This window comes from Pseudomonas sp. AB6 (genome assembly GCF_034314105.1).
Classification (GTDB): domain Bacteria; phylum Pseudomonadota; class Gammaproteobacteria; order Pseudomonadales; family Pseudomonadaceae; genus Aquipseudomonas.
On sequence record NZ_JAVIWJ010000001.1, the window covers coordinates 2,616,418 to 2,673,569 of the forward strand.

General features: G+C 55.9%; 55 protein-coding genes, 4 tRNA genes and 2 pseudogenes (2 of these 61 only partly in view). 16 read left to right on the forward strand and 45 right to left on the reverse strand.

Annotated features, from left to right (window positions below; translation table 11 throughout):
- Positions 1-87 carry the 5' end (the start) of a TetR/AcrR family transcriptional regulator gene (locus tag RGW60_RS12295; RefSeq protein ID WP_322204864.1) on the reverse strand. The gene continues 555 nt to the left of window position 1, outside the view, so the window shows 87 of its 642 coding nt (coding positions 1-87); its start codon is at positions 85-87; the stop codon falls past the left edge of the window.
- Between the two features lie 79 nt (positions 88-166).
- Between RGW60_RS12295 and RGW60_RS12300 the strand changes: the two genes are divergently transcribed.
- Positions 167-1,300 carry an aminotransferase class V-fold PLP-dependent enzyme gene (locus RGW60_RS12300; protein ID WP_322204865.1) on the forward strand — a complete coding sequence of 378 codons (1,134 nt, stop codon included), beginning with the start codon at positions 167-169 and terminating at the stop codon, positions 1,298-1,300.
- A gap of 273 nt (positions 1,301-1,573) precedes the next feature.
- On the opposite strand, the gene RGW60_RS12305 is transcribed toward RGW60_RS12300, so the two are convergent.
- From RGW60_RS12305 to RGW60_RS12365, 13 genes are all read right to left on the reverse strand, one after another.
- Positions 1,574-2,359, reverse strand: a complete 786-nt coding sequence (locus RGW60_RS12305; RefSeq protein ID WP_322204866.1) for a TatD family hydrolase — start codon at positions 2,357-2,359, stop codon at positions 1,574-1,576.
- Between the two features lie 14 nt (positions 2,360-2,373).
- On the reverse strand, positions 2,374-2,730 hold the full coding sequence (locus tag RGW60_RS12310; protein WP_322204867.1) for a PilZ domain-containing protein: 357 nt from the start codon (positions 2,728-2,730) through the stop codon (positions 2,374-2,376).
- Between the two features lie 38 nt (positions 2,731-2,768).
- Positions 2,769-3,755, reverse strand: coding sequence for a DNA polymerase III subunit delta' (locus tag RGW60_RS12315; RefSeq protein WP_322204868.1), 987 nt, complete (start codon positions 3,753-3,755; stop codon positions 2,769-2,771).
- Positions 3,748-4,380 (reverse strand): dTMP kinase, encoded by a 633-nt coding sequence (tmk, locus tag RGW60_RS12320; protein ID WP_322204869.1) that lies wholly within the window; start codon positions 4,378-4,380, stop codon positions 3,748-3,750. Before tmk ends, RGW60_RS12315 begins: the two co-directional genes overlap by 8 nt.
- 19 nt (positions 4,381-4,399) lie before the next feature.
- Positions 4,400-5,602: an endolytic transglycosylase MltG gene (mltG, locus tag RGW60_RS12325; RefSeq protein ID WP_322204870.1), complete on the reverse strand. Its 1,203-nt coding sequence runs from the start codon at positions 5,600-5,602 to the stop codon at positions 4,400-4,402.
- A gap of 3 nt (positions 5,603-5,605) precedes the next feature.
- Complete coding sequence (pabC, locus tag RGW60_RS12330; RefSeq protein ID WP_322204871.1) at positions 5,606-6,421, reverse strand: aminodeoxychorismate lyase; 816 nt, start codon at positions 6,419-6,421, stop codon at positions 5,606-5,608.
- Complete coding sequence (gene fabF / locus RGW60_RS12335) at positions 6,421-7,665, reverse strand: beta-ketoacyl-ACP synthase II (protein ID WP_322204872.1); 1,245 nt, start codon at positions 7,663-7,665, stop codon at positions 6,421-6,423. The genes pabC and fabF overlap by 1 nt, the downstream gene beginning before the upstream one ends.
- Before the next feature lie 110 nt (positions 7,666-7,775).
- Positions 7,776-8,012 carry an acyl carrier protein gene (gene acpP, locus RGW60_RS12340; RefSeq protein ID WP_322204873.1) on the reverse strand — a complete coding sequence of 79 codons (237 nt, stop codon included), beginning with the start codon at positions 8,010-8,012 and terminating at the stop codon, positions 7,776-7,778.
- Positions 8,013-8,204: 192 nt separating this feature from the next.
- Positions 8,205-8,948 (reverse strand): 3-oxoacyl-ACP reductase FabG, encoded by a 744-nt coding sequence (fabG, locus tag RGW60_RS12345; RefSeq protein WP_322204874.1) that lies wholly within the window; start codon positions 8,946-8,948, stop codon positions 8,205-8,207.
- Between the two features lie 14 nt (positions 8,949-8,962).
- Positions 8,963-9,901: an ACP S-malonyltransferase gene (gene fabD / locus RGW60_RS12350; protein ID WP_322204875.1), complete on the reverse strand. Its 939-nt coding sequence runs from the start codon at positions 9,899-9,901 to the stop codon at positions 8,963-8,965.
- Between the two features lie 144 nt (positions 9,902-10,045).
- Positions 10,046-11,053, reverse strand: coding sequence for a phosphate acyltransferase PlsX (gene plsX, locus RGW60_RS12355; RefSeq protein ID WP_322204876.1), 1,008 nt, complete (start codon positions 11,051-11,053; stop codon positions 10,046-10,048).
- A 4-nt stretch (positions 11,054-11,057) separates the two neighbouring features.
- On the reverse strand, positions 11,058-11,240 hold the full coding sequence (gene rpmF / locus RGW60_RS12360) for a 50S ribosomal protein L32 (RefSeq protein ID WP_008152339.1): 183 nt from the start codon (positions 11,238-11,240) through the stop codon (positions 11,058-11,060).
- Between the two features lie 13 nt (positions 11,241-11,253).
- Positions 11,254-11,781 (reverse strand): YceD family protein, encoded by a 528-nt coding sequence (locus tag RGW60_RS12365; protein ID WP_322165486.1) that lies wholly within the window; start codon positions 11,779-11,781, stop codon positions 11,254-11,256.
- A gap of 105 nt (positions 11,782-11,886) precedes the next feature.
- Between RGW60_RS12365 and RGW60_RS12370 the strand changes: the two genes are divergently transcribed.
- Positions 11,887-12,465 (forward strand): nucleoside triphosphate pyrophosphatase, encoded by a 579-nt coding sequence (locus RGW60_RS12370; RefSeq protein ID WP_322204877.1) that lies wholly within the window; start codon positions 11,887-11,889, stop codon positions 12,463-12,465.
- A gap of 49 nt (positions 12,466-12,514) precedes the next feature.
- On the opposite strand, the gene RGW60_RS12375 is transcribed toward RGW60_RS12370, so the two are convergent.
- Genes RGW60_RS12375 through rluC form a run of 3 tightly spaced genes read right to left on the reverse strand, consistent with a single transcriptional unit; the run spans position 12,515 to position 15,137 of the window.
- On the reverse strand, positions 12,515-13,507 hold the full coding sequence (locus RGW60_RS12375; protein ID WP_322204878.1) for a S49 family peptidase: 993 nt from the start codon (positions 13,505-13,507) through the stop codon (positions 12,515-12,517).
- A gap of 12 nt (positions 13,508-13,519) precedes the next feature.
- Entirely contained in the window at positions 13,520-14,191 is a 672-nt protein-coding gene (locus RGW60_RS12380; protein ID WP_322204879.1) for an HAD-IA family hydrolase, read from the reverse strand.
- On the reverse strand, positions 14,181-15,137 hold the full coding sequence (gene rluC / locus RGW60_RS12385; protein WP_322204880.1) for a 23S rRNA pseudouridine(955/2504/2580) synthase RluC: 957 nt from the start codon (positions 15,135-15,137) through the stop codon (positions 14,181-14,183). Before rluC ends, RGW60_RS12380 begins: the two co-directional genes overlap by 11 nt.
- Before the next feature lie 710 nt (positions 15,138-15,847).
- Here rluC and rne point away from each other — a divergent pair.
- Complete coding sequence (gene rne, locus RGW60_RS12390) at positions 15,848-19,069, forward strand: ribonuclease E (protein WP_322204881.1); 3,222 nt, start codon at positions 15,848-15,850, stop codon at positions 19,067-19,069.
- Positions 19,070-19,643: 574 nt separating this feature from the next.
- On the opposite strand, the gene RGW60_RS12395 is transcribed toward rne, so the two are convergent.
- The 10 genes from RGW60_RS12395 to RGW60_RS12440 all read right to left on the reverse strand — a co-directional run bounded on the left by RGW60_RS12395 (position 19,644) and on the right by RGW60_RS12440 (position 28,558).
- Positions 19,644-19,979 (reverse strand): hypothetical protein, encoded by a 336-nt coding sequence (locus RGW60_RS12395; RefSeq protein WP_322204882.1) that lies wholly within the window; start codon positions 19,977-19,979, stop codon positions 19,644-19,646.
- A 558-nt stretch (positions 19,980-20,537) separates the two neighbouring features.
- A complete protein-coding gene (locus RGW60_RS12400; protein WP_322204883.1) occupies positions 20,538-21,140 on the reverse strand; it encodes a nucleotidyltransferase family protein in 603 nt (200 codons plus the stop codon).
- A complete protein-coding gene (locus tag RGW60_RS12405; RefSeq protein ID WP_322204884.1) occupies positions 21,137-22,123 on the reverse strand; it encodes an XdhC family protein in 987 nt (328 codons plus the stop codon). The genes RGW60_RS12400 and RGW60_RS12405 overlap by 4 nt, the downstream gene beginning before the upstream one ends.
- Before the next feature lie 77 nt (positions 22,124-22,200).
- Entirely contained in the window at positions 22,201-23,220 is a 1,020-nt protein-coding gene (gene murB, locus RGW60_RS12410) for a UDP-N-acetylmuramate dehydrogenase (protein WP_322204885.1), read from the reverse strand.
- A complete protein-coding gene (gene kdsB, locus RGW60_RS12415; RefSeq protein ID WP_322204886.1) occupies positions 23,220-23,984 on the reverse strand; it encodes a 3-deoxy-manno-octulosonate cytidylyltransferase in 765 nt (254 codons plus the stop codon). The genes murB and kdsB overlap by 1 nt, the downstream gene beginning before the upstream one ends.
- Complete coding sequence (locus RGW60_RS12420) at positions 23,981-24,166, reverse strand: Trm112 family protein (protein ID WP_322204887.1); 186 nt, start codon at positions 24,164-24,166, stop codon at positions 23,981-23,983. Before RGW60_RS12420 ends, kdsB begins: the two co-directional genes overlap by 4 nt.
- A gap of 19 nt (positions 24,167-24,185) precedes the next feature.
- Complete coding sequence (lpxK, locus tag RGW60_RS12425; protein WP_322204888.1) at positions 24,186-25,190, reverse strand: tetraacyldisaccharide 4'-kinase; 1,005 nt, start codon at positions 25,188-25,190, stop codon at positions 24,186-24,188.
- The gene (locus tag RGW60_RS12430; RefSeq protein ID WP_322204889.1) at positions 25,190-25,621 is read right to left on the reverse strand and encodes a biopolymer transporter ExbD; all 432 of its coding nucleotides are present in this window, start codon (positions 25,619-25,621) and stop codon (positions 25,190-25,192) included. Before RGW60_RS12430 ends, lpxK begins: the two co-directional genes overlap by 1 nt.
- Positions 25,618-26,256 (reverse strand): MotA/TolQ/ExbB proton channel family protein, encoded by a 639-nt coding sequence (locus tag RGW60_RS12435; protein ID WP_322204890.1) that lies wholly within the window; start codon positions 26,254-26,256, stop codon positions 25,618-25,620. Before RGW60_RS12435 ends, RGW60_RS12430 begins: the two co-directional genes overlap by 4 nt.
- Before the next feature lie 82 nt (positions 26,257-26,338).
- A complete protein-coding gene (locus tag RGW60_RS12440) occupies positions 26,339-28,558 on the reverse strand; it encodes a DNA internalization-related competence protein ComEC/Rec2 (RefSeq protein WP_322204891.1) in 2,220 nt (739 codons plus the stop codon).
- Between the two features lie 136 nt (positions 28,559-28,694).
- On the opposite strand from RGW60_RS12440, the gene RGW60_RS12445 reads away from it, so the two are divergent.
- Positions 28,695-29,210 carry a DUF2062 domain-containing protein gene (locus tag RGW60_RS12445; RefSeq protein ID WP_322204892.1) on the forward strand — a complete coding sequence of 172 codons (516 nt, stop codon included), beginning with the start codon at positions 28,695-28,697 and terminating at the stop codon, positions 29,208-29,210.
- 89 nt (positions 29,211-29,299) lie between these two features.
- Here the strand turns inward: RGW60_RS12445 and RGW60_RS12450 are convergent, their stop codons facing one another.
- The 3 genes from RGW60_RS12450 to RGW60_RS12460 form a co-directional block, all read right to left on the reverse strand.
- Positions 29,300-30,103, reverse strand: a complete 804-nt coding sequence (locus RGW60_RS12450; protein WP_322204893.1) for an ABC transporter permease — start codon at positions 30,101-30,103, stop codon at positions 29,300-29,302.
- A complete protein-coding gene (locus RGW60_RS12455) occupies positions 30,100-31,032 on the reverse strand; it encodes an ABC transporter ATP-binding protein (protein WP_322204894.1) in 933 nt (310 codons plus the stop codon). The genes RGW60_RS12450 and RGW60_RS12455 overlap by 4 nt, the downstream gene beginning before the upstream one ends.
- A 132-nt stretch (positions 31,033-31,164) precedes the next feature.
- Entirely contained in the window at positions 31,165-31,788 is a 624-nt protein-coding gene (locus RGW60_RS12460) for a glutathione S-transferase (RefSeq protein WP_322204895.1), read from the reverse strand.
- Between the two features lie 262 nt (positions 31,789-32,050).
- Here RGW60_RS12460 and RGW60_RS12465 point away from each other — a divergent pair, with 262 nt between their 5' ends.
- Both RGW60_RS12465 and RGW60_RS12470 read left to right on the forward strand, forming a co-directional pair.
- The gene (locus RGW60_RS12465) at positions 32,051-34,498 is read left to right on the forward strand and encodes an acyl-CoA dehydrogenase (RefSeq protein ID WP_322204896.1); all 2,448 of its coding nucleotides are present in this window, start codon (positions 32,051-32,053) and stop codon (positions 34,496-34,498) included.
- A 98-nt stretch (positions 34,499-34,596) separates the two neighbouring features.
- Complete coding sequence (locus tag RGW60_RS12470; RefSeq protein WP_322165506.1) at positions 34,597-35,007, forward strand: PA2817 family protein; 411 nt, start codon at positions 34,597-34,599, stop codon at positions 35,005-35,007.
- A gap of 182 nt (positions 35,008-35,189) precedes the next feature.
- Here the strand turns inward: RGW60_RS12470 and RGW60_RS12475 are convergent.
- A pseudogene (locus RGW60_RS12475) lies at positions 35,190-35,349 on the reverse strand (LysR family transcriptional regulator); the annotation flags it as partial.
- Positions 35,350-35,443: 94 nt separating this feature from the next.
- Between RGW60_RS12475 and RGW60_RS12480 the strand changes: the two are divergent.
- Complete coding sequence (locus RGW60_RS12480) at positions 35,444-37,027, forward strand: rhodanese homology domain-containing protein (protein ID WP_322204897.1); 1,584 nt, start codon at positions 35,444-35,446, stop codon at positions 37,025-37,027.
- Positions 37,028-37,089: 62 nt separating this feature from the next.
- On the opposite strand, the gene RGW60_RS12485 is transcribed toward RGW60_RS12480, so the two are convergent.
- The 5 genes from RGW60_RS12485 to RGW60_RS12505 all read right to left on the reverse strand — a co-directional run bounded on the left by RGW60_RS12485 (position 37,090) and on the right by RGW60_RS12505 (position 38,734).
- Positions 37,090-38,127, reverse strand: coding sequence for an NADP(H)-dependent aldo-keto reductase (locus RGW60_RS12485; RefSeq protein ID WP_322204898.1), 1,038 nt, complete (start codon positions 38,125-38,127; stop codon positions 37,090-37,092).
- 197 nt (positions 38,128-38,324) lie between these two features.
- Positions 38,325-38,400: transfer RNA gene (locus tag RGW60_RS12490), tRNA-Gly, on the reverse strand.
- Positions 38,401-38,403: 3 nt separating this feature from the next.
- Positions 38,404-38,479 (reverse strand) — tRNA-Glu (locus RGW60_RS12495).
- Positions 38,480-38,580: 101 nt separating this feature from the next.
- Positions 38,581-38,656: transfer RNA gene (locus RGW60_RS12500), tRNA-Gly, on the reverse strand.
- Between the two features lie 2 nt (positions 38,657-38,658).
- Positions 38,659-38,734: transfer RNA gene (locus RGW60_RS12505), tRNA-Glu, on the reverse strand.
- 265 nt (positions 38,735-38,999) lie between these two features.
- On the opposite strand from RGW60_RS12505, the gene RGW60_RS12510 reads away from it, so the two are divergent.
- Complete coding sequence (locus RGW60_RS12510) at positions 39,000-39,770, forward strand: hypothetical protein (protein ID WP_322204899.1); 771 nt, start codon at positions 39,000-39,002, stop codon at positions 39,768-39,770.
- Positions 39,771-39,821: 51 nt separating this feature from the next.
- Here RGW60_RS12510 and RGW60_RS12515 read toward each other — a convergent pair whose 3' ends face one another.
- Positions 39,822-40,307 carry a GAF domain-containing protein gene (locus tag RGW60_RS12515; RefSeq protein WP_322204900.1) on the reverse strand — a complete coding sequence of 162 codons (486 nt, stop codon included), beginning with the start codon at positions 40,305-40,307 and terminating at the stop codon, positions 39,822-39,824.
- Positions 40,304-41,194: an ATP-binding protein gene (locus RGW60_RS12520; RefSeq protein ID WP_322204901.1), complete on the reverse strand. Its 891-nt coding sequence runs from the start codon at positions 41,192-41,194 to the stop codon at positions 40,304-40,306. The genes RGW60_RS12515 and RGW60_RS12520 overlap by 4 nt, the downstream gene beginning before the upstream one ends.
- A gap of 84 nt (positions 41,195-41,278) precedes the next feature.
- On the opposite strand from RGW60_RS12520, the gene RGW60_RS12525 reads away from it, so the two are divergent.
- Positions 41,279-43,597 (forward strand): response regulator, encoded by a 2,319-nt coding sequence (locus RGW60_RS12525; protein WP_322204902.1) that lies wholly within the window; start codon positions 41,279-41,281, stop codon positions 43,595-43,597.
- Between the two features lie 37 nt (positions 43,598-43,634).
- Here the strand turns inward: RGW60_RS12525 and RGW60_RS12530 are convergent, their stop codons facing one another.
- Both RGW60_RS12530 and msrB read right to left on the reverse strand, forming a co-directional pair.
- Positions 43,635-44,120, reverse strand: coding sequence for a glutathione peroxidase (locus RGW60_RS12530; protein ID WP_322204903.1), 486 nt, complete (start codon positions 44,118-44,120; stop codon positions 43,635-43,637).
- Positions 44,121-44,234: 114 nt separating this feature from the next.
- Positions 44,235-44,630 carry a peptide-methionine (R)-S-oxide reductase MsrB gene (gene msrB, locus RGW60_RS12535; RefSeq protein WP_322204904.1) on the reverse strand — a complete coding sequence of 132 codons (396 nt, stop codon included), beginning with the start codon at positions 44,628-44,630 and terminating at the stop codon, positions 44,235-44,237.
- Between the two features lie 192 nt (positions 44,631-44,822).
- Here msrB and RGW60_RS12540 point away from each other — a divergent pair, with 192 nt between their 5' ends.
- The 3 genes from RGW60_RS12540 to RGW60_RS12550 all read left to right on the forward strand — a co-directional run bounded on the left by RGW60_RS12540 (position 44,823) and on the right by RGW60_RS12550 (position 47,870).
- Entirely contained in the window at positions 44,823-46,034 is a 1,212-nt protein-coding gene (locus RGW60_RS12540; RefSeq protein ID WP_322204905.1) for a pyridoxal phosphate-dependent aminotransferase, read from the forward strand.
- A 226-nt stretch (positions 46,035-46,260) separates the two neighbouring features.
- Entirely contained in the window at positions 46,261-47,148 is an 888-nt protein-coding gene (htpX, locus tag RGW60_RS12545) for a protease HtpX (protein ID WP_322204906.1), read from the forward strand.
- 71 nt (positions 47,149-47,219) lie between these two features.
- The gene (locus RGW60_RS12550; RefSeq protein ID WP_322204907.1) at positions 47,220-47,870 is read left to right on the forward strand and encodes a DUF2959 domain-containing protein; all 651 of its coding nucleotides are present in this window, start codon (positions 47,220-47,222) and stop codon (positions 47,868-47,870) included.
- Here RGW60_RS12550 and RGW60_RS12555 read toward each other — a convergent pair.
- Positions 47,847-48,512, reverse strand: coding sequence for a thiopurine S-methyltransferase (locus tag RGW60_RS12555; RefSeq protein ID WP_322204908.1), 666 nt, complete (start codon positions 48,510-48,512; stop codon positions 47,847-47,849). The genes RGW60_RS12550 and RGW60_RS12555 overlap by 24 nt on opposite strands.
- 103 nt (positions 48,513-48,615) lie before the next feature.
- On the opposite strand from RGW60_RS12555, the gene RGW60_RS12560 reads away from it, so the two are divergent.
- On the forward strand, positions 48,616-49,383 hold the full coding sequence (locus RGW60_RS12560; RefSeq protein ID WP_322204909.1) for a class III extradiol ring-cleavage dioxygenase: 768 nt from the start codon (positions 48,616-48,618) through the stop codon (positions 49,381-49,383).
- A gap of 196 nt (positions 49,384-49,579) precedes the next feature.
- On the opposite strand, the gene RGW60_RS12565 is transcribed toward RGW60_RS12560, so the two are convergent.
- Positions 49,580-51,295: a DEAD/DEAH box helicase gene (locus RGW60_RS12565; RefSeq protein ID WP_322204910.1), complete on the reverse strand. Its 1,716-nt coding sequence runs from the start codon at positions 51,293-51,295 to the stop codon at positions 49,580-49,582.
- A gap of 415 nt (positions 51,296-51,710) precedes the next feature.
- Entirely contained in the window at positions 51,711-52,466 is a 756-nt protein-coding gene (locus RGW60_RS12570; RefSeq protein ID WP_322204911.1) for a spermidine synthase, read from the reverse strand.
- A 130-nt stretch (positions 52,467-52,596) separates the two neighbouring features.
- On the opposite strand from RGW60_RS12570, the pseudogene RGW60_RS12575 reads away from it, so the two are divergent.
- Positions 52,597-53,946, forward strand: a pseudogene (locus RGW60_RS12575) (class II 3-deoxy-7-phosphoheptulonate synthase).
- Between the two features lie 86 nt (positions 53,947-54,032).
- Here RGW60_RS12575 and RGW60_RS12580 read toward each other — a convergent pair.
- Both RGW60_RS12580 and RGW60_RS12585 read right to left on the reverse strand, forming a co-directional pair.
- Positions 54,033-55,250, reverse strand: a complete 1,218-nt coding sequence (locus RGW60_RS12580; protein WP_322204912.1) for a winged helix-turn-helix domain-containing protein — start codon at positions 55,248-55,250, stop codon at positions 54,033-54,035.
- Positions 55,251-55,288: 38 nt separating this feature from the next.
- Positions 55,289-56,020 (reverse strand): sulfite exporter TauE/SafE family protein, encoded by a 732-nt coding sequence (locus tag RGW60_RS12585; protein WP_407074111.1) that lies wholly within the window; start codon positions 56,018-56,020, stop codon positions 55,289-55,291.
- Positions 56,021-56,244: 224 nt separating this feature from the next.
- On the opposite strand from RGW60_RS12585, the gene RGW60_RS12590 reads away from it, so the two are divergent.
- Together RGW60_RS12590 and RGW60_RS12595 are read left to right on the forward strand one after the other, a co-directional pair.
- The gene (locus RGW60_RS12590; RefSeq protein ID WP_322204913.1) at positions 56,245-56,730 is read left to right on the forward strand and encodes a MarR family transcriptional regulator; all 486 of its coding nucleotides are present in this window, start codon (positions 56,245-56,247) and stop codon (positions 56,728-56,730) included.
- A gap of 276 nt (positions 56,731-57,006) precedes the next feature.
- Positions 57,007-57,152, forward strand: partial view of an organic hydroperoxide resistance protein gene (locus RGW60_RS12595; protein WP_322204914.1) — the beginning only. It continues 274 nt past the right edge of the window; 146 of the gene's 420 nt are visible here — the first part of the coding sequence; the start codon lies at positions 57,007-57,009; its stop codon lies beyond the right edge, outside the window.

The window sequence follows — 57,152 nt, forward strand, 5'->3', positions numbered from 1 at the left end:
TTGATCGAGGAACAGCTTTAGCGCGGTATCGAGAATTTCTTGCTCGCGGCGACGAAACTCACGGACCTTACGAGGTTCTTTCTGCATAAGAAAAGGTCTGTTGGGGGGTCAAAATCGAAGCCGCGTATTATGCCTAACTTGTGCCAAATTGCACGGATCATCCGACATGTCTACGTTTCTTGATGAATTTACACAGGCTCCAGGCCTGCGATATCTAAACCACGCGGCGGTCGCTCCCTGGCCAAAACGCGCCGCAACCGCCGTCACTCGCTTTGCTCAGGAAAACGTTTTACTGGGCGCGCGCGACTATCCTGATTGGATGATAGTTGAACAACGCCTTCGTGAACGCCTGATGCGTCTAATGAATGCACCGTCGACCGATGACATTGCACTGGTCAAAAACACGTCGGAAGCGCTGTCATTCGTCGCCTTTGGGCTGGACTGGAAGAGCGGCGATCAAATCGTCATTAGTGACGAAGAGTTTCCTTCCAACCGAATCGTCTGGGAGGCGCTAAAGCCTCAAGGCGTTGAAGTCATTCAGGTCAGCCTTAAGGGCGACAACCCGGAAGCGGCATTGCTTGCGGCGTGCGGTCCTCGTACACGGCTGTTATCGATTAGTGCTGTGCAATTCGCTACAGGCCTGCGTCTTGATCTCGAAGTGCTTGGCCAAGGGTGCAAAACACGTAATGTATTGTTCTGCATCGATGCCATTCAGCACTTGGGCGCCCTGCCCTTCGATGTTCAAGCAAGCCAATGCGACTTTGCGATGGCCGACGGCCACAAGTGGTTGCTGGGCCCGGAGGGCCTGGGGGTGTTTTACTGCCGCGCCGAATTGCGACCACAGTTGAAGCTAAATGAGTTTGGCTGGCACATGCTGGAACATATGGGCGATTACAACCGCACCACTTGGGAACCTGCTCTGTCTGCGCGTCGTTTCGAATGCGGCAGCCCGAATGTGCTGGGTAGTATGGCGCTGGAAGCCAGCCTTTCTTTGCTTGAGGAGGTAGGCATGGAACACGTCGGCAAGGCTATTGCAGAGCGCGTGCTGTGGCTCGAAGAAGGATTGAGCTCTATTCCCGGCGCTCGCCTGCACACGTCGAAAGACCCTAAGCGACGTGCAGGCATTCTGTCGTTCAGCCTTGATGGCGTGGAAAACTCAGCGCTGTTCGAGCGACTTAAGCAACATCAGGTGGTATGCGTACAACGGGGGCCTGGCATTCGTTTCTCCCCACATTTCTATACAGAGTCGCGGGTGATTGAAGAGACGTTGGCTTTGGTACGCGAACTAGCAGCGCGGTGAGAACCCAATCAAAGCGTCGATATTCCAAATCCGTTTAAAGAATAGTGTGGATTGGGCTGGACGCGCGGCAATCATGACCAATACTTAACTCGTTGGCGCGGCATCTCCCCCAAGTGGCGCGCCAATGAGGGTACCAATGGATCGCGTACCTTTGTTTACTCCTAATGGTCTTAACCCGGATTCACCCCCCAGAACCCGGGTTTTTTTTGCCTGTGTTTTACACACAGTAAAGATACAACCTCGCCCTCCCTGTGTTTGGAGGAAGTGTAGATGTCAGCGCTTCAGATGAGCCAGCGGAAACAGGCGGGCGAAGTTTTCGGTGGTCTGCTCGGCGAAGCGCTCATAGGACTCGCCGCGCAGCATCGCCAGAAACTCAGCGACCTCCCGCACATATTGAGGCAGGTTCGGCTTGCCCCGGTAAGGTATAGGCGCAAGGTAAGGTGAGTCGGTTTCTACCAGCAATCGATCAACGGGAACTTGGCGCGCCACGTCACGCAACGCGTCGGCGTTGCGGAAAGTGACGATCCCGGACAGCGAGATATAAAAACCCAGGTCCAGTGCCGCTTTGGCCATCGCCCAGTCCTCAGTGAAACAATGCAACACTCCGCCCTGTGGCAAGGCCGCTGCACGCATCAAATCCAGGGTGTCGGCGCGAGCGCCTCGGGTGTGGACGATCACCGGCTTGCCCGTCAGATTGGCCGCCTCAAGGTGCAAACGAAACGATGCCTGTTGAAGCTGCGCAGCTTCGGGCTCGTAGTGATAGTCGAGACCGGTTTCGCCGATGGCGACTACCCTCGGATGGTTGAGCTCCGCCAATAACCAGTCCAGCGCAGGTGCCGTGCCCGGTTGCAGGTCAAGCGGGTGAACGCCGACCGAGCAATCCACATCGTCATAGCGATCAGCCAAGGCTTTTACCGCACCGGCGTTTTCGGCGCTGACGCCGATGCACAGAAAATGCCCGACACCCCGCGCCCGGGCGGCATCCAGGGCAGCGTCCAGTGAACCTGCATGTTCAGCGAGGTCGAGACGATCGAGGTGACAATGGGAATCTACAAGCATGAAGGAGGCTACAACTACATCGTATGAGTGGGACGGTCGGACTTAAGAGCACCGGCCAGATACGTTTCGATTTTATTGCGTGCAGCGTTATCACCGTCGTTGAATTGAACGCCAACCCCGGCAGCCCGATTGCCTTGGGCGCCTTTGGGGGTGATCCAGGTAACTTTGCCCGTTACCGGAATTTTTTCCGGCTCGTCCATCAGGTTAAGCAGCATGAATACCTCGTCACCCAGCTTGTAGCTCTTGCTGGTCGGGATAAACAAACCGCCATTCTTGATAAAGGGCATATACGCCGCGTACAACACCGACTTGTCCTTGATGGTCAGAGACAGGATGCCATTACGTGGACCGGGGTTCAGCGGCAAATTCATTGCAACTCCTTTAGGGGAAGTGATCCTGCAGCAGGAGTCTACCCCTGTCCGGGCAAGCCTGCCCACTGCACCAGCAAGGCTTCGAGCAATAAAACGCGGTTAAGGTTTGATTTGGACATAACCTTTTGCCGTTGCGCCAGCACCCAATCCTGAATGCTGAGCACTTTGTCCTGCCTGGTTTTTTGCGCCAAGTACTGCAAAACCTTGCGCATATCATCCAAACCGAGACCAGCTTCATCCTGGGTCAGTTGATAACGCAGGATCAATAGCGCCCAACCGGTGAACCAGTCAAACAACAACAACAACGGAATATCTTTCCAGCCTTCGGCCAACTGAGTCGGTGATTGCTGCTGTTTAAGGAGTTTTTTCACACCGTCGACCACCAGCGCCCGCTGCTCACGAACCCCTTGGGTATTCAGACTGACTGCCGCCAGAGGCGATCCTGCGGCCAGCGTGAGCAACTCGGCACGCTCGTCTTCAGAGCAGTCAGGTAAAGCTGTGGCCAACCACTGCAAGCTCACCGCCCTACTTGGCAGCGGGCAGGCCTGCTGCACGCAACGGCTCCTGACAGTAGGCAACAATCGACTCGACTGATGACTGATCAGTAACAGGACGGTATTACCGGAGGGTTCTTCAAGGCTTTTCAGCAAAGCGTTGGCAGCATTGACGTTCATCGACTCTGCCGGCTCGATCAACACTACTTTGCGACCACCCATTTGTGCGGTCTGCACTACAAAGCTCACCAGATCGCGGACCTGATCAACTTTGATCGCCTTGTCCGCCTCTTCTGGCTCCAGTACGTAGTGATCGGGATGAGTGCCCGCAGCTAAAAGCAGGCATGACTTGCACTGACCACAAGCATTCAAACCTGCGGGCCGCTGGCACAGCAAGCGAGCCACCAACCGTTGCGCCAATGCTCGCTTGCCGATGCCTACAGGACCGTGCAGCAAATAAGCATGCGCATGCTCGGTACGCCCGGCCATCTGCTGCCAGAGGCCTTCCTGCCAAGGATAGGCTTCAGCCACGGCATAGCTCCAAAAGTTCAGGCAGCAGGTCATCGAGTGACTGCTGAACTTCGGACAACGCCAATGCTGCGTTCACCAGTCGATAGCGCGCAGGATTAGCGCCCGCGCGATTCAAATACGTACTGCGCACAGCATCAAAAAAACCCCGGCCTTCCTGCTCGAAACGGTCAAGTCGGCCACGGGCTGTTGCTCGGGCCAATCCGATTTCCACTGGCAAGTCGAACACCACGGTCATATCAGGGCGCAGATCACCTTGAACGAACGCTTCCAGCGCCGCAATCCGGTCATGGGACAAACCTCGGCCGCCGCCCTGATACGCGTAGGTCGCATCGGTAAACCGGTCACACAGCACAACGGCTCCGCGTGCCAGTGCGGGACGAATAACCTCAGCCAAGTGCTGGGCTCTGGCGGCGAACACCAGTAACAACTCCGTATCAGCATTCATTGACTCGTCGCTGGGCGCCAGTAACAGCTCGCGTATTCGCTCTGCCAACGGCGTGCCACCCGGTTCGCGGGTCAGCACAACATCGACACCTTGCGCACGCAGACACTGGGCGAGGTATTCACGATTGGTACTTTTGCCCGCGCCTTCGGGACCTTCCAAGGTAATAAACAGGCCAGTCACAGGCAGTCCTTCATCATGTTCATTGTGGCTTTTGCTCGTCTTTTTCGACCGGTACGGCAATCGGAGCGGCGTCGTCGGGTTGAGGCCTGGGCTCGGAGTTGGCTTCGGGCTTGGCATCAGCCTCGGGCTTTAGTTCAGGTGCAGGCTCAAGCCTGGATTCCATGGTCGGCGTGATAGCGGGAGCAACAACGGGGGCTGGACTGGAGCGGTAATCTGCTCGCCTTTTGAGCTGAAACTCACGGACCGCGCTGTTATGCGATTCCAGATCATCCGAGAACACGTGGCTGCCGTCGCCTCGTGCCACGAAATAGAGGCTGCTGCCAGCCACCGGATTAAGCGCAGCGTGGATCGCTTCACGCCCCACTAACGAAATTGGCGTGGGTGGTAACCCGGAAATAACATACGTGTTGTACGGTGTTGGTTCCTTCAAGTACGCACGAGTCAGCTTGCCGGTGTAGCGCTCGCCGAGGCCATAAATCACCGTAGGATCAGTCTGCAACAACATGCCTATATGCAGACGGCGGACAAATACACCGGCGATTTTTCCGCGTTCTTGAGGAACGCCGGTTTCTTTCTCAACCAATGACGCCATGATCAAGGCCTGATACGGATCGACGTAGGGCACATCTGCGGCGCGCCTGGCCCATTCGTCGGCCAGCACCTCGTCCAGACGGTTGTACGCCTGCTTGAGCATGTCCAGATCGCTCATCCCAAGCACGTACCGATAGGTGTCTGGAAAGAAACGACCTTCGGGAAACACATTGGGGTGCCCGAGCTTGCTCATCAACTCACTGTCGCTCAGCCCCGCCAGCGCTTGCTCAAGCTTGACCTGTTTTGCCAGTGCAGACCGAACCTGACGAAAATTCCAACCCTCGACCAGGGTCAGGCTGTATTGCACCACTTCGCCGCGCGCCCACAGGTCTAGAAGCCCCCGTGCATCCATGCCGGGCGTCATACGATATTCACCGGTGTGGAACGACTGGCCGGCTAGGTTAAAGCGCCAATAAAGGCGTAACCAAAACGCATCCTTGATCACGCCGTCAGTTTCCAGGCGATTGAGCACTCCGGTAGGCGTGGAGCCTGCCGTGACGTCCAGCAGTTGTTCCTGAGTGACATTCAAGGGTTGCTTGAGGGCAACATTCTGCTCCCAGGCAAAAAACCCCAGGAGTAAACCCGCAAGAAGCAGGCCCCCTTCAAACACCACCAACAATTTACGAATCACTGATCAAACATCCAAGAGCGCGCGGGCGATGCCCTGCAGTTTACGGGTGAGTGGACCAACCGGCCAGTTCAGCTGCGCAAACTCCCGTACGGGCCATACGCCGTAAACGCTGTTGCACACAAAAACCTCGTCTGCCTGTTCCAGGTCGTGAATACCTATGTCGCGGACCTCGGTGACGATGCCCAAGGTTTGTGCTTGCGCCAATAGCTCGGCGCGCATTACTCCTGCCACACCGCAACGACTTAGATCGGCCGTGACCAGAACGTCGTCAGCGATCAAAAACAGGTTGCTGTAGACACCCTCAATGAGGCGTCCCGAGGTGTCATACATCAGCCCTTCGGCAAAGGCGCTGTCGTGCCATTCACTGCGGGCGAGGACTTGCTCCAGTCGATTGAGGTGCTTAAGCCCCGCCAACAGCGGCTGCTCGGACAGGCGGGTGACGCAGGCAAACAGGCTCACCCCCTGGTCGGCATGAGCCGCAGGATAAGGCGAAGGAGGATAGCCCTGAATAATACGTCGCGGACGAGCAAGGGGCGCGGGCGCATAACCACGCAGACTATCGCCACGGGTGACAATCAGTTTCATGACGCCGCGGCCCAACTGAGCGGCAAACGCCAGCAACTCACTGCGAATCAATGCTTGATCGGCAGCGATTTTCAAACGGTCGCAGCCCAGCTTCAATCGCGCCAGATGACGTTCGATCAATAACGGCCGTCCCGCCTTGACGGCGATGGTTTCAAATAACCCATCACCATAAGCCAAACCTCGATCCGTAATGGACAGAGCGTCTGCCGGCCGACCGTCGATCCAGCTCAACATCAATCAGCGAACCGGCGAAAGACCAACGAACCGTTAGTGCCGCCAAAACCAAAGGAATTGGACACCGCAACGTCGATTGGCATCGGCTTGGCCTCATGCGGCACGAAATCCAGGTCACAGCCTTCGTCTGGCTGATCGAGATTGATGGTCGGCGGTGCAACCTGATCATTGATCGCTAAAATACTGAAGATAGCCTCGACGGCGCCTGCTGCGCCGAGCAAGTGACCCGTCATCGACTTGGTAGAACTGACCGCCAGTTTGTAGGCATGGTCTCCAAATACTGTTTTGATCGCCGACGCTTCTGCCAGATCGCCCGCCAGAGTCGAGGTGCCATGGGCGTTGATGTACTGCACCTCATCAACGTTGAGCTTGGCATCACGCAGTGCATTAGCAATACAACGTGCCGCACCCGCCCCGTCTTCCGGTGGTGAGGTCATGTGATAAGCGTCGCCGCTCATGCCGAAACCGATCAGCTCAGCATAAATTGTTGCGCCCCGCGCTTTGGCGTGCTCAAGCTCTTCGAGTACCAATGCACCCGCACCGTCGGACAGGACGAAACCGTCACGGCCCTTGTCCCAGGGACGGCTGGCGCGAGCAGGATCGTCATTGCGCGTGGACAGAGCCCGAGACGCGCCGAAACCACCCATACCTAAACCGCAGGCGGCCATTTCGGCGCCACCGGCAATCATCACGTCGGCTTCACCGTAGACGATATTGCGCGCCGCCATGCCGATGCAGTGCGTACCTGTGGTACACGCCGTGGCGATGGCATAGTTGGGGCCCTGCGCACCGAGGTGGATCGACAGGAAACCAGAAATCATATTGATGATTGAGCCAGGCACAAAAAACGGAGAAATTTTCCCCGGGCCTTGCTCGTGCAACGAACGGCTGTTGTTCTCGATATTGGTCAGGCCACCGATACCAGCGCCCATGGCAACGCCAATTCGGTCGCGGTTTTCATCAGTAACTTCAAGGCCGGAATTGCGCACGGCCTGGAAGCTGGCAGCCAGCCCGTACTGAATGAACAAATCGAGACGGCGGGCCTCTTTGGCCGCGAGGTACTCCTCGACTTTAAAATCCTTAACCGAACCGCCAAAACGAGTGGTGAAGGCTGAAAGGTCCGTATGCTCGATCAGGCCAATGCCACTACGGCCAGCCAAAATGCCTTGCCAACTGCTCGGCACATCGGTGCCCAATGGCGACAGCATACCCATACCGGTGACTACGACGCGTCTACGCGACACAGCACTCTCCTTTCTTCTAATGACGACACTTTTGATCGATTTTTAAAGAAAAAACCGCACGCCAGCAATGGCAGTGCGGTTTTTCCAGTCAACAACGCAAATTAAAACTATTACGCTTGGTGCTTGTTGACGTAATCGATAGCAGCTTGAACGGTGGTAATTTTTTCGGCATCTTCGTCAGGGATTTCGGTCTCGAACTCTTCTTCCAAAGCCATTACCAGCTCCACGGTATCAAGGGAGTCAGCACCCAAGTCGTCTACGAAAGATGAAGTGTTTTTCACTTCGTCTTCTTTGACGCCCAGTTGCTCAACAACGATTTTCTTGACGCGTTCTTCGATGGTGCTCATACCTTGTTTTAACTCCTAGTGGACAAATTCAGGCAGCTGGCCGGTGGGTAAGTGTAAGAAGAGGTTTTGCGCATTTCAAGCTCAATGCGAAACCTCTCGAACCACACCCGCCTTCCGCCTATTAATAGATTGCAGCTTTATAACGGATTTTAGACCGCTCGTATGACATTTTTTTAAAGCGATCCGTCACATTTAGCTCATGTACATGCCACCGTTTACCGGGATTGTAGCCCCAGTAACGTAGCCTGCACCTTCAGATGCGAGAAAAGCGACCACGTGCGCAATCTCTTGGGCCTGCCCCAAACGCCCTAAAGGAATTTGGTTGATCAACAATTCGCGCTGCGTTTCTGGCAACTCGCGGGTCATATCAGTATCGATAAAACCGGGTGCAACCGAATTCACAGTCACTGCACGGGAGCCGACTTCGCGCGCCAGTGCCCGACTAAAACCTTCCAACCCGGCTTTCGCGGCCGCGTAGTTTACTTGGCCTGCGTTGCCCATGGCACCCACAACTGAACCAATACTGATGATTCGACCCCAACGGGCCTTAGTCATGCCGCGCAAAACACCCTTGGATAGCCGAAACAGGCTATTCAGATTCGTGTCGACAACGTCATGCCACTCGTCATCTTTCATCCGCATTACCAGATTGTCACGGGTGATACCCGCGTTATTGACAAGGATCAACGGTGCGCCAACACGTTCCTGGATCAACGCCAGGGTTGCGGTTACAGATTGGGCATTACACACATCCAGCATCAGCCCAAAGCCTTCGATCCCGTTTTCCTTGAAGGTTGCGCTGATGCGCTCCGCGCCGGATTCAGACGTTGCGGTTCCAACTACAGTCGCTCCGTTGCGTCCCAATTCAAGGGCGATAGCTTGTCCTATACCACGACTCGCACCGGTAACCAGTGCAACTTTACCTTGCAGGCTCATGCAAGCTCTCCTAATCAGGCCAATGCCGCGCGAGTGGCAGCGAAGGCATCTGGGGTATTGAGGTTGTAAGTCGTTACGCCTTCGGCGCAGCGTTTGTTCAGACCCGCAAGTACTTTCCCGGGACCACATTCGACCAACTGGGTAACACCGCTGGCTGCCAAGCTCTGAATGGACTCGACCCAGCGCACTGGCCTGTATAGCTGCTCAAGCAAATTGTGTTTCAGGGTAGCAAGATCAATCGCAGGCGACGCGCTGACATTTTGCACCAGTTGGATCTGAGGCGTCTGCCAGGCAATCGCTTCGATGGATTCAGCAAAGCGCTCTGCAGCCGGGCGCATCAGTTCGCAGTGCGACGGCACGCTCACCGGCAACGGCATCGCGCGCTTGGCGCCACGGGCCTTGCAAGCCTCCATGGCCCGCTCAACAGCGGCAGCAGAACCTGCGATCACCACTTGGCCCGGCGAGTTGAAGTTCACCGCACTGACCACATCACCTTGAGCCGACTCGGCGCACGCCGCCAAGACATCCGCATCCGCCAGACCCAAAATTGCCGCCATACCGCCTTGTCCAGCTGGCACGGCTTCCTGCATCAGCTGGCCCCGACGCTGCACCAACTTGACTGCATCACTCAGGCTCAAGCTGCCAGCCGCTACCAATGCGCTGTACTCACCGAGGCTATGCCCCGCGACAAACACAGGGCGAGCGCCATTTTCAGCCAGCCACAGGCGCCAAAGCGCCACGGAGGCGGTCAGGATTGCCGGCTGCGTCTTATCTGTTTGATTGAGTTGCGCCTCGGGGCCTTGCTGAGTCAACGCCCAAAGGTCGTAGCCCAGCGCTACGGAAGCTTCAGCAAATGTGTCCAGAATCAGTGGGTAATGCGCGCCCAACTCGGCCAACATGCCGAGGGACTGCGAGCCTTGACCCGGAAAAACGAACGCGAGGGATGCAGACATTAAACAAGCCCCTAATAATATGTCGTCGAAAAATATGCACCTGATCGACCAGGCACACTAACGCTTGGCTACATTGATGGACAATTGGATGAATAACCTGTCGCAAGCGTCACATCGCCATCAAGGAGCGTGACACACAGCAGTCTAGAGCAGCTCCTCTAGACGCCCACTTAACCGTTGAGGAAGATCTTCCTGAATTTCGATCAATGCCCGCTGAATAGCGCTTTGAAAGCCTTGCACGCTCGCAGATCCATGACTTTTGACGACTATCCCATGCAAGCCCAGAAAACTGGCCCCGTTATGGCGAGCGGGCGCAAGATCAGCCCGTAATCGCTTGAGCATTGGCAGCGCCATAGCACCCACTACTTTGGTGAACACGTTCTGCGTGAACAATGCTTCAATACGCGCACCTATCATCGTCGCCAAGCCTTCGCTTGACTTGAGCAGAATATTGCCGACAAAACCGTCACATACCACGACATCCGCCTCGCCCCGATAGACGCCATCGCCTTCGACAAAACCGACGTAATTCAACCCCGGTGACGCATGCAACAAACTCGCTGCCAGTTTGACCTGCTGATTGCCTTTGATGTCCTCTGTACCGATATTGAGTAGAGCTACCCTGGGCCGCGTGACACCCAAAGCCTCAGCTGCAACTGACCCCATCACTGCAAATTGATGAAGATTCTCAGCACTGCAATCAACGTTTGCCCCCAAATCCAGTAGCTGGCAATAGCCCCGCTGGGTTGGAATAGCTGCGACCATAGCCGGCCGATCAATACCCGGCAACGTCTTGAGCACGAAACGCGACAACGCCATTAGCGCCCCCGTGTTTCCTGCACTGACACACGCATGGACCTGACCACTGGCAAGCAATCCAAGTGCAACGCGCATTGAAGAGTCGGGTTTACCGCGCAACGCCTGAGAGGGACGTTCGTCCATGGAGATCACTTCAGTAGCGTTTAAAACACGCAGACGTGAGCGATCCACACCGGAATGGCGGGCAATCAATTCTTCAATAAGGGGGGCTTGACCGACGAGGATCAGGTGCAGCGAGGGTGTTGCGACCAAACAAGCAATGCAGGCCTGCACAATGTTGCGGGGACCGAAGTCCCCACCCATTGCGTCAATCGCGATGATCGAAGCGGACAAGTAATTACTCGTCAGCGCCTTTATCGATCACTTTGCGACCACGGTATACGCCTTCTGGCGATACGTGGTGACGCAGGTGAATTTCACCCGTGGTTTTTTCTACAGACAGAGTGCTAGCCGTAAGGGCGTCGTGCGAACGACGCATGTCACGGGCAGAGCGGGATTTTTTGTTCTGCTGAACAGCCATAATTAATTAACTCCTAAACGTTTGGGTCACGCTTTAACTGCGCCAATACACTGAACGGGTTGGACCGCGTTACCTCGTCCTCGCTCGACTCGGACACTTGATTGTCCGCCGGCTGCTGGCATTCTTGCGGATCATGAGCAGGCACAATGGGCAAGGCAAGCAAAAGCTCTTCCTCGATCAATGCCAGCAGATCCAATGGATCTTCGCCCAGTTCCAGCACGTCATAACCTTTCGGTAACGACTGGGTATTCGCACCCTCTTTCACCACAGCGTAACTGCACTCACTGTGGATCGGCAGGGTGACCAGCTCAAGACAACGCTGGCAAACCATTTTGACTTCGACGTCGATTGAACTGTGAATTACCACAGATCTACGCTCGTCGCGCTCAAAAACGAACTTCGCCTGCACCGTACCGAGGGTATCGGAAAGCGGGTCGCAGAGCCTCTCCAAATCAGCCAGCGGTACTTCTCCCTGAAGAGTAGTGCCACGATCAGCTAATTTGCGCGGGTCAACGTGAGGTGGAATCGGGTCATTCAACATAGGCGCAGCATTCTAGGGATGAGGCACCCCTCTGTCAAAGGAAATTCAACGCTGTGCGTATCCGTAGTCGCTGATTACAATCAACTTTCACTCAAGGAGAACTTAATGCTCCCCCTGCTACTTGCCTCCAGCTCACCCTACCGCCGCGAACTACTCACCCGCCTGCGGCTTCCGTTCACCTGCAGCTCGCCAGACATCGACGAAAGCCGGCACGCTGGCGAACCCGCCATTGATCTGGTCCAGCGCCTGGCCCGCGAGAAAGCTCAAGCCTTGGCGGGCAGCCACCCCGATCATTTAATTATCGGTTCGGACCAAGTGGCAGTGCTCAATGGGAACGTCCTCGGCAAGCCCCACACCTTCGAGCGAGCGCTGGAGCAATTATCAGCGGCGAACGGCAACAGCGTGACCTTCCTGACTGGCTTGGCGCTGCTGAACAGCCTTACCGGACACTGCCAGGTCGACTGCGTGGCGTTTACCGTCCACATGCGCAAGCTGGATCAACCCAGCCTCGAACGCTACCTGTACGCCGAACAACCCTACGACTGCGCAGGCAGCTTCAAAGCCGAGGGGTTAGGGGTAGGCTTGTTTCAGAGCACCGAAGGCAGCGACGCCACTAGCCTGATCGGCCTGCCACTGATTCGCTTGGTCGACATGCTGCTGATTGAAGGGGTAAGCATTCTGTAGGAGTGTCTCCTACAGAAGTAGAAAACCCGACCATAAGGTCGGGCTTCAATTAGCGCAGCGACGGCCCCTGGAAGCCCATCCACATCGCCAATTGATTGGCCATGCTGACACCTAGCTTCTTCGAGAACCGATCAAACGGTGAATCTTCGACGGTGTAGTCGACAATGTCCTTCGCGCCGATCACTTCACGAGCGACGTAACTGGCATTGCCCAGGCCATCAATCAGACCCAACGGCAGTGCTTGCTCGCCGGTCCAGACCAATCCAGAAAACAATTCCGGGTGCTCTTTGTCTTTCAGACGATCGCCGCGCCCTTGTTTGACGCTGGCGATGAACTGACGGTGCGTCGTATCCAGTACGCCTTGCCAGAACAATGTCTCGTCGGCCTTCGGAGGCTGGAACGGATCAAGAAATGCCTTGTGCTCACCCGAGGTGTAAGTCCGACGGTCAACGCCCAACTTATCCATGATCCCGACAAATCCGAAACCGGCAGCCGTCACGCCAATCGAACCCACTAAACTGGCCTTATCGGCATAGATTTGGTCTGCGGCACTGGCGATGTAATAAGCCCCAGAGGCCCCGAGATCACTGATCACCGCATACACCTTGATATCAGGTTTCTCGGCACGCAGGCGACGAATCTCGTCGTAGATGTAACCCGCCTGGACCGGGCTGCCACCCGGACTGTTAATGCGCAGGATCACACCCTTGGTTTTGGAGTCGTCGAATGCCGAACGCAACGCACCGACAATGTTATCGGCGCTCGCAGCCTCTTTGTCAGCAATCATACCCCGCACTTCAATCAATGCAGTGTGAGGGTCGCCCCGCGATCCGCCTTTGCCGAAATCCATTAAAGGTGTAAACACCACCAGCGCGCCTATCAGGTAAGCAAATGTCAGCAGCTTGAAAAAAATGCCCCAGCGCCGCGAACGACGCTGCTCCTGCACGCCTGCGAGCAAGGTTTTTTCCAGTAGCCTCCAACTTCTGTCGTCACCCTTTACGCCCGGAGTTTCAGCGCTGTCGCTTTTCCATTCGTCTGACATGTATTAATTACCTTAAAAAGAATCGCTGCCAGGAGCACTTAACCAACTGCGCAATTCAGAAAAACGTTCGATGGCCAAACGTGGCTTGAACTCAAGTAGTGAAGCCAGCGACTGCGCTCCGTAACCCACTGCAACTGAATCCATACCCGCGCTATGCGCCATCAACAAATCGAAGGACGAATCCCCCACCATGAGCGCCTCATCGGACGCGACGCCGCAATGCTCAAGAATCTCGCGCAACATAAGCGGATCCGGCTTGCTGGCGGATTCGTCGGCGGCACGCGTGATCTCAAAATAATCCTGCCACCCATGAGCTTTCAAGACCCGATCCAGACCACGACGGGATTTCCCCGTCGCAACGGCCATTTGATAGCCTTGGGCGCGAAATGCTGCCAGCGAATCCACCACATCAGCGAACAAGGGCGATGGCTCGGCCTCAAGCGCCAAGTAACTGTCGGCGTAATGCCCACGAAAATTCAACATCTGATCCGAGCTTATATCCGGGTACAGCGTACGAATCGCCTCAGGCAAACCCAGCCCAATGATGCCCTTGATCGCGAAGTCATCACGCACCGGCACATCACACCGACCGGCTGCGACTTGCATAGCCTCGACGATACGACCGATGGAATCGGCAAGGGTGCCATCCCAGTCAAAAATCAGTAGTTTATAGTCAGGGCGCACTCAATCGCTCCACGGTCTTGGCCCACATTTCATCAACAGGCGCTTGAAGTTTTAATTCGCCACCGTCCGGCAATGGCACCGTCAGCATGTAGGCATGCAGGAACAAGCGTTTGCCGCCCAAATCCCGAATTTCCCGACTGAAATCTTCATCGCCATACTTGGTGTCGCCGGCGATGCAATGGCCCGCGTGCAGGGTGTGGACGCGAATCTGGTGGGTACGACCGGTAACAGGCTTGGCCTCAATCATGGTGGCAAAGTCACCGAAGCGACGCAGGACCTTAAAAATCGTCAGTGCTTCCTTGCCCTCTTCGTTGACTTCAACCATACGCTCGCCGGAGCGCAAGTTACTCTTGAGCAACGGGGCGTTGACGCGCTTTTGCGCCGCGGCCCAATTACCGCGAACCAGCGCCATGTAGCGCTTATCAACGCCGTCACCGCGCAGTTGCTCGTGCAAATGCCGCAACATGCTACGTTTTTTGGCGATCATCAACAGACCCGAAGTATCGCGATCCAAGCGGTGCACCAACTCCAGCTCCTTTGCATCCGGACGCATCTGACGAAAGGCTTCGATCACACCGTAATTCAGACCACTACCGCCATGCACTGCAATACCCGCAGGCTTGTTCAGCACGATCAGCGCCTTATCCTCATAAACGATGGCCGCTTCCAGACGCTGTAAAAGGCCTTGTGCCAGCGGAACAGGCTCATCGCGCTCAGGCAGGCGCAACGGCGGAACGCGAATGATATCGCCCCCCTTGAGCTTATACTCAGGTTTGATTCGACCTTTGTTCACCCGCACTTCACCCTTACGCAAAATGCGATAAATCAAGGTCTTAGGCACACCCTTGAGGTAGGTGAAGAGAAAGTTATCGATGCGTTGACCGGCAAGTTCCGGCGCAACCTCAACCAGCTGGACGCCGGAGGTTGGAGGGGCAATATTTGTCATGCCGCAAATCATAACAATTTTTTATGGATTTGAAGCACTTAATGATTACTGCTATAGTCGCGAACGCCGCCAAAAGCGGCCCGGACAGCGGACTAACGGTGTAACCACCGGCCCTGACCATCGCAATTCAAAGGACGCAAGGCCGTCCGACGGGGCTTTCGCTGGATAACGAAGGTCTGAAAACGTAACAAGCGCAGGTGACATGAGGCCCGAAACAAGCCAGATCGCAGGGTTATCACTCGCCTTCTGAGCCCATATCCACGGCCGGTTCACAAAGTGCAGTCGCTTTCAGACGATTCGAGCAAAAGTTTCGGAAATAACGCCTTAAGCCATGACGCGTGACCTTCCTATCGAGGGTTGCGGTAAATGCCAACCCGCTGCGGATTCTGCGCGCGGCAGCACCCGAATTATCAGGGATACGTGTGGGGTGGAGACGCACAACCATTGGACTGTGTAGCACTAGGCCTTATTTAAGACGCTCATATCGTCCACTGCCGATGGTTGATTCCTCCTCCTGACAAAGCTTTTGCTGACAGGGTGTCTTTTGTCACCACAGCAAGCAGGATACGTCGTCGCGACTTCGACCCCTTTGGTTGGAACCTCGCTAGACACTGGAGTGGCCAACCGCTCCTGACGCACCCTGACACCGACCGTGAGAAGTCGTGTGTGCCGAACGCCGTTTCCGGCAGCCCGGAAACCGACGGTACTACATGAAAAGAATGCTAATTAACGCAACTCAACCCGAAGAGTTGCGCGTCGCACTGGTAGATGGCCAACGCCTCTATGATTTGGACATCGAATCCGGTGCGCGCGAGCAGAAGAAGGCCAATATCTATAAAGGCCGGATTACTCGCATTGAACCAAGCCTTGAGGCTGCCTTTGTCGATTTCGGCTCTGAGCGCCATGGCTTCCTGCCCCTCAAAGAAATCTCCCGTGAATACTTCAAGAAAGCGCCTGAAGGCCGCGTAAACATCAAGGACGTCTTGACCGAAGGTCAGGAGGTGATCGTTCAGGTCGAAAAAGAAGAGCGTGGCAATAAGGGCGCAGCCCTGACCACGTTCATCAGCCTGGCCGGTCGTTATTTGGTGCTGATGCCAAATAACCCGCGTGCTGGCGGTATTTCCCGTCGCATCGAAGGCGAAGAGCGCAACGAACTGCGTGAAGCACTGAACGGCTTGATCGCTCCGGCTGACATGGGCCTGATCGTGCGCACTGCTGGTCTTGGCCGCAGCAGCGAAGAGATGCAGTGGGACCTCGATTACCTACTGCAACTGTGGACTGCTATTAAAGAAGCATCCCTTGATCGCTCCGCTCCGTTCCTGATCTATCAGGAAAGCAACGTCATCATCCGTGCCATCCGCGATTATTTGCGCCAGGACATCGGCGAAGTGCTAATCGACAGCGTTGAAGCCCAGGAAGAAGCTTTAACGTTTATCCGACAGGTGATGCCGCAGTACGCCAGCAAGATCAAGCTCTACGAAGACAGCGTACCGCTGTTCAACCGTTTCCAGATCGAAAGCCAGATCGAAACAGCTTTCCAGCGTGTGGTTGAATTGCCTTCCGGCGGCTCCATCGTTATCGATCCAACCGAAGCACTGGTGTCCATCGACATCAACTCGGCGCGCGCTACCAAAGGTAGCGACATCGAAGAAACCGCATTGCAAACCAACCTGGAAGCGGCTGAAGAAATTGCCCGCCAGCTGCGCCTGCGTGACATTGGTGGCTTGATCGTCATTGACTTCATCGACATGACACCCGCCAAAAACCAGCGCGCAGTGGAGGAGAAAGTTCGCGAAAGCCTGGAAGCTGACCGTGCCCGCGTCCAAGTCGGTCGCATCTCGCGTTTTGGCCTACTGGAAATGTCCCGTCAACGCTTACGTCCATCGCTGGGTGAAAGCAGCGGCATCGTTTGCCCGCGCTGCAACGGCACCGGCATCATTCGTGACGTGGAATCGCTATCGCTGGCCATCCTGCGCCTGATCGAAGAAGAAGCCCTGAAAGACCGTACCGCAGAAGTCCGCGCTCAAGTGCCGATTCCGGTTGCGGCTTTCCTGCTCAACGAAAAGCGTAACTCGATCACCAAGATCGAACTCCGCACCCGGGCTCGTATTGTCATTCTGCCTAACGACCATCTCGAAACGCCGCACTTCGAAGTACAGCGCCTGCGTGATGACAGCCCCGAAGCGCACACCAATCAGTCCAGTTACGAAATTGCTGCGGCCGCTGCCGAAGTGGAAGAAGTTGCGCCACCTGCTGCCGCCACCCGCACCCTGGTTCGTCAAGAAGCTGCCGTCAAGACCGCCCCGCCGCGTGCCAACGCGCCGGTACCAGTCGAAGCCTCCGCCCCCGCTGCACCGTCTTTAGCCGTGCCTGAGCCAAGCCTGTTCAAAGGCTTGGTGAAATCCTTGGTCAGCCTGTTTGCGGTCAAAGAAGAGCCAAAGGCGGTTGTGGTAGAAAAACCAGCTGCTGAACGCCCTGCCGCACGTAACGACGAGCGCCGTAACGGCCGCCAACAGAGCCGCAGCCGTAACGGCCGCCGTGACGAAAAACCGCGTGAAGAGCGTGCCGAACGAGCTCCACGTGAGGATCGTGCGCCGCGCGAACCCCGTGAAGAAGTCGCAGTTGCAGCCGCACCTCGCGAAGAACGTGCCCCGCGTGCGCCTCGTGAAGAGCGCGCCCCACGTGCCCCGCGTGAAGATCGCAAATCGCGCGAAGATCGCCCGGTGCGTGAATTGCGTGAAGCACTGGACGCCCCTGCTGCCCCTGAAGCCCGTAGCGAAGAACGTCCAGAGCGCGCACCGCGTGAAGAACGCCAGCCGCGCGAGCCTCGTGCACCGCGTGAAGAGCGTCAACCTCGCGTTGAGCAGCCTGCCGTAGCGGTCGCTGAAGACGAAGAAGACGAAGTACTGACCAACGAAGAATTGCAGGATGACAATCAGGATGGCGCCGAAGGCGATCGCCCTCGTCGTCGTTCGCGTGGTCAACGTCGTCGCAGCAACCGTCGCGAGCGTCAACGTGATGCCAACGGTAACGTGATCGAAGGTTCTGAGTCGGAAGGCTCCGAGTCGGAAGACGAAACCCACGCAGAGCCAAGCACCTCTGATCTAGCCGCCGGTCTGGCCGTTACCGCCGCCGTTGCCAGCAGCGTGATCAGCGCGCCAGCCGAAGCCGATGCACATCGCCAAGCTGAACGTGCCACCGCTGCGGTCGAAGCGTACAAAGCGCCAGTGGTAGAAGCACAGGTTGTCGAGGCGCCAGTCGCTCAGGAACCAGTGTTTGAAGCCCCCGTCGTTGAAGCGCCAGTGGCTCAAACTGCACCGCACGTCGAAGCAACCCCAAACGTTGAAGTCCAGTACACGCCACGTGAAGAAGTTGCTGCTGTGCAACACCCCGCTGTCGCCGCTCAATCCGAGCTGTTCAGCACGCCTATTGGCGAGCAAGTTGCCGCATTCAACAAGCCTGCGGCGCACGAAGAGGTTGCGGCCACTGACTCTGCGCAAGTGCCGACTCAAGCTCCTGCTACCCCGGTAGTCGCAGAAGTACCGGTTGAACAGCCTGCTCCGGTTGCAATTGCTGCGCAAAACGAACTGCCACAAGCAGTTGATACAGCGATTGAGGCACCGACTGTTACGACCAGCAGCACAGGCCGCGCACCGAACGATCCTCGTGAAGTGCGTCGTCGCAAGCTTGAGGCCGCGCGCCTGCAGAAAGAAGCTGAAGAAGCAGCTGCCAACGCTCCCCAGGTTGTTGCCACTGTTGAACCCGCTCCAATTGCTGAAGTCGAGCCGACCCAGCATTTCGCAAGCACCCAACACACTTCCACCGAAACCCCAGCACCGGTGATTGATGAAAATCTTCGCTCAGCTGAAGAAGTAGTGCGGCATCACCCAGAAGCATTGGAAGAAAGCAAAGAGCCTAAACCGCTCGCTTAATCCCCGCTGACGAAACGCCCCCGTTTGCGCAAGCACACGGGGGCTTTTTTATGTCTCGAAAATCCACGCACAAGTCCTGTCAACGTAACCGTCCGGCCAACATATCTCCTGATCCCGAAGGCAAAGGCGATGGTGCCCACCTAATGTGTAATGTGACCCCAAAAAAATTGGACGATTTTTCTATCCTCTACCGGCCTGAGCACTGTGCTCAGCAGGACTATGGGTCTGTGATAACTGCGAAATGCTATTCAGGCGCCGGTTCCGCCACAATCATTGACAAAAGTTTTCCGACAGCAAGGCGGCTAGCGCATGTCATGAGCGCGAAATTCAACGACCTCTACCGCTTATCCAGAAATCGCTTTTGGTCGAGCGGGCTTGCCCAACGCCCTCTCGACCTTACGCGATAGGTCGGCGACTGTGGTATGCACTTGCAGCCGCGCCGCAGAACAAACCCGCAACACTTTGCAAGACGACTCAGTTCCCGGGAGGTTTACCACCTCACCAAAAATTTGGCTCCTACAGAGGGATGAACTCTGTAAGAGCTGGTTTGTTCAAAGAGTGAAGCAAAGAGCTGTTACTGCGACATCGGGGCCTTGGCCGGGTCCTTGCTCATGGTGCCTTTCTTCATGGCGCCTTTAGACATGTTGTCATTGCTCATGGTGCCTTTTTTCATGGCACCTTTTTTTGACATGTTCATGTCGTCTTTGGTCGGGGCAGCTTGTTTCGCTGGATCGTCATTCAAATTGTCTTGGGCAGCGCTGTTTTGGCTGATGCTGTTTTTCTTCATCACGTCCTTGGACATGGTGCTTTTGCTCATGGGATTGCCGATGGTGGTATCGGCCGCGGAGGCGCTGCCAACAGCACCCAACCCCACGCACATGGACAATACGAATACAGATAATTTTTTCATGAAAATTTACCTTTGATCGTTAGTTTGGAAAGACGTACAGCGGGCTGCACGCCCTTGGTTATTCGCTAACTGACTCCATTTTTAAGCGCTCGCGGTAACTAAGTCCTCACCCAGACTTCGATTAAATGTGATAACTCGTTTCCACTTATACGGTCAGATTCTTTGGGCCGTTAAAGATTCAGAATATATTCGGCTTGCCGAATCGTCAGGGTGACGATAATTAACGTTGGCCATTGGCATCTCGAATTGGTCCTTGGCCTCACTATTGGCCGTAACGCAGTTGGTGGCGAACGGCATGTCTTCGCCGATCGGCCACCTGCCGGCGAGGTGCGTGTAATGATCCAGCACGCGGGGTGAAGAATGGTGTGGGCTACAATTTGACGAGAAAGATACTGTGGGAGCCAACTTGTTCTCGACATTTTTTAACGCTGTCGTGGATCAGGCTTAGCCCGTCAGCTTCGCGAACAGTTTCAATCTCACCGAGATGAAAGTGAGCTCATGCCCCGTTTGCTGCGCGACAGCGCAGTCCCGGAGACGCCGGGGTACTCTTACAGATATTTAGGGGTTAAACGCCAACGCCGGTGGCGTATCGACGTCCCAAAGCACCCCCGGATCATCAACCGCTATTTCCCGCATTAGCCCAGCTTGAAACAAACACTTGGCACCCCGCTCTCCGGACAAGGCCATTAACGCCATGCAAAACCGTTTACCGAACGCCACAGGATGGCCGAACGCGTTGTCGTTGACGGGCACACTGATCATTCCATCTTCTACGGAGTCAATCAGCCGAGTCAGGGTTTCAGGCAGGATAAACGGCATATCGCCCAACACCACCAACCAACCACGATGGTCAGGCCAAGCCGAAACGGCTGCGGCGATGCTTTCACCCATTCCGGGGGAATCCAGCAACTCAATCTCGCAGCCGTAACGTCTCCCGAGTTCAATGACTTCAAGGCGATCAGGCCGGGTCAGCAACACTCTCTTATCCTCAGCACCCATCGCCAACTGAAGATTAATCAGCACCTGTTCAAGTACCGGCCGCACTACCCCGTCGTGTCCGAGGCAAGGCGCTAATAGCTTGTCCTTATCGGCACCCGCAATCGCCCGATAGCGGCTGCCCTGCCCTGCGGCAAGTACCACCGCACATAATGACGCACTCAATGCTCAATCTCGGCGATCAGCGGCTTTTTCTGCTTCAGCGCGATGCCGTTTTTGATCGTCACGATCTCGGCCATTAGCGACAGTGCAATTTCTGCGGGGGTGTGGCTACCAATATGCAGACCAATCGGCCCGTGCAAGCGCTGGATGGACTGCGCACTTAAACCCAGTTGCGCCAGATTTTTCCGACGCTTCTGGCTGTTGATCCGCGACCCTAAGGCGCCGATATAAAACGCCTTGGAACTGAGCGCCGTTAGCAGCGCCATGTCGTCCAGACGCGGATCATGGGTTAACGCGACGATGGCCGTGCGTTCATCGGTTTCGATGGTCAGCACCGCGTCGTCTGGCATTCCAGGCACGAACCGCGCTTTTTGGTCTTCCCAACCGTAAGCAAATTCTTTGCGCGGATCACAGATCAACACTTCGAAATCCAACAGATGAGCCATTTCAGTCACATAACGCGACAGCTGCCCGGCGCCGATCAGTAGTAATCGCCAACGTGGACCATAAATAGTGCGCAGCGTTTGCCCATCAAAACTGACTTGATCGGTCCGATTGGCTGGATGCAAAGTCACTGCACCGGACTTCAAATCCAGCTCTCGGGCCACGATTTGGTGGTCTTCGCAACGCTGCAGCAAATCAGCAACCCACTGCTCATCCCTGACCCATTCTTGGGTCAGGCGCAGGGTGCCACCGCACGGCAAACCGAAACGCGCAGCTTCCTCAAGGGTCACGCCATACGTCACCAGTTGCACCTCGTCGCTGGCCTGCAGACGACCGTCCTGCAAACGCGAAATCAGGTCGTCCTCAATGCAACCACCGGATACCGAACCAATCACCATGCCGTCTTCGCGCAGCGCCAACATCGCGCCAGGCGGCCGAGGGGCGCTGCCCCAGGTTTGTACCACGCTGTATAAAACCACGCGCTGACCGGCGCGGCGCCAGTCAAGCACACTGCGCAAGACATTCAAATCAACGCTATCCATCACAGGTTCGCCTGTTTTGATTGCAAGGTATACGAACACGTGAGACAGCAGAATAAACCGAAAAAGTCAGACCAATCTCAATAAAGGTTTGGCTCCATGTCGAGTTTTACGTTGTAGCGCCGAGCAATGTCAGTTTGGATACGTTGCGCGAGGTCCAGCAACTGCAGGCCGGTGGCAGCGCCATAGTTGACCAACACCAACGATTGCAAGCGATGCACACCCGCGTCGCCATCGCGAAAACCCTTCCACCCAGCCTCCTCGATCAACCAGCCTGCCGCCAGTTTCACCTGACCGTCAGCCTGTGGATAACCGACCAGCCCGGGATGTTCGCGCTTCAAGTCGGCGGCCAACGAAGCCGCCACCAACGGATTTTTGAAGAAACTGCCGGCATTACCTAGCACGGCGGGGTCCGGAAGTTTTTCACGACGAATCGCGCAAATTGCCAAGCTGACATCCTTGGGGGTCGGCTGGCTGATACCGTGTTCGTCAAGGCGCTGGCGCACCGGTCCGTACTCAAGGTGCAAATGTGCGGCACGGCTAAGAACGAACCGCACGCGCAAAATCAGCCAACGATCCGGGTTGTGCTTGAACACGCTGTCGCGGTATGCGAAGGCGCAATCGTTGAGGGTGAAGTCACGCAACTCGCCGGACTGTCGGTCCAGCGCAGTCAGGCTGTGGAAAACGTCCTTAATTTCGACCCCGTAGGCACCAATGTTTTGCATCGGCGCAGCGCCGACAGTGCCAGGGATCAAGCTAAGGTTTTCCAGACCGGACAAACCTTGCTCAAGCGTAGACATTACAAATGCATGCCAGCCTTCACCGGCCTCGGCTTCAATAATGACCCGCTCACCCTCGTCTCTGAGAATCCGAATTCCGCGAGTGACCAGGCGCAGAACAAGTGCCTGAACATCTGCGGTAAGCAGCACATTACTGCCGCCACCGATCACCAAAAGTGGCAGCGCGTGCTCAGCCGAATATGCCAGCGCCTGACGAATTTCGTCGTCGTCATGGGCTTCAGCAAACACCTTGGCGTGTACCTCCACACCGAGGGTATTGAACGGTTTGAGAGAAACCCCGGCCCGCACTTGTAACGTCATCAGATCTCCAGCAAGCGGCGCACGCGCTCAAGGTCTTCAGCGGTGTCGACACCGGCTGGCGGCGCTTCAAGTGCATCGGCAACGTGAATCCGCACCCCATGCCATAACGCACGCAATTGCTCCAGATTTTCGGTGTCCTCCAGCCAGCACGGTCCCCAGCTGACGAAATCGTGCAAGAAGCCAGCACGATAAGCGTAGATTCCTATGTGTCTGCGATAAGGCACGCCCGCTGGCAACTGATCTCGGTCATTGGCCAAGGCGTCACGCGCCCACGGCAAGGGTGCGCGACTAAAGGTCAGTGCCAATCCGTTGATATCAGCCACGACTTTGACCACGTTGGGATTAAACAAGGCTCCTATGTCATTGAGGGCTTCAGCCAAGGTCGACATCCGCGCCTCTGGATGTGCCGCCAGATTGGCCGCCACCTGATCAATCACTGCAGGCGGGATCATCGGTTCATCGCCCTGCACATTGACCACAATGGCATCGGCTGCCAAGCCTAATTGAGCGGCAACTTCTGCCAATCGGTCAGTGCCAGAATTATGGTCGTCACGGGTCAGCAAAACTTCGGCACCGAACACCCGGCAAGCGTCGACGATGCGCGTATCGTCGGTCGCAATCACGACGTGATCGGCACTACTTTTTAACGCCTGCTCCCAAACGTGCTGGATCATCGGTTTGCCAGCAATCAGCTTTAATGGTTTACCGGGAAAACGGCTCGAGCCGTAACGTGCCGGGATGACCACAGTGAACACAACCGTCATTTTTCCAAACGCTCATCGGTGGTTAAGGTCCGCGCTTCGCTTTCCAGCATTACTGGAATGCCATCACGAATCGGATAAGCCAGGCCAGCACCTTTGCTGATCAGCTCGGTTTTGTCAGCGCTGAGCTTGAGCGGTCCTTTGCAGATTGGGCAAGCGAGGATGTCGAGCAATTTGGTGTCCATAAGAAGTCCTGAGATGCAGTTATGGCAAAGGGGGTAAAAGGCGCTGCAATTGCGCGTCGAACCAGTCAATGAACGCTGCCGATGGTTCGGCATCCACCGCCAGGTACCACCAATCATCGGCGGCGAAAGCCCGGCATTTCACGGCATCCTTCTCGGTCATGATCAGCGGCAGTGCCGGCGTAAAGCTCAACGCTTTGGCGCTGTAGACCGCATGGTCAGCAAACGCGTGAGGCACCGGGCGCCAGTGTAGCCCTTCGAGGGTGTTGAAGAAACGTTGCGGGTTGCCGATGCCAGCCACTGCGTGCAGCGCTTGCCCAGCAGGAAAATGGTCCAACGATTGCCGCTGGCCACTGCGCAGATTGATCAGCGTAGTGGGCTTGAGCACAAAGCCAAATCCGTCTTTACGGTCGTCGGTGGCGCCGTTGTAAAGCAGCGCGTCAATACTATCAAGGCGCTCCACGGGCTCACGCAACGGACCGGCAGGAAGACAGCGTCGATTACCCAAACCGCGAGCCGCATCAATCAGTACCAACTCCAGGTCCCGGGCCAAGCGGTAATGCTGCAAGCCGTCGTCGGATAAAATCAGGTCAAGCGGTTCGCAAGCGAGCAATGCGCGCACCGCACTGCCGCGATCAGGATCGATCATCAAAGGTGCACCGCTGCGCTGCACGATCAGCAGGGGTTCATCACCGGCTTCTTGCGGGCTTTGATCGGCTGTTACGCGCCACGGCAAACTCGGCGGTTTGGCTCCGTAACCCCGGCTGACCACCCCCACGCGCAGACCACGACGCCGACAGTGTTCGATCATCCAGAGAATCATCGGCGTTTTGCCGGTGCCACCCACCGTGATATTACCCACCACCAGCACCGGAACCGGTGCCCGGTAAATGGCACCCTCACCGGCGAGGAATCGCGCACGCTTGCCGTTCACCGTCCGCCGATAAAGCCATTCCAGCGGGCGCAGCAACCTGAGCGCAGGATGGCCGTGGTACCAGGCGTCGAGTAAACGATCGGTCAGGGCCATCAGTTCACCGTTGGCGCCTCGACCGTGGTCATGCGCAGGTGGCTGAAACCCAGCTTGCCCGCCGCATCCATGGCCGTGATCACAGCTTGATGAGGGGTTTTGCCGTCGGCACTGATCGACAGCGGCAACGTGGTGTTGCCTGACGATTCCTTTTGTAGCGCTTCGATCAATGACGGCAAATCATTTTTCGGCAGTAGCTGGTTATTCAACGAATAAATGCCGTCGGCACTGATCGCAATGTCCAGATGCTTGAGTTCGGAGTTCTCCTCCGGGGTACCGGTCACCGCTTGCGGCAGTTCTACCCGTAATTGGGTTTCCCGCGTGAAAGTGGTCGTCACAACAAAGAACAACAGCAGAATGAACACCACATCTATCAATGAAACCAGGTTGATGTCGATGTTCTCCCGCGGCCGGCGGCGACGAAATTTCACTTTTTCTTGCCCTCAGCCAAATCGACATCACGGTCGCCTTGCACCACCTCCACCAACTTGATCGCTTCCTGCTCCATGCCCACAACCAGTTCGTCGACCCGGCTTTGCAGGAAACGATGAAAGAAAATCGCCGGGATCCCGACCATCAGGCCCGAAGCGGTGCAGATCAATGCTTTGGAAATACCGCCTGCGAGAATCGCAGCATTGGTGGTCATGCCTGAGTTCATGAACGAGCCAAATATATCGATCATCCCAAGCACTGTGCCCAGCAGACCAAGCAACGGCGCCATGGCCGCAATAGTACCCAAAGCGCTCAAATAGCGTTCGAGGTCATGAATGACCCGTGCAGCGGCCTCTTCGATGCACTCTTTCATAATCTCGCGACCGTGGCGCGAGTTGGCCAAACCGGCCGCGAGAATTTCCCCCAGCGGTGAGTCAGCGCGCAGCTCCCGGAGTTTTTCTTTGCTAAGTTGCTTGTCTTTGATCCAGCGCCAGACTTGACCAAGCAGGTGTGGCGGGGTTATGCGGCTGGCACGCAAGGTCCAGAGCCGCTCGATAATGATCGCGACAGCCACGATGGAACTCAGAATGATCGGCAGCATCATCCAACCGCCTGATTTGACCAGTTCCCACACAGTAGCGACCCCCTGAAAAAGTGGCGCCACTCTAACATAGGGCCGCCCGCACACCGAACCCTGCGATGAGTAAGCACACCGCTCAATCTCGCCAGAAACGCCGCCGGCCGCGTTCCGCCTGCGGCTGATTGTATCGCCCCAATTGCAGATAAATGGCGCCACGGTCCGCACTGTCATAAGGCTGTATCGACAACGCATCAAAACGCGCCATGACCCGAGGGTGCGGATGTCCAAAGGCGTTATTGCGACCCCTCGATATCAACACACCCTCCGGTTTGACGGCCTTGAGAAATACCATCGAGGAAGAGCTTCGGCTACCGTGGTGGGGTGCCTGTAACCAGCGCGCGCGAAGATCAAAATCGCTATCGATCAGCACGCGCTCGGCGGCGGCATCGATATCGCCGGTCAGCAGCAAGCGCTCGCCATTCGCGTCAACCATCAACACACAGGACGCGGGGTTACTTTCTGTCGCCGCCTCCCACCGCCAGGTTGTGAACTGCACGCCGTCCCATTCCCAGTGCGCACCGCTTTCGCAAAATTGCGCATTCAACGCCGCAGATAGTTCGCTCGCTTCACCGCTGAGCACACGAGCAACGGGCAAACCCTCGTAGACCGCCATGGCGCCGCCGGTGTGATCGGCGTGGGCATGGCTAAGTAGCATAACGTCCAGATGGCGAACTCCGGTCTTGCGTATGGCGGGCAACACTACCCGCTGGCCGATATCAAAATCCCCGAAGCGTGGACCTGCATCGAATAACAGCGTGTGTCCACGCGTGCGTAGTAACACCGCCAGCCCTTGTCCTACATCCAGTTGCAACACCTCGACCTCGCCGTGCGGCACCGCCTTTAGCGGAGGAAACACGCACATCAGCAACAACGGCCAGCCCAACAGACGTAGCGGCATGCCGCTGGGCAGCAACAATAAAATGCCCCCCAACAGGCTTAACCACCACGCCCACCAAGGTACGGCGCTGCTTGTCCAGGCCGGCCACCATCCGCTGACCAGCGCCAGACCTTGAAACAGCCACTCTAACAGCCCGCCTGCCAGCCACAACAGGCCTTCACCCATCGCAGGTATCGGCAACAACAGCGTGCCGAGCAATGCCAGCGGCAACACCACGACACTGATCCATGGCACCGCGAATAAATTGGCCAGAGGCCCACTGAGGCTCACCGGAAGGTTCAACGCCAATAACACTGGCAGCAATCCAATCGCGATCAGCCATTGTGCGCGGGTCCAACTCTGCAACCAGCTCCATGCGCCCAAACGACCGCTGAACACTAGAATCAATATCCCCACGGCTGCAAACGACAACCAAAAGCCTGGCTGCAGACTGACCAGTGGTTCGAACAACAACACTGCGTTAAGCGACAACAGCAACGGCCATCCCACGCCCAAGTGGCGAAAGCGCAACCGCCAAAGTAATACCATACCGATCATCGTGCAGGCGCGGCGCACCGGAACCTCGAAACCGGCGAGCAAGCCATACCCGAGCGCTGCAGCAAACGCCAACCCACAGGCCCAAGGCAGCCAGGGCAGACGACGCGGCCACAATCCCCAACGAGCCAACCCGGCAACCAGCGCGTAGATTAACCCGGCCAACAAGCCGATATGCTGACCCGAGATCACCAGCAAATGGACGGTACCGGTGTCTTGTAAGACTTGCCAATCGACGGTGCTCAACCCGGAGTCGTCGCCTAATACCAAGGCTGCTAGCCCCCCTTCTCGACCCTGGGCATCGACGGCCAGTACGCGCTGACGCAGCGCATCGCGCCAAGCTGAAGTCGCGGGGGCGATGCGTTGACCGTCGGCTACCGAGCCCGTCGCGCCAATACGCTGCGTAAGAAGCCAGGCTTCATAGTCGAACGAATCAGGATTGACCAACCCCGCCGGACGCTTGAGCTTAACCGCCAAGCGCCAGTATTCACCGCTGCGCACCGGCGGCCCGCCGTACCATGACAGCCGCATGCGTTGCGGCAACTCACTGCGCCGTGATTGCGCCCCGTTCAATTGAAACCTCACCACGCCACTGACCGATTGCTGCGGCAGCCCCACCACCTTGCCTTGCAGCCATAACGTTTGGCCATCGAGGTGAATGGGTAACCGATCATTGAGTGCAGACTGAGCAGAGATACACGCCCAACTGAAACCAAACAGAAAAAACGCCAGTGGATAAGTACGAAAAGGTAACAGCGTCAGCGCAATGACCGGCATCAAGCACAACAACCACGTCGGCGGTAGTACCGGTAAAAAACGAACAGCTAGAAGTCCCAGCGCGAGCGCCACCATTCCTGTGCGCATAGTTATGCCTTTTAAGAGTCAGGCCTTTGAATTAGCCCACTTAGCCAGGCGCTGCTTTATTAATTGTCACAAAGTCTAAATTAGATGTGAGCGGAATCTATGCATACTGACCCCCAACATTGGGACGGGAAACCATATGCCGCGACGCCTGATCAAACGCTTCTTGCCGGACCCGACGCGCATTCGGGAACACAAATCCTTACGCTTTTTTGGGCGTTTCCTGCACGATCCGAACCTGTGGCACCTCAATCGGCACTCTGTATCCCGCGCCGTGGGGCTAGGTTTTTTCGCTGCGTTAATGCCAATCCCGTTTCAAATGCTGCTGGCCGCAGCATTGGCCATTGTCGTGCGCGGCAACTTACCTATCGGGGTCAGCTTGGTGTGGCTAACCAACCCGATCACCATGCCGCCGGTGTTTTATTGCACGTACAAAATCGGATCGTGGCTGATGCAACTGCCCCCGCGCCATTTCCCGGACGAATTGACCTGGAACTGGATCAGCGGACAACTCTCTACATTGTGGCAGCCGTTTCTGTTGGGATCGGTGGTGGCGGGTTTGGTGCTTGGCGCGCTGGGGTTTGGACTGACGCAGATGTACTGGCGCTGGTGGGTGGGTAGGCGCTGGAGACAAAGGAAGGAGAAGCGGGGGTGATCCGATGGGCTGTGTTGCCTGCATCGCCAACAAGGTGGCCCTACAGAGTCACGCTGTAGATACCGTCCTGTTGGCGAAAGCGGTTTTATCTACTGCCGCATCCCACGGCCACTGACTAACAACCGCACGCAGCCCCAGTACAGCACGATGGTTGCGATGACCATAAAGCTCATAGCCACGCTGATACGGATATCAGACACACCAAGGATGCCATAGCGGAAGGCGTTGACCATATGCAGCACCGGATTAGCCATGGACACGGTCTGCCAGAACGGCGGCAGCAAGTTGATCGAGTAAAACACCCCGCCCAAGTACGTCAACGGCGTCAGGACAAATGTCGGGATAATCGAGATATCGTCAAAATTGCGTGCAAAAACGGCGTTAATGAAGCCTAGAAGCGAGAATATCGTCGCCGTCAGCACCACCACAATGATAGTAATGCCCCAGTGATGAACTTGCAGATCGGTGAAGAACATCGACAAGATGGTCACGATGACGCCCACCATCAGGCCCCGCAACACTCCGCCCAACGTAAAACCAATCAAAATTGTATGGGGTGAGACCGGCGAGACCATCAACTCCTCAATAGAACGCTGGAACTTGCTGCCGAAGAAACTCGACACCACGTTGCCATAGGAGTTAGTGATGACCGACATCATGATCAGCCCTGGCACGATGTACTGCATGTAGGTGAAGCCACCCATCCCGCCAATCTGCTTACCGATCAAATTGCCGAAGATCACGAAGTACAAAACCATGGTGATCGCTGGCGGAAGCAGCGTTTGCGGCCAGATTCGGGTGAATCGGCGCACTTCACGGTAAACGATGGTGTTAAGCGCAATCAGGTTTGGACGCAGTTCGGAGACATGTTCGATACGGGGTTCAGTACTCATACCGCCACCTTCGCCAGATTTTTTTCTACCAGGGACACGAACAGTTCCTCAAGGCGATTGGTCTTGTTGCGCAGGCTCAGCACTTCGATGTTCTTCAAAGCCAATTGGCCAAACAACGCGGTAATGCCGATGGTTTTATCCACCTGCACTTCCAGCGTGTGACTGTCGACGAGCTTAGCCGGATAGCCGATCAACGTAGGCGCCGCCTGGTGCGAGTCCTTCAGGTCAAGCAGAAAAGTCTCCACATGCAGCGTGTTCAACAACTGCTTCATGCCCATGTTTTGAACGATGGTGCCGTGATCGATGATGCCAATGTTGCGGCACAGGTGCTCAGCCTCTTCCAAGTAATGTGTAGTGAGGATGATGGTGATGCCTTTCTCGTTCAGCTCTGTCAGAAAGGTCCACATCGAGCGACGCAGTTCAATGTCCACGCCCGCAGTTGGTTCATCGAGAATCAATAGACGTGGCTCATGGATCAACGCCCGAGCAATCATAAGACGACGCTTCATACCGCCGGACAAAGCACGCGACGGCACATCGCGCTTGTCCCACAGGCCCAACTGAGTCAGGTACTGCTCGGCGCGTTCCTTGGCGATTTTCGGTGGAATTCCGTAGTAACCGGCTTGGGTCACAACGATGTCGAAGGTCTTCTCAAACTGATTGAAGTTGAATTCTTGCGGCACCACACCGATGCAACGTTTCAACGCAGCGGGGTCGCGATCGAGGTCATGACCGAAGATATTCACGGTCCCGCTGGTCTTGTTCACCAGAGTAGAAATGATACCGATAGTCGTGGATTTGCCGGCGCCATTGGGGCCGAGCAAAGCGTAAAAGTCACCTTCGGCGACATCCAGTTCGATACCGTTCAAGGCCTTGAAACCGTTGCCGTAGGTTTTGGTTAGCTGCCGGATGGACAGAGCGGAACTCATAACTGGATTACACACCAAGAAAGGAAGAGAAGTAATAAGTAAGGGCAAACACAATTGATTACAACTGCGGCGTACCGGCAATGTTGCTTGGCAACGCCGTGCAAGTACAGCGCCGCGTGTTGATAGTGACTATTAACTCAACGTGGTCATGACGGCCTTGCGGTACGCCGGACGCTGTTTCAACCGCTCGTACCAGGCTTGGAGATGCGGCAGCGGCGGGCGTTCAATCGGCATCTCGAACCAGGCATAAATAAAGCTGCCTAACGGAATGTCGCCCATACCGAATGCCTCACCCGAGAGATAAGGTTGTTTAGCCAATGCCTCGTCGGCCACTTCCAGAATCTCTGCACAGGCCTTGATGGCAGCGTTGATTTTCGTCCAGTCCTGTTGTCCGGCAGGGGTACGCAATACACCCCAAAAAACCGGTTTAAAAGGTTCAGCCACCGACGAAGACGTCCAATCCATCCACTTGTCCGCACTGGCCCGCTCAGCCGGACTTGCTGGACACAGCGCCGAGCCGGGCGCATAACGCGCAACCAGATAACGTACGATGGCATTTGATTCCCAAAGCACCAGGCCATCATCTTCAATAACGGGTATCCGTCCATTGGGGTTCATCGCCCGGAATTGAGGGTCATCAACGATACCGAACGCGCCGCCCGCATCAATGGCTTTATACGGCACCGCTACTTCCTCCGCACACCACAGCGCCTTACGGACGTTGGAAGAGTTCTTTCGGCCCCAAACCTTTAGCATTGCCTTTTACCCCTGCTGGTCGCTGGTAAAAAAGTAGTGAATACGTCGCGCGCCACTCTACGCTTAGCCACTGCCGACTCCAACCTTGAAAGTACCGCGCCGAACTCCACCCGCGCCCAGGGGTCATTATCGATAGCGGATTTGACGCTGAAATCCCCGGCCTATTTGCCGACGTTTTTCCATCTACCGATGCGCTCACTGTTTGACGCCCGCTTCACCTCAGGCCGTCTAAGCTCTTGACTGTCATCACGGAGAATTATTTATGTTGCTGCTGTGGATTCTGATTTTGGTGGTCGGCATCGCATACCTCGCTCATCGACGTATCGCGCCGCTGCCCGCCCTGGGTATCGTGGCGCTGTACTTACTGGCCGTGGGCATTTCAAGCCATGCCCATGGTTGGCTCATGGCAATCCTTTGGGTGCTGTGGCTGGCGGTCTTGCTGCCCCTGGTGCTGCCGGATCTACGCCGCAAATACTTCACCGCGCCGTTGTTTTCCTGGTTCAAGAAAGTCCTGCCACCGATGTCGAAAACCGAGCGCGATGCCATCGATGCCGGGACCGTCTGGTGGGACGGCGAGTTGTTCAGTGGCCGGCCTGACTGGGAAAAGCTACTGGCTTACCCCAAGGTGCAATTCACTGAAGAAGAACAGGCTTTCATTGATGGCCCCACCGAAGAACTGTGCGCGATGGTCAGCGATTGGCAGATCGGGCAAGCGCTGGACCTGCCTCCCGAAGCCTGGGCACATATCAAACAGCACGGCTTTTTTGCGCTGATTATTCCCAAGGAGTACGGCGGAAAAGGCTTCTCGGCCTACGCGCACTCCCAAGTGGCAATGAAGCTGGCGACCCGTAGCGGCGATCTGGCGTCCACCGTCATGGTGCCCAACTCCCTCGGCCCCGCCGAACTGTTGCTGCATTACGGCACCGACGAACAACGCAACCATTACTTGCCGCGTCTGGCCCGAGGCGACGATATCCCCTGCTTCGCCTTGACTGGCCCACTGGCCGGCTCCGATGCGGGCGCCATGCCAGACACCGGGATTATCTGTAAAGGCCAATGGAAAGGTGAAGAAGTCATCGGCCTGCGCTTGAATTGGGAAAAACGTTACATCACCCTCGGCCCGATCGCGACGCTGCTGGGGCTGGCATTCAAGGCCTTCGACCCCCAACACCTGCTCGGCGAAGAAGACGATTTAGGCATCAGCCTGGCGCTAATCCCCACCGACACCCCGGGTGTTGAAATCGGTCGCCGTCACTTGCCGCTGGGTGCTGCGTTCATGAACGGCCCGAACTCCGGGAAAAATGTCTTTATTCCGCTGGAATTCCTCATCGGCGGCCAAGAGATGCTGGGCAAAGGCTGGATGATGTTGATGAACTGCCTGTCTGTCGGGCGTTCGATCTCGTTGCCTGCGGTGGGCACCGGCGCAGCCAAGTTCACCAGTTTGGTGACCGGGCAGTACGCACAGGTTCGTGAACAGTTCAACGTGCCGCTCTCAGCGTTTGAAGGCATTCAAGAAGCTATGGCACGTATCGGCGGCAACGCGTGGTTGATGGACAGTGCGCGGATGCTGACGGCCAATGCCATCGATCTGGGGGAAAAACCTTCGGTGTTGTCGGCCATTTTGAAATACCACCTGACCGAGCGCGGCCGAGAGTGCATTGGCCACGCCATGGACGTGCACGGCGGCAAGGGCATCATCATGGGCCCGAACAATTACCTGGGCCGTAACTGGCAAGGGGCACCGATCTTCATTACGGTTGAAGGTGCGAATATTCTCTCGCGCAACTTGATGATCTTCGGCCAAGGCGCAATTCGCTGCCACCCGTTCGTGCTCAAAGAAATGGCATTGGCCGGTCTCGAAGACCAAGACCGCGCGCTCATGGAATTCGACGGCCTGCTGTTGAAGCACATCGGTTTCGCGGTAAGCAATGCCGCCAGCACGTTGGTGCTCAATCTTGGTTTCGGTCATCTCGAAACCGCGCCGGGCAATAGCCTGAGCCAAGGTTACTTCCGGGCGCTTAATCGTCAAGCTGCCGCCTTCGCCATGCTCGCCGACCTGAGCATGATGTTGCTGGGAGGCGAACTGAAACGTAAAGAACGGCTGTCCGCCCGTCTCGGTGACGTACTTAGCCATATGTATCTCGCATCTGCGGCGCTCAAACGCTATCACGACCTGGACTCACCTGAGCATTTAAACCCGCTGTTTCGCTGGGCCATGGAAGAGAGCCTGGGTAAATCTGAACAGGCACTGGATCAACTGCTGAACAATTTTCCAAGTTTGATTCTCGGCCGTGTATTGCGCGTGCTGGTGTTCCCGTTCGGTCGGCGGCATACCGGGCCGTCGGACAGACTCGATGCGCAAGTCGCCGAAGTCATGGGCCGCGCCAAGGGCGATCCGACGCTGGAGGCCATGCTCGCCGGCTGCTACCGCCCGCAATCGGCAGATGATCCGGTCGGTGCGTTGCAGCACGCATGTGATTTGCTCAACGCCAGCCGGCCGCTGCAACAGAAGCTGCACCACGCGCTGAAAAGCGGTCAGGTCAAGCCGATGGCCGGCGAACAGTTGATCGACGCCGCGCTGAATGCAGGCGTGTTGCAGCCGGTGGAAGCCGAAACACTGCGGGCCGCCGAAGCCGCGCGGCGCAAGGTGATCGACGTCGATGACTTCGACAAAGAGGCATTGACGCTGGCCGAGGGCAAGACGCGCTAACGCTGGGCGGATGATTAGAACTAGCCGTTTGTTTTTACGGACAGCGGGCGCGCAGGGTTTATACTCTCGCGCCCGTTTTTGCTTTTGAGGACTTCACCATGGCTGACGCTACGCTCGCCCACCAACTGAACCTGCTGACACACCTGCGCAGTATCCTGGTCGCCCTTGGCGAGGCCGAGCAAGTTCCCGAAGAAAGCCATGAGCTGTTTATGGAGCGCTTCGACGAGCTGGTTGAGCTGCTGCCCCGCGATCCGGTCGAGAGCCAATACCTGGGACAGGAAATGCTCTGCCAAGTAATTCAGCGCTACCCGCAAATCGCTCATTTGGTCCCACGCGATTTGTTGTGGTTTTTCGCGGGTGACTGCCTGCACTTCATGCCGGACGACGAAATCGAGTTGTATCAGGCATTGGAAGAGCGCCGCTACGAAGCCGAAGAAAACGAAGAACCGTTCGATTGGAATCAGGAGAAAGCTTTGCTGGCGCTGTCGATACAAGACAGTAAGCACTAATCAACGCTTACTCCCATAAGCATGAATTTATTGGCTAAGATCCTTGGCTGGCAAGCCGCCTCGCGAACATGTTTGAATCACGCGGCGCTAACGGTCAGCGTAATGAACGTTGCGCTTCAGCAAAGTAACAGTCCAGCAGTTTGCAGCGCTGCTATGGAGCAAACCATCACCAACTCCATCTAGCCAATGGACTCGCCAACATTTTTTCCGGGAAAATTTTGCCTGCTGGAAACAAGGCGGCAACTGCATCCAACTCACCCTTTTCAATTCTGCCTATCAAGTGCTGCCCCAGCCGGTTGTCACTTAGGCGTGCAGTTCAGGAAACTTGACCCGCAGATGCCTGCTCAAAATCCATTAGCCGGCGAATAATAGCCGGCCGGGTTAAGTCCACGTTTCTCCCTGATATTTGGGATCTGTCTAAAGAAGGCCAACACCCATGAGTAACCTTCCCTCTCGATCCTTCGCCGACATCCGTCGCGCACTGCTGGCCCGTGAAGAACTGGCGCTGGTGGATGTTCGCGAGGAAGCACCGTTCGCTCAGGGTCACCCACTGTTCGCTGCCAACATTCCACTGTCGAAACTTGAACTTGAAGTGTTCTCGCGCATCCCCCGCCGCAATACAGCCGTAACGCTGTACGACAACGGCGAAGGCTTGGCGGCAATGGCACTGCAACGCTTGCACGAACTTGGCTACAACGACGTGCGATTGCTGGAAGGCGGTTTACAGGGCTGGCGCGACGCTGGCGGCGAACTGTTCATCGACGTCAACGTGCCTAGTAAAGCTTTTGGCGAGCTGGTAGAAAGCCAACGCCACACGCCGTCGTTGGCCGCCGAAGAAGTGCTCGCACTGATCGCCGCCAAAGCTGATGTAGTGGTGCTCGATGCTCGCCGCTATGACGAATACCAAACCATGAGCATTCCCGGCAGCATCAGCGTGCCGGGCGCTGAATTAGTGTTGCGCGCCCGCGAATTGGCGCCGGACCCCAACACCCGAATCATCGTCAATTGCGCCGGTCGAACTCGAAGCATTATCGGCACCCAATCGCTGATGAATGCGGGGCTGCCGAACATTGTCTCGGCGTTGCGCAATGGCACCATTGGCTGGCTGCTGGCCAATCAAACGCTGGAGCACGGCCAAGCGCGACGTTTCTCCGCCGTGAGCGAAGACACTCGTGAGCTGGCCAACGCTGATGCGCTGAAGGTTGCACACAAGGCCGGGGTCAAACGTGCCTCCCGAGCCGATTTACCTCATTGGCAAACCGAGCCCGCCCGGAGTACTTACCTATTCGACGTTCGTACCCCGGAAGAATTTACCCGAGGCCATCTGCCAGGTTCGCGCTCAACACCAGGCGGCCAACTGGTGCAAGAAACTGATCACTATGCCAGCGTGCGTGGCGCTCGACTGGTACTGATCGACGACGACGGCGTACGGGCCAATATGTCTGGCTCTTGGTTGGCACAGCTAGGTTGGGAGGTATTCGTCGTTGACGACTTACAACCTAACGATTTCAGTGAGAAAGGTGATTGGGAGGCCCCCATTCCCGAGCCGCGCCAAGCCGAGGAAATCAGCGCCGAAACCCTTGCCCAATGGCGTGATCAAGGCGACGTGGCAGTGCTGGATTTCACCACCAGTGCCAGCTACGTCAAACAACACATTCCCGGCGCGTGGTGGGTATTGCGTGGGCAACTGAACCAAGCGCTGGAGAATATTCCCGTCGCGCAACGCTACGTGCTGACGTGCGGCAGCAGTCGCCTGGCGCGGCTCGCCGTGGCGCAGGTCGAGGCGTTAACCGGCAAGCAGGTCTTCCTGCTCACGGGCGGCAACGCCACCTGGTTCGCCTCCGGTTTTCCCGTGCAAGCGGGCGAAAGCCATTTGGCTTCGCCGCGCATTGACCGCTACCGCCGACCCTACGAAGGCACCGACGCGCCGCGTAAAGCCATGCAAGCCTATCTGGACTGGGAATTTGGTCTGGTCGATCAGCTGGCCCGCGACGGTACCCACGGGTTTTTCGTCATCTAGAAGATTCCGAGGCGCTACGCAGTCAGAAGCGCTCCTAGCGCGAAAGGTCATGCTGCAGTTGATTACGGCGCCGGGTTGGGTTGCCGGGCGTGGATGGCTTCGATACCCGCCAGCACGTCTTGGGACAGAGTTACGTCGGCGCTGGCCAAGTTGCTGGTCAATTGCTCAGAAGTGGTGGCGCCGATGATGTTACTGGTCACGAACGGTCGGCTGGTGACGTAGGCCAATGCCATTTGTGCCGGGTCCAGGCCGTGTTCACGCGCCAGCCCCACGTAAGCCGCGCTGGCAATGTCGACCTGCGGATTGTTGTAGCGCTGGAAGCGATCAAACAGCGTCAACCGACCCTTCGCGGGGCGAGCGCCGTTGAGGTACTTGCCCGCCAGCACGCCAAACGCCAAAGGCGAATAGGCCAGCAAACCGATCTGCTCGCGTATCGCGATTTCAGCCAGGCCGATTTCGAAGGTGCGGTTAAGCAAGTTGTAAGGGTTCTGGATCGATACCGCCCGTGGCAGGTGACGACTTTCCGCCATGTGCAGGAAACGCTGGGTGCCCCATGGCGTTTCGTTAGACAAACCAAAATGGCGAATCTTGCCCGCTTTCACTAAATCGTCTAATACCAACAAGGTTTCTTCGATCTCAACAGGCTGATCATGCGCATCATGGGTGTAGCCCAGCACACCAAAAAAATTGGTTTTTCGGTCTGGCCAGTGCAATTGGTACAGGTCCAGATAATCAGTGTTCAAACGCGTGAGGCTGGCCTCAACCGCAGCGATGATGTTGACCCGATCAAGCCGTGGGTTACCGTCGCGAATGTGGTCCATGCGACCAGGGCCGGCGACTTTGCTAGCCAGAATCCAATCATTACGGTCGCCGTACTTCTGGAAGTATTGGCCAATAATGCGTTCGGTCTCGGCGTAGGTTTCGCCACCCGGCGGTACCGGGTACATCTCCGCAGTGTCGAGAAAATTGACCCCTGCGTCCTTGGACTGACGAATTTGTGCGAAGGCTTCTTCTGCCGTGTTTTGCTCGCCCCAGGTCATGGTGCCCAACGCGATGGCGCTGACCGTCAGATCGGTCTTGCCCAGTAAACGAAACTCCATCAATGACTCCGTCTGGCTCAACTATAAAAAAGTGCCCTGAGTCGGGCCTCGAATTTCGATGACCATCAAGCACCTGCCAAGGCCGACGACGCCAGTCTTTTTTCCGACCCGAAGGCTTTTCGCTCGACCCCAGCTTCCAGAACTCAAATAACGCACACACAAAAACGCCGCTCATTGAGCGGCATTTTTTGTACAAATGGAGCGGGAAACGAGACTCGAACTCGCGACCCCGACCTTGGCAAGGTCGTGCTCTACCAACTGAGCTATTCCCGCAAATGGCGTCCCCTAGGGGACTCGAACCCCTGTTACCGCCGTGAAAGGGCGGTGTCCTAGGCCACTAGACGAAGGGGACGCTGCCCGGAACATACACTGTATGTCCCAGTGTCCAAAACGTGATCCGAAGATCTCGTTCTGGTTTCACCAGACCTGTCCTAGAACACGTCTGCTTCAAAATGGAGCGGGAAACGAGACTCGAACTCGCGACCCCGACCTTGGCAAGGTCGTGCTCTACCAACTGAGCTATTCCCGCAATGGCGTCCCCTAGGGGACTCGAACCCCTGTTACCGCCGTGAAAGGGCGGTGTCCTAGGCCACTAGACGAAGGGGACACGCGTACAACATTCACTACTTATTTGCGCTTTGCTGTGTGCTTTACGCTGTAAGTGGCGCGCATTCTATGGATGCGGGGGCAGGTCGTCAACCCCCATCTATAAATTTATCTAAATCAATGACTTCCCTATGGTTTATGTATGCTGGTCACCAAACGGGCGCCTGTTTATCAGCGCCGTTAGTTTGACAGACATGCATTGCACTATCGGCCCACTGGGTTAAACACTACACTCAGCCGACAAATACCCGAACGAGGTTTCCACGGTGACACCACTCATAATCACCCTCCTGGTTGTTGCCGGCATTGCAATTCTGATTGCCATCGGTTTTCTCAATCATGTAGCCGAAAACAAGAAGCTGGAGCGTGCGCGCCTCAAGATAGAGCTTACTGATCGATTACGCCGTTGCGGCGAGATTACCGAAACGTTTCCAGGCCAGTTAATGACGCCGGATCTCAAGCTGCTGCTCACGCGACTGGAACTCAACGTCAACACCCGGCTGCTTACACTTGACAGAAGCAATAGCGCAATTCGGGAGCGTATTGCCGAGCTGACAGCGCTGATTAACCTGGGTGACAAGATTCCGGTCAATAATCCCCCTAGTCCGATTCAAACCGAAGCCAAAGCCAAGGACGTGCGCTTTCTATTGGAAGCATTACATGGTCAGGTCACTCGGGCCGCCCATGACGGTTTTTTGCCGAACAACGAAGCCAAGCAATGGATAAAACAGATACGCCACATCATGGTGGTGCTTCATATCGAATTTTTTAACAACCTTGGGCAACACGCCTTGGCTCATGAACAGCCGGGACAAGCACGATTGGCATTTGAGCGCGGCGTGCAATATCTGCGCAAACAGCCTGAGCCGGCGGTTTATCATGAGCAGCTTATTTATCTGGAAAAGCTTTTGGCGCGTTGCAATTCAATGGTGTTAGCCGTGACTGCGGCGGTTGAAGGCGAGGAAAACGAATTGACCGACGGCCTGAAGACTGACGATGCAAACGCAGAATGGAAAAAGAAAGCCGTCTACGACTGATGCATTAATACGTGCGGCAGACACGCTTGGGCGTGCCTGCTCTCATCAGATTTACTCGCACGTCGTAAGCTTCAAAAATATTGCCACCAACTGTTCAATCCCCGCCTGATCAACCTCCGAGAAGCGTCCGATATTCGGGCTATCCAGATCCAGCACGCCAATCAACCGGCCGTCTTTGATTAATGGCACCACCAGTTCGCTAGCGGAGGCGCTGTCACAGGCAATGTGCCCGTCAAATTCATTGACATCCCTGACCCGCTGAGTGTTCCGACTGGCCGCCGCAGTGCCGCATACCCCGCGGCCAAAAGGGATTCGTACGCAAGCAATCTGACCCTGAAATGGCCCTAGCACTAACTCTTCGTCCCGTGCGAGATAGAATCCAGCCCAATTTAAATCGTCGAGCTGGCTGAACAAGAACGCCGAAAACTGTGCGGCATTGGCAATAAAATCACGCTCGTTTGCCAACAATGATTCCAACTGTGCCGTCAGCAAGGTATAGCCGTTGAGGCCGACGCCGCTACTTTGCAAATCAATCATGCTTGCTGCTCCAACAATTTAAGACCCACCCAGTAACGCGCGAACTGGTAAGCGCAACGGCCGTTACGATTGCCACGGCCGGTGGCCCAGCGCACCGCAGCGATGTCCAATTCTTCATCGCGCCGCCACGCCAGACCCGATTTCGAGGCCACTTCACTGATCCAGTGTTCGACCACACTAAGGAAGTGCTCTTGAGTAAACGGATAGAACGACAGCCACAAGCCAAACCGGTCGGATAAGGCAATCTTGTCTTCTACACCTTCGCTTGGGTGAATCTCACCATCTACTTGCTTCCAGTTCTCGTTGTCACTGGCTTTTTCGGGGACCAAATGACGGCGATTGGACGTGGCATACAGCAATACGTTGTCGGGTGCTTGCTCCAGCGAACCGTCCAAAACACTTTTTAATACTCGATAATCACTTTCCCCTGCTTCAAACGACAGGTCATCGCAAAACAGCACAAACCGCTGGGGCAAGGTTTGCAATTGCTCTACAACACGCGGCAAGTCACCCAAATGATCGCGCTCAATCTCAATCAGACGCAGACCATCTTTGTGGTTCTCAGCCAGCAGTGCCCGCACCAGCGACGATTTTCCCGTGCCGCGCGATCCCCAGAGCAACGCATGGTTGGCGGGCAAGCCGTCGATGAACTGGCGAGTGTTACGTGCGAGCTGATCGCGCTGGCGATCAACACCAATCAAATCGGATAAGCGCATGTCAAGGCTTACCGCCAGCGGCATTAAATAACCAGAACGACCTTCCTGCACCCAGCGTGCAGCCAGACTATGGGTCCAGTCTACGGGCGTACGCAGGGCCGGCAACATAGGCTCCAATCGAGCTAAAACGGCGTCGGCCCGCTCGAGAAATGTTATTAACCGAGAGTCCACAATGTCTCCTTAATTAAACTGATTAAACGCAAGCCGCGATCAGCTATGCTACTTCGCGATGGCAAACGAGGAATGGCGCTGCCCATGGATATATCGTTCACCCACCGCCTGTCGTTCAAGCAAGCGCGTTTGACAGTATTGGTCGGCTTCATTTTAGGAATCCTGCTTAGCATGGTTCAAATCGCCCTCGATTATGCCAGCGAAGATGCATCGATCGATCGCGAAATTCGTTCCTTGCTGGAAATCAGTCACAATCCGGCATCGCGGATCGCCTACAACATCGACGCGGAACTAGCTCAGGAGTTAACCCTCGGGTTATTGCACTCCCCTGCTGTCGTAGGTGTTCGGTTAAGCGACAATAACAACATAACCCTCGCCAGCGTCGAGCGCCCGCCGGTTCAAAGCCGCTACCGGATCGTCAGCGATTTCCTTTTTGGTGCAAGCCGTGAATTCGAAGACTCGCTGCATCTGGATCACATGCCGCTTGAGCCCATGGGTACGCTGCACCTGACGGTGGACACTTTCGCTTTTGGCGGCCACTTCTTGCAGCGCGCCGAAATCACCTTGGTCAATGGTTTTGCCCGCAGCTTGCTGTTAAGCGTCATTCTGTTATTGCTGTTCTACATCACCCTGACCAAGCCGCTAGTAGAAGTAATACGCGCACTCAGTGAAAGCGACCCGCGCCGGTTGGACCAGCCGCCATTGCCCTGTCCACCTGAGCATGAGAAAGACGAGATCGGGGTGCTGGTGCAGGTCGCCAATCAGCAGTTCAGAACAGTTGCCAGTGAGTTTGCTCGGCGTCGGATTGCTGAAAACCAACTCAACGACCATTTGGATGAGTTGGAAAACATCGTCTCTGCGCGCACCACCGAACTCAAAGCCACCAACAGTCGTCTCAGCCTATCCAACGACGAGCTGCTCGTGGCGCGCAGCACAGCCTTAGACATGGCGCATGCGCGCGCAGCTTTCCTGGCAAATATGAGCCATGAGATACGCACACCGCTTAACGGTTTACTGGGCATGCTTTCGCTGTCACTGGACAGTCCGCTTAATGCAGAGCAGCGCCAACAACTGTCAATTGCCCATGACTCGGGCAAGGTATTGGTGGAGTTACTCAACGATATTCTTGACCTGTCTAAGTTCGATGCAGGTCAACTAGAGCTGGAAAATATTCCTTTCGACCTGGGTGCATTGGTAGAAGATACGGCCAATCTGCTGTCGCAAAACGCGGCGCCCAGTGTTGAACTGGCATGTTTGATCGACCCGCGGTTTCCAGCATTGGTCATGGGCGACCCGACTCGAGTCCGGCAGATCGTCAGCAACCTGTTGTCAAACGCCTTGAAATTCACGCGTTTTGGCCGAGTCGACGTTCGTCTGAGCACACACGGCAACGGTATTAGAATCGACGTCAGCGACACCGGCATTGGGATTGCGGTAAACGATCAGGCAAAAATTTTTCAACCGTTTACTCAAGCAGCGGCCGGTATCACTCGTCAGTACGGAGGCACCGGCCTCGGCTTGGCACTGACGCATAATTTGTGTGGCGCAATGGAAGGCCGGTTGAGTGTGGAGTCTAAGGTCGATTTTGGCAGTCGCTTCAGTGTGGATCTGCCGTTGATCTCCCATACGCCTGCGCCTGTACTGGGAGAACTCAAAGGGCGCGTAATTGCTGTGACCCCAGCGGGAAGTGGTCTGGCCGAACTATTGGCCAGCCTGCTACCTGGCTGGGGAATTGATTATCAGCAGCGCAGTATCGGCGACAGCTTGTATGGCTTGAATGCAGACCTGTTGATTACCGATTGCCCAGAGTGCTTATTGGGACTGCGCCCTGCCATTATCGCGCCCATCCTGTTAGTAACGGCTTATGGCAACTTTATGCCCAGCGAGGAGGTGATCGCCCTCTCACCGCTGCATCAACAGGCCCGCCCGCTGGCCCGGAATGCGTTGTACCAAATATTGCGCCGCACGCTGCTGCCTGAAGAACAGCTCTCGCGGGAACGGCTGTTGCGAGAAAAGGCACCCACCCACCGTGCGCGAATTTTGCTGGTGGAAGATAATCCGGTGAACCAACTGGTGGCCAAGGGTATGTTGAGCAAACTGGGCTGCGAAGTTGTTGTCAGTGGACACGGCGCCCAAGCCCTTGAGCAACTTGAGGAGCAGGACTTCGATCTGGTGTTGATGGACTGCAATATGCCAGTAATGGATGGCTACGAAGCCAGCCGTCAGATTCGCCAAAGCGGACGCTGGCCGCAGCTACCGATCATCGCCCTTACCGCCAACGCGATGCCTGAAGAACGCGAACATTGCCGCGCCGCCGGCATGAGCGACTATCTGGCCAAACCCTTTCGTCGTGAAGAACTGATCAGCTTGCTGGATCTGTGGTTAAAGCCGCTAGGCCCCTGAGTCCTTGGCGCAATACTCGGTTGGAGTGCGTCAATCATTACTTCAACAGCGCTTCGATTTCGCTGGCCAGGTCTTGCGGCTTAGTCAACGGTGCGAAGCGTTTGACCAATTTACCGTCTTTACCTATTAGAAATTTAGTGAAATTCCACTTGATACGCTCCGACCCCAACACTCCAGGCGCCTGCTTTTTCAGCTGGACGAACAGTGGATGGGCCTCACTGCCGTTAACATCAATTTTTTTGAACAGAGGAAAACTGACCCCGAAATTTAATTCGCAAAAATCGGAAATCGCGCTTTCATTGCCCGGTTCCTGATGACCGAACTGATTGCATGGAAAACCCAGCACCACCAAGCCTTGATCCTTGTAGGTCTGCCAAAGCTTCTCAAGGCCTTTGTACTGCGGGGTGAAGCCACACTTGCTAGCGGTGTTAACCACTAAAACCGCTTTGCCAGCAAAATCCGCCAGGGTTTTCTGCTCACCTTTAATAGTCGTGCACGGGATGGTCAGCAGATTTTCGCTCATGGCAACACCTTCAAAAAAGAGTGGAATGTGTAGAAAACATAGTGCGCAATTGACTTGCGCACAATTTAATTCATCCCATCAATATCAAGCCATAACAGGGTAGACCACGACTGGCTACTCGCGCGGAACCAAGTCCAGACACACCGAGTTAATGCAATAGCGCAGCCCGGTGGGCGCAGGGCCATCGGGAAAGACGTGGCCCAAGTGAGCGTCGCATTTGGCACACACTACTTCAGTGCGAATCATGCCGTGTGTCATGTCACGAATTTCAATCACGGCACTGCCTTCGAGCGGAGCGTAGAAACTCGGCCAACCGCAGCCGGAGTCGAATTTCGTTTCAGAATCGAACAACGGCTCGTTGCAGCAAACGCAGTGATAAACGCCCGCTGTTTTGGTGCCGTTGTACTTGCCGGAAAACGGCCGCTCGGTTGCTTTGAGGCGACAAACGTTGTACTGCTCCGGATCAAGCATCGCCTGCCATTCTTCGCGAGTTTTTTCCAGCTTTTCCATGGGTACCCCTCCACAACTTAAAAAGCCCAATCTGTATCTTTTCCAAGGATCGGGCGGCACGTATGATTGCGCCTGGTTAGACGCCAGTCTGTCATCCACGTTTCACGCATACAAACCCATTTTCATGGCGTTCTGCTCGGCGATCCAGGTGATGCTCACGCACTGGACCGTCCACTCTTGGGATCAATCACCATGCAGGTCAGCAAATCGAACAAGCTCGCCAACGTCTGTTATGACATACGCGGGCCAGTGCTCAAGCACGCCAAACGCCTGGAGGAGGAAGGTCATCGTATCCTCAAGCTGAATATCGGCAACCCGGCGCCGTTTGGTTTCGAAGCGCCGGACGAAATTTTGCAGGACGTGATCCGCAATCTGCCGATGGCGCAGGGCTACAGCGATTCGAAAGGCCTGTTCAGCGCACGCAAGGCAGTCATGCAGTATTACCAGCAGAAGCAGGTAGAAGGTGTCGGCATCGAAGACATCTACTTGGGCAACGGCGTCTCCGAACTGATCGTGATGTCGATGCAGGCGCTGCTCAACAATGGCGACGAAGTGCTTATTCCTGCCCCGGACTACCCCCTTTGGACCGCAGCAGTGAGCTTGGCCGGCGGCAGTCCAGTGCATTACCTGTGCGACGAACAAGCGTACTGGTGGCCGGACCTGCAAGACATTAAGGCCAAGATCACGCCCAATACCAAGGCAATGGTCATCATCAACCCCAATAACCCGACAGGTGCGGTCTATCCCAAGGAAGTATTGTTGGGCATGCTGGAGTTGGCCCGCCAGCACAATCTGGTGGTGTTCTCTGACGAAATCTACGACAAGATTCTCTACGATGATGCGGTTCATATCGCCACCGCGTCATTGGCCCCGGACCTGCTCTGCCTGACCTTCAATGGTCTGTCAAAATCCTACCGGGTCGCGGGCTTCCGCTCCGGCTGGGTGGTTATTTCCGGCCCGAAACACAATGCCAAAAGCTACATTGAGGGCATCGACATACTGGCCAACATGCGCCTGTGTGCCAACGTACCGAGTCAACACGCGATCCAGACCGCTCTGGGTGGCTATCAAAGTATCAACGATCTGGTGCTGCCCGCTGGCCGCTTGCTGGAACAACGCAACCGTACATGGGAACTGCTTAATGACATTCCTGGCGTCAGTTGCGTAAAACCCATGGGCGCGCTGTACGCGTTCCCGCGTATCGACCCGAAAATTTGCCCGATCCACAATGACGAAAAGTTCGTCCTTGACCTGCTTTTATCGGAAAAGCTGCTAGTGGTACAAGGCACCGCCTTTAACTGGCCTTGGCCGGATCACTTCCGCGTAGTGACCCTACCGCGCGTCGATGACCTGGATATGGCAATCGGTCGAATCGGAAATTTTCTCAAGACTTATCGTCAGTAAGCGAACTCCTCTAAACATGGGCGGCTTGAGAAGACCCCACAGCATGCCGCCTAACCTCAATTGGCTACGTAATGCTCCGATTTGCGAAGTACGCTGACACGCGAATTTTCGGTCGATGACCGGCAAACGACACAGTTTGAAATAGTCCCTCGGTTGAATCGCGACGGGCATCGCCTTATATACCCCGCATCACGTTACATATTTCCATGAGGAGACCGTTTCGACCATGATGCGCATCTTGCTGTTTTTAGCCACAAACTTGGCGGTAGTGCTCATAGCCAGCATTACCCTGAGCCTTTTTGGCTTTAATGGAATAATGGCGGCCAATGGGGTTGATCTGAACCTCAATCAGTTGCTGATTTTCTGTGCTGTTTTCGGCTTCGCCGGTTCGCTTTTTTCGCTGTTCATCTCCAAGTGGATGGCGAAGATGAGTACCGGCACCCAGGTCATTTCTCAGCCGCGTACTCGTCATGAACAATGGCTACTGCAGACCGTTGAGCAATTATCCCGTGATGCTGGAATCAAAATGCCCGAAGTCGGCATCTTTCCCGCGTACGAGGCCAACGCCTTTGCCACGGGCTGGAATAAGAACGATGCACTGGTCGCCGTCAGCCAAGGCTTGCTGGAACGTTTTTCGCCGGATGAAGTGAAAGCGGTGTTGGCCCACGAAATAGGCCACGTTTCCAACGGCGACATGGTGACACTGGCTCTGGTGCAAGGCGTGGTGAACACCTTCGTCATGTTCTTCGCGCGGATCATCGGCAACTTTGTCGACAAGGTGATCTTCAAAAACGAAGAGGGCCAAGGTATGGCTTATTACATTGCGACCATTTTTGCCGAACTGGTACTGGGCTTTCTCGCCAGCTCCATCGTCATGTGGTTTTCGCGCAAACGCGAATACCGTGCTGACGAGGCTGGCGCCCGTTTGGCAGGCAAGAACGCGATGATTGGCGCCCTGCAACGTCTGCGCTCGGAGCAAGGCGTGCCGGTACAAATGCCGGATAGCCTAACCGCCTTTGGCATCAATGGCGGCCTCAAGCACGGCTTGGCCGGTTTGTTCATGAGCCATCCGGCCCTGGAAGATCGCATTGAGGCGCTTCGTCGTCTCGCCTGATAAGCTTCACAACGTGTGACGAAAGGGCGACGCAAGTCGCCCTTTTGCTTATCTGGCTGAAGGAATAACCCATGCGCCACTTCGCCCTAGGCTGCATCACCCTTATCGCTTTAAGCGGCTGCCAAAGTGCATATTTCGCTGCAATGGATAAAGCTGGCATTCCAAAACGCCAAATGTTGGCTGGCCGAATCGAGGACGCGCGCGAGGCGCAGAAGGACACCAGTAAGCACTTATCCAGCGCGCTGGAAAGCTATCGGCGGGTGGTGCATTTCGACGGCGGCGATCTTGAGAAGCGCTACGACGTGCTAAATGACGATTATCAAGCCAGCGTTAAAAGTGCTGACGCCATTCATCAACGAATCGATTCCGTTGAAAACGTCGCCAATGCGTTGTTTGACGAATGGAACGCCGAACTTGATCAATACACTCGCCAAGACCTGCGGGCGGCCAGCGCGAAGGAATTGGATCGTACCCAAACCGAATACCGCACCCTGTTAGCCACAATGAAAACCGCTGAAAGCCGTATCCCGCCGGTCCTCAACGTACTGCATGATCAAGTGCTGTTTCTCAAACATAACCTCAACGCCCAAGCAATTGGGGTGCTCAAAGACGAAAGCGGCACTGTGCAAAACAACGTCTATCAATTGCTCAAAGACATGCAGCGCTCCATAGACAGCTCCGATGCGTTCTTGCGCCACCTACAAAGCAGGACCGCGCCGTAAATAATAGACACGCTCTTCCAGCCGCGTAACACCCCCGTTAAGGAATCTGCTGCTCGTGCCTAGCACATCGCAGATTTCCAGGAGTTGAATCCGCCAATCGGCTGCCAGCCGTTGCTGCACCTCGGCATCTGGCACCGCAAACGGCGGGCCCTCTATTTTCGATTGGTCGTAATCCAAAGTAATCAACAGCCCTTGGCAGATGGGCGGGAGTATCTGCGCCAGATGTGCGGTATAGGATTTGCGCATCTCGGGCGGCAACGCGATCAGCGCCGCACGGTCGTACAACGCGGCACAGTCGACCACATCCCCAGCTGTCAGGGCAAAAAAATCGCCACACCACAGCTCAATTGATTCAGCGCTATAAACCTTGAAGGGACCGCGCTGGGTGACTGTCGCTACCAGTTGCTGCTCGCTAAAGAAGTCTTCCACCGCCTTTTGCGTCAGCTCGATGCCCATCACCTCAAACCCGTGCCCCGCCAACCATGCCAGATCAAGGCTTTTGCCACACAGCGGCACCAACACCTGAGTACCCGGCGCCAGCCCAAGCCCAGACCAGAATTGCTGTAGATGAGGGTTGACCTGCGGGAGATGAAAGCCTATTTGGTTGAGTGCCCAACGTTTTTGCCAAAAATCTGGTTCCATACTGACTCCTGATAATTCGATCAAATCAGGCTAAAACTTATATTAGATTTAGATCAATCTTTTGCCTGAAGATGGTGCCATCTTAACGCTCAGGACTCCGACTATGTTCCCTAGCTTGTTTATCTCCCATGGCTCGCCAATGCTCGCTCTGGAACCTGGCGCGAGTGGCCCGGCGCTGGCACGTCTCGCGGCCGAGATGCCCAAGCCAAGAGCCATCGTGATTGTCTCGGCGCACTGGGAAAGTCAGGAGCTTTTAGTCAATGGCAATCCACAGCCAGAAACCTGGCACGACTTCGGTGGTTTTCCGCCCGACCTGTTTGCTGTGCAGTACCCAGCGCCGGGCTTGCCCGAGCTGACGAAGAAAGTGGTTGAACTGCTCAGCGCCGATGGACTGCCGGCCCGTATCGACTCCCAGCGTCCGTTTGACCACGGCGTCTGGGTGCCGCTGTCGTTGATGTACCCGCAGGCTGACATTCCAGTAGTGCAGGTTTCGCTGCCCAGCCGTCTTGGCCCAGCGCTGCAAACCCGGGTTGGCCGTGCGCTGGCGAGTTTGCGTGAAGAAGGCGTTCTGATGATTGGCTCCGGGAGCATCACCCATAACCTGCGGGAGCTGGATTGGCATGCCGGACCAGAAAGTATTGAGCCTTGGGCGCTGGCGTTTCGTGACTGGATCGTTGACAAGCTGACGAGCAATGACGAAGCAGCGTTGCATGACTATCGGCGTCTGGAACCGAATGCGGTACGCAACCATCCCAGTGACGAGCATCTGCTGCCGCTTTATTTTGCACGCGGCGCAGGCGGCGAGTTCAGCATCGCGCATCAGGGATTCACGATGGGCGCGTTGGGAATGGACATTTATCGGTTTGGTTGAGCGTTCGCCAGATAAATAGTGTCGCCTGCTTCCCGAATAAATTCGGTCCCACAGATTGAACTGACCCCAAAAACCTGGACAAAAATTAGCTGACCCGCAGCAGACGCTCGGGCATCTTCTACAGAAAATCCAAAACAAAAAAATCCCCGAACCAGTCGGGGATTTTTTATTCAGACTCGATCAGCTCAAGAGCAGATCAGTCTTCGCGATAGCGACGCAGCTTCAACTGCTTGCCTGCAACTCGGGTGTCCTTGAGCTTGGTCAATAGACGCTCAAGGCCGTCTTCCGGCAGCTCAACCAGGCTGAAGCTATCGCGCACTTGAATGCGGCCGATCGCTTCGCGGGCCAGGCCGCCTTCGTTGAGGATTGCACCCAACAGGTTTTTAGCAGCAATACCATCACGCGCGCCCAGCGCGGTACGGCAACGAGCACGACCTTCAGCCAATGGAACCGGAGCACGACGCTCGCGATCAGCACCGCTGCGCTCAGGACGCTCGCTCGAAGACGAACGATCGCTGCGCTCACGTGGCGCGCTGGTTGGAACCAGTGGGCGATCACGCTCGATGGCGGCCAGGGTCAATGCTTGACCGTTGGTAGCTTTGCGCAACAGAGCAGCAGCGAGGGCACGCGGGCTGCAGCCGATATCGGCGATCAGGCGATCAAGCAGATCACCGTGGGTCGATTCAGCGTCGGCAACCAGCGGAGTCAGGCTGTTAGTCAGTTTCTTGATGCGAGCATCGAGAACAGCTTGAGCATCCGGAAGGCGGACTTCAGCAACCTTCTGACCCGTAACACGCTCGATCACTTGCAGCATGCGGCGCTCACGAGGAGTCACCAGCAGCAACGCACGACCTTCGCGACCGGCACGGCCAGTACGGCCAATACGGTGAACGTAGGACTCTGGATCGTAAGGCATGTCCACGTTGAATACGTGGGTGATACGCGGAACGTCGAGACCACGTGCAGCAACGTCGGTGGCTACAACGATGTCCAGACGGCCATCCTTGAGCGACTCAATGACGCGTTCACGTTGGTTTTGAGCGATGTCGCCGTTCAGCGCGGCAGCCTTGTAACCTTTCGCTTCAAGAGCGCTGGCCAGATCCAGGGTCGCTTGCTTGGTGCGCACGAACATGATCAGTGCGTCGAAGTCTTCGACTTCCAGCAGGCTCAGCACAGCCGAGGTTTTCTGGTCAGCGTGAACCAACAGGTGAGCCTGTTCGATCGCGGTAACGGTTTGGGTCTTGGTCTGAATCTTCACGTGCTTCGGATCGCGCAGGTGGCGTTCAGCGATGGCACGGATCGATTGAGGCAAGGTCGCAGAGAACAGAACGGTCTGACGAGTAGCTGGCAACGCCTTGAAGATAACTTCCAGGTCATCCATGAAGCCCAGCTTCAACATTTCGTCTGCTTCGTCGAGAACCAGGTGGTTCACGGTAGCGAGTACTTTTTCGTCGCGGCGAAGGTGATCGCACAGACGACCCGGCGTGGCGACAACGATCTGCGCGCCATTACGGATTGCTTTCAACTGCGGGCCCATCGGCGCACCGCCGTAGACCGCTACTACCGTTACACCTGGCATTTGCTTGGCGTAGGTTTCGAAAGCGGTGGCTACTTGCAGGGCCAATTCGCGAGTTGGCGCGAGGATCAGTGCTTGAGGTTCGCGCTTGGCTGGATCGATACGATGCAGGATTGGCAGTGCGAACGCAGCGGTTTTACCCGTACCGGTTTGCGCCTGGCCAATCATGTCATGGCCTTCCATGATGATCGGGATCGATTGCTGCTGAATGGCCGAAGGCTCTTCGTAGCCGGTTGCAATAACGGCTGCGAGAATATTTGGATGAAGTTCAAAAGCGGCGAAGCCGCCGAATTCCTGGGTCATGGGTCTGCCTCTAGTGCATCCGCAAAGACCCATGTTCCAAAGCTGCGCGTGCCGTGTAAGACCCTAGAGTCGCCCTGGCTGCTTTGTCGGCGGGGATTTGCGAAAACGTTTGAATGAATGAATCGTCAAGGATAGCCCGCAGAGCGGACAAGCAGCCGAAGCTGGCTTCGGGGGATTGCAATACCTGTACGAGGGCCAGGTTAAAGGCCGGCGCGTACTATACCGGAATTACTGACAAAAGTGAGGGTTATTTTCGGAAAACCACGACCGTCCCGCTCTCTGTTACAGGCTTTGCGCGAACCCACATCTGTGTTTATTTTGCAAAGTCCCAAATTCTAAGGCTGTACTGCTACATCGTTTCATCTACTTCGATTGGCGGTCTTTTGCCTACCCCAGCGTGACAGGACCTCTCTATATCCTCCCCTATACGCAAAGAGACTCGCGTTGGTCAGGTTGCCGGGCGGATAACCTTGATCAAGGGCAGCAGTGAATAACCCAGACGCGGAGCCAGAACTTCGGCACGCTCGGTCAGTGCTTGCAGATCCAAAACCTGTTCAAGGTCTGCTGGCACTATCAGGATGACGTTGCCCTCTTTCACCGGCAACTCCCAATAGTGCCGATGGTAGAGTCCACGTAAAAGCGCTGCGCCTAGCGGTTTTCCGTCATCGGCCGCCCATTGGTTGATCACCAGCCAGCCGCCCGGATTCAGATGTTTCTGACAGTTTTCCAGAAACTTCCAGGCCAGGTGCCCGACACCCGGGCCGACATCGGTATACAAGTCGACGAAGATCAGATCGGCGGACTCAGCGCTGTCAAGCAACTCCAGCGCATCGCCGATACGAATGTACAGCCGAGGATCATCGTCCAGACCTAGAAACTCGATGGCCAGACGCGGAACATCAGGCCGTAGCTCGATGGCTTCGACGTCCTCAAGGGGCAGGAATTTGAGGCAAGCTTGCGTCAGTGTCCCGGCGCCGAGCCCCAGAAACAAAGCGCTTTCTGGTGCATCGTGGCACAGTGCGGCAATAAACATAGCGCGGGTATAGTCGTATTCCAGCCAGCTTGGGTCGGCAGTGAACGTACAGCTTTGCTCGATGGCATCGCCGAACTCCAGGAACCGATACTCGTCCACTTCCAACACACGAATCATGCCGAAAGCATCGTGTACTTCAGCCAGTAAACGCTCGACGCGCTCCTCAGTCATTGCTTCTCCTAATGGCATGGTGGCAAGCGGGAAGCGCGGATTGTCGTCTGTGCTGCCATTGGCAAGCAAGCCTGCTCACACAGGGACTGTTAAGATGGCGGTCCGACTGCATTGACCTGGATTTTCAATCATGAGCCAACCCTGGAGCCCCGACAGCTGGCGGGCACTGCCTGTTCAACAACAACCTCAGTACCCGGACGCCGCGCATTTGTTGCGGGTCGAACAAACATTGGCGGGTTACCCGCCCCTAGTGTTCGCCGGAGAAGCACGGGAGTTGCGTCGGCAGTTTTCCGAGGTCACCCAGGGTCGAGCGTTTTTGCTGCAAGGCGGCGATTGCGCGGAAAGCTTTGTCGAATTCTCGGCGGCGAAGATTCGCGATACGTTCAAAGTGTAGCTGCAGATGGCAATCGTCATGACCTTTGCGGCGGGTTGCCCGGTGGTCAAGGTCGGGCGCATGGCGGGTCAATTTGCCAAGCCGCGCTCGGCCAACGACGAGACTATCGGCGGCGTGTCGCTTCCGGCCTATCGTGGCGACATCGTCAACGGCATTGGTTTCGATGAAAAAAGTCGAGTGCCGGACCCCGATCGCCTGTTGCAGGCTTATCACCAGTCGACCGCTACCTTGAACCTGCTGCGCGCATTCGCTCAAGGCGGCTTCGCTGATCTGCATCAGGTGCATCAGTGGAACCTGGACTTCATCGCTAACTCAGCGCTGGCAGAAAAATACAGCCAGTTGGCCGGGCGCATTGATGAAACCTTGGCCTTCATGCGCGCGTGCGGACTGGATACCTCACCGCAATTGCGCGAAACCAGTTTTTTCACCGCCCACGAAGCGTTGTTATTGAACTTCGAACAAGCTTTCGTGCGCCGCGACAGCTTGACCAACGATTACTACGACTGCTCGGCGCACATGCTTTGGATCGGCGACCGCACGCGGCAACTGGACGGGGCTCATGTCGAATTTTTGCGCGGCGTGAACAACCCTATCGGGGTTAAAGTCGGCCCAACCATGGACCCCGAAGACCTGATTCGCCTGATCGACACGCTTAATCCGAGCAACGACCCTGGCCGCCTGAACCTTATTGCGCGCATGGGCGCTAACAAGGTAGGCGATCACTTGCCGCAATTGATTCGCGCCGTGGAGCGCGAGGGCCGCAAAGTGCTGTGGAGTAGCGATCCGATGCACGGCAACACGATCAAGGCCAGCAGTGGCTACAAAACCCGTGACTTCGCTCAAATTCTCAATGAGGTTAAACAGTTCTTCCAGGTGCATCAGGCTGAGGGCACCTACGCCGGTGGCATTCATATTGAAATGACCGGGCAAAACGTCACTGAATGCATTGGTGGCGCGCGGCCGATCACCGAAGACGGATTGTCGGATCGTTATCACACCCACTGCGACCCACGGATGAACGCCGATCAGTCATTGGAACTGGCGTTTTTAATCGCCGAGACGTTGAAGCAGGTTAGACCGCGTTAAGCCCTTTCCGAATAGTGCGGCTCTGCAGGGAATCGCGGATCACAACCTGGTATGAAATTCATATCGGGAAGAGAGGCGCGCTGTGTTTAGTCCAACCGTAAAAAAGCCGCCCGCAAGCGCGCTGCACTGGCGCGCTGGCAGTTAATCTGCACGTGAGCCAGACCCAGCCAGTCAGCCATCTGCCGCAGGTTTCGAGCCAAGGCCTGCATCCCCTCCTCGTTCAGACCCTTATCTTCTTCGTGCACTGCATGCACCGCCAATCGTCCCAAGGCACGCTCGGCCCGCAAATCGATACGGGCGGCGATTCGTTCATTGTGCAAAAACGGCAGCACGTAGTAGCCGTACACGCGCTTGTCTTGCGGGGTATAGATCTCCAGACGGTAGCGAAAGTCGAACAGCCGTTCAGTGCGACTTCGCTCCCAAATCAGCGAATCGAAGGGCGAAAGTAAAGCGCTGGCCGAAACCTTGCGCGGCAGCTTAGGCTCAGGAAGGCAATAGGCGGGCACACGCCAACTTTCGACTTGAACCACCTGCAACGAACCAGCCTCAACCAGTTCTGCCAAACCCGAACCGCTTTGCGCTGGAGATAGTCGAAAATAGTCGCGCAAATCCTTATCGGTGCCCACACCCAATGCTGTCGCCGCGTGCAATAACAATCCGCGTTGCGCTTGAGCTTCACTCAACTCTGGGTGATCAAGAATGACGGCAGGTAACACGCGTTCAGGCAGGTCGTATAGACGCTCGAATCCGCGACGACCGGATACCGTCACCTCCCCAGCGGCAAACAGCCATTCCAGCGCCTGCTTCTCCGCGCTCCAATCCCACCAAGGCCCCGCCCGCTCCTGGCGGGTACTCAGACTGCCCGCACCCAGCGCCCCCTGCTCGCGAACCGACTGCAACACTCGAACAATGGTCGCTTGCTGCTCATGACCAAATTTCGCCAAGCCCTGATAGATACCGACACCTTGCGACGCCCGGCGCATGCGCCATCGCAATAGGGGGTACAAGCTGAACGGCAGTAACGACGCTTCATGCCCCCAATACTCGAACAACTTGCGCTGACGACCCAGACCCCAAGCTGCCCGGTCCAACAGTGGCTGAGCATAGATGCCCAGGCGAGAAAACAGCGGCAAGTAATGCGAACGCACCAAGGCGTTAACTGAATCAATCTGCAAAATGCCAAGGCGGTCTATCAACCGATTGACGTGGGCCGCCTTAATCAACGCTGGCGGCTGGCGCCCAGTGAACCCTTGAGCTGCAAGCGCCAGACGACGTGCGCCTTTAAGCGAAAGTTCTGCGGACATTCAGGCCTCCCGGTTGCAGAAATAAATCTGCTAAAGCTTCAAACTTTAAACCCAAGCACCACCGCACAGATAACCAGAAAACCGCAGAACAACGTCCTCAGCAGTCTTTCCGGCAGCGTGTGCGCAAGCTTTACACCCCAACTGATGCTAGCCAGACCGCCAATGGCCAAGGGGATGCCCATTTGCCAATTGACGTGTCCGTGCACTGCGTAGGTGACTAAGGTGATCGTGGTGCTGGGAGTCGCCAATGCCAGCGCCAACCCTTGAGCAACGACTTGGGTCGCGCCAAAAACCCCGGTCAGTATCGGCGTTGCAATGACTCCGCCTCCAACGCCAAACAAACCGCCGGTTACCCCTGAACCTGTGCCCAACACCCACAGCCATTTTGCGTGACGCAGCTCAGTGCTGGCAGTACCGTTATGCCAAAACATCTGGATCAGGTTGAACACCGTCAGCACGATCAAAAAGCCCACAAAGGCTAGGCGCATTGTGTGAGGGTCTAGCCGTACCGCCCACAACGAAGTAATCCAAGCCAGGCAAAAGCTTGGAATAATCAGCATCAGTGCATTACGAAGGGAAATCCGGTTGCGCTGGTTATAGCGCCATAATGCCAACAGTACGTTGGGCAACACCATGAGCAACGCGGTGCCTTGAGCCAATTGCTGATCAAGGCCGAACAACACCCCAAGCACGGGGATGGCCACCAAGCCGCCGCCGATGCCAAACAACCCACCTAACGTCCCCATCGCTGCGCCGAACAACACAAACATCACGATTTCGATCACGCCCACACCCCAACGAACTGATACGCGCATGCTACGCAGTGCGTCTCAGACAGGAAATGCAAAGCAGGCATTAAACGCTTCGCATTTGCTGAACACCGCTTTCACAACACATGAACGACTGCGGAACTGGGTCTGGCAGCCGATAATTTATCTAGCGCATTAAACAATGTGGTACTAAATTAAAGTACAACTGATACAGAGGATTTCAAATGAGCACTGACGACCACTCAACTACCGATGCAGGGGCCTACGATCAACTGCTGCTCGACAGTCAATTGTGCTTCGCCCTGTACTCGACCTCCTTAATGATGACTAAGGTTTACAAGCCACTGCTACAGGCGTTGGGGCTGACGTATCCGCAGTACTTGGCGATGATGGTGTTATGGGAACACGACGGCATGACCGTAGGCGACGTCAGCTCTCGGCTATTGACCGACCCTGGTTCACTGACGCCGCTACTAAAACGCTTGGAAGTAGAAGGGCTGCTGAGCCGAACCCGGAGCAAGGAAGATGAACGCGTTGTGCTGCTGCACTTGACCAAGCAGGGCCGTGAACTGAGCGAGAAAGCCAAAAACATTCCTTCCTGCATCCTCGGTGCGTCCGGTAAGACGATAGCGGAACTGAAACTGATGCAAACCGACCTTATCGCGCTGCGCGGGCATCTGCACGGCAGTATTAGCGAACGAACCTCGTAAAAGCTGCCGAAGGCTGCGATTAGCTGGCTGGTCTCAAAGCAACCTTCGGTAGCCCCAGCCAGCAACCTCCGACCAACGGTCACCCTCCACGCAACGCCTTAAAAATCCGCGTTCCCAGCGCTTATATCTCCCCTCGAGCCTTACCGAATACTGTCCACGAACGCTTTTCTTAAAATTTATATTGCGTGCTAAATATTTGCGCGATACATTTACTCCGCTTAGTTAGCGCGCAATTATTTAGCGCAAAAAAATAATCGTTGATATGAGGCTTTAACCATGGAAACTCTCTACACCGCAGTTGCAACCGCTACCGGTGGCCGTGATGGCCGTGCCGTTTCCAGCGACAACATCCTCGACGTCAAACTCGCCACCCCGAAAGAACTGGGCGGTGCTGGTGGCGCAGCGACCAACCCCGAGCAGCT

Coding starts and splice junctions, on each gene's coding strand:
- RGW60_RS12300 (WP_322204865.1), top strand. CDS start 167: ATGTCTACGTTTCTTGATGAATTTACACAGGCTCCAGGCCTGCGATAT.
- RGW60_RS12305 (WP_322204866.1), bottom strand. CDS start 2,359: ATGCTTGTAGATTCCCATTGTCACCTCGATCGTCTCGACCTCGCTGAA.
- RGW60_RS12310 (WP_322204867.1), bottom strand. CDS start 2,730: ATGAATTTGCCGCTGAACCCCGGTCCACGTAATGGCATCCTGTCTCTG.
- pabC (WP_322204871.1), bottom strand. CDS start 6,421: ATGTTGAGCTGGATCGACGGTCGGCCGGCAGACGCTCTGTCCATTACG.
- acpP (WP_322204873.1), bottom strand. CDS start 8,012: ATGAGCACCATCGAAGAACGCGTCAAGAAAATCGTTGTTGAGCAACTG.
- fabG (WP_322204874.1), bottom strand. CDS start 8,948: ATGAGCCTGCAAGGTAAAGTTGCACTGGTTACCGGTGCGAGTCGTGGT.
- fabD (WP_322204875.1), bottom strand. CDS start 9,901: ATGTCTGCATCCCTCGCGTTCGTTTTTCCGGGTCAAGGCTCGCAGTCC.
- rpmF (WP_008152339.1), bottom strand. CDS start 11,240: ATGGCTGTTCAGCAGAACAAAAAATCCCGCTCTGCCCGTGACATGCGT.
- RGW60_RS12365 (WP_322165486.1), bottom strand. CDS start 11,781: ATGTTGAATGACCCGATTCCACCTCACGTTGACCCGCGCAAATTAGCT.
- RGW60_RS12370 (WP_322204877.1), top strand. CDS start 11,887: ATGCTCCCCCTGCTACTTGCCTCCAGCTCACCCTACCGCCGCGAACTA.
- RGW60_RS12375 (WP_322204878.1), bottom strand. CDS start 13,507: ATGTCAGACGAATGGAAAAGCGACAGCGCTGAAACTCCGGGCGTAAAG.
- rluC (WP_322204880.1), bottom strand. CDS start 15,137: ATGACAAATATTGCCCCTCCAACCTCCGGCGTCCAGCTGGTTGAGGTT.
- rne (WP_322204881.1), top strand. CDS start 15,848: ATGAAAAGAATGCTAATTAACGCAACTCAACCCGAAGAGTTGCGCGTC.
- RGW60_RS12395 (WP_322204882.1), bottom strand. CDS start 19,979: ATGAAAAAATTATCTGTATTCGTATTGTCCATGTGCGTGGGGTTGGGT.
- RGW60_RS12405 (WP_322204884.1), bottom strand. CDS start 22,123: ATGGATAGCGTTGATTTGAATGTCTTGCGCAGTGTGCTTGACTGGCGC.
- murB (WP_322204885.1), bottom strand. CDS start 23,220: ATGACGTTACAAGTGCGGGCCGGGGTTTCTCTCAAACCGTTCAATACC.
- kdsB (WP_322204886.1), bottom strand. CDS start 23,984: ATGACGGTTGTGTTCACTGTGGTCATCCCGGCACGTTACGGCTCGAGC.
- RGW60_RS12420 (WP_322204887.1), bottom strand. CDS start 24,166: ATGGACACCAAATTGCTCGACATCCTCGCTTGCCCAATCTGCAAAGGA.
- lpxK (WP_322204888.1), bottom strand. CDS start 25,190: ATGGCCCTGACCGATCGTTTACTCGACGCCTGGTACCACGGCCATCCT.
- RGW60_RS12440 (WP_322204891.1), bottom strand. CDS start 28,558: ATGCGCACAGGAATGGTGGCGCTCGCGCTGGGACTTCTAGCTGTTCGT.
- RGW60_RS12445 (WP_322204892.1), top strand. CDS start 28,695: ATGCCGCGACGCCTGATCAAACGCTTCTTGCCGGACCCGACGCGCATT.
- RGW60_RS12450 (WP_322204893.1), bottom strand. CDS start 30,103: ATGAGTACTGAACCCCGTATCGAACATGTCTCCGAACTGCGTCCAAAC.
- RGW60_RS12455 (WP_322204894.1), bottom strand. CDS start 31,032: ATGAGTTCCGCTCTGTCCATCCGGCAGCTAACCAAAACCTACGGCAAC.
- RGW60_RS12460 (WP_322204895.1), bottom strand. CDS start 31,788: ATGCTAAAGGTTTGGGGCCGAAAGAACTCTTCCAACGTCCGTAAGGCG.
- RGW60_RS12465 (WP_322204896.1), top strand. CDS start 32,051: ATGTTGCTGCTGTGGATTCTGATTTTGGTGGTCGGCATCGCATACCTC.
- RGW60_RS12470 (WP_322165506.1), top strand. CDS start 34,597: ATGGCTGACGCTACGCTCGCCCACCAACTGAACCTGCTGACACACCTG.
- RGW60_RS12480 (WP_322204897.1), top strand. CDS start 35,444: ATGAGTAACCTTCCCTCTCGATCCTTCGCCGACATCCGTCGCGCACTG.
- RGW60_RS12485 (WP_322204898.1), bottom strand. CDS start 38,127: ATGGAGTTTCGTTTACTGGGCAAGACCGATCTGACGGTCAGCGCCATC.
- RGW60_RS12515 (WP_322204900.1), bottom strand. CDS start 40,307: ATGATTGATTTGCAAAGTAGCGGCGTCGGCCTCAACGGCTATACCTTG.
- RGW60_RS12525 (WP_322204902.1), top strand. CDS start 41,279: ATGGATATATCGTTCACCCACCGCCTGTCGTTCAAGCAAGCGCGTTTG.
- RGW60_RS12530 (WP_322204903.1), bottom strand. CDS start 44,120: ATGAGCGAAAATCTGCTGACCATCCCGTGCACGACTATTAAAGGTGAG.
- msrB (WP_322204904.1), bottom strand. CDS start 44,630: ATGGAAAAGCTGGAAAAAACTCGCGAAGAATGGCAGGCGATGCTTGAT.
- RGW60_RS12540 (WP_322204905.1), top strand. CDS start 44,823: ATGCAGGTCAGCAAATCGAACAAGCTCGCCAACGTCTGTTATGACATA.
- htpX (WP_322204906.1), top strand. CDS start 46,261: ATGATGCGCATCTTGCTGTTTTTAGCCACAAACTTGGCGGTAGTGCTC.
- RGW60_RS12550 (WP_322204907.1), top strand. CDS start 47,220: ATGCGCCACTTCGCCCTAGGCTGCATCACCCTTATCGCTTTAAGCGGC.
- RGW60_RS12555 (WP_322204908.1), bottom strand. CDS start 48,512: ATGGAACCAGATTTTTGGCAAAAACGTTGGGCACTCAACCAAATAGGC.
- RGW60_RS12560 (WP_322204909.1), top strand. CDS start 48,616: ATGTTCCCTAGCTTGTTTATCTCCCATGGCTCGCCAATGCTCGCTCTG.
- RGW60_RS12565 (WP_322204910.1), bottom strand. CDS start 51,295: ATGGGTCTTTGCGGATGCACTAGAGGCAGACCCATGACCCAGGAATTC.
- RGW60_RS12570 (WP_322204911.1), bottom strand. CDS start 52,466: ATGACTGAGGAGCGCGTCGAGCGTTTACTGGCTGAAGTACACGATGCT.
- RGW60_RS12580 (WP_322204912.1), bottom strand. CDS start 55,250: ATGTCCGCAGAACTTTCGCTTAAAGGCGCACGTCGTCTGGCGCTTGCA.
- RGW60_RS12585 (WP_407074111.1), bottom strand. CDS start 56,020: ATGTTTGTGTTGTTCGGCGCAGCGATGGGGACGTTAGGTGGGTTGTTT.
- RGW60_RS12590 (WP_322204913.1), top strand. CDS start 56,245: ATGAGCACTGACGACCACTCAACTACCGATGCAGGGGCCTACGATCAA.